Consider the following 47,558-nt stretch of genomic DNA (forward strand, 5'->3'; position numbering starts at 1 on the left):
GCGCATGTCGAACGGCATTTCGCCCAAGGATTGCATCCGCGGGTCCTCCATCACCTTGCCCATGCCGGCGTTGCGCGCATCCTTCGACGGCCACACAATCCAGGAGAAAGCGATCGTCTCGTCTTCCTCGGCGGCGACCGCGCGATAGAAGTCGGTGACTTTGCCATGCGGCACATCGTCGCTCAGGCTCTCGACGACCTGCAGCGCACCATGCTGCAGGAAGATGGGGGCGGCAGCAGTCGCGGTCGCCCTGTACGCATCGCGTTTGCCACCGAAAACAGGCGCGACGAAGCCGTCGATATAAGCCATTATTCCTCTCCTCTTTTATCGTGTTCAGGCGGCGAGCGGCGGCGTCTGGTCGAAGTCCGCAAGATGCGCCGCGAGCGCGCGCCGGAAGGCCGGGCGCGACCGGCAGCGTGCGACATAGGCGTCGAGATTGGGATAGTCGGCGAGGAGCCCGGTCCCGTCCAGGCCGTGAAGCACGCACGCCATCATCAGGTCACCCGCGGTGAACTCCCCTTCCAGATAGGGCTTGTCGCCCAGTCGCTTGGAAAGATCCTCAAGCCGGCCGCGCACGCGCTTTACGCTCAGCGGCCGGCGGGCCTCCGCCCAGGGCTGGTCGGCTTCGAAGACGTTGACCAGGCCCAGATCCATGATCGCCGGCTCGACCGAGGTCATCGCGGCGAACACCCATTGCTCCGCCGCGGCGGCCTTAGCCGGATCCGCAGGGAGCAGGCCGCTGCGGGTACGCGCGATGTGCAGCAGGATCGCCCCGGATTCGAACAGGGTGAAGCCGTCCTGCTCATAGGTCGGCACCTGGCCGAACGGCTGCAGGCAGCGATGCTCCGCCGCCTTGACGCTGACGCCATCCACCAGCCGGACCTGATAGGGTTGGCCGACCTCTTCAAGCGCCCAGCGTACGCGCACGTCGCGCACATGACCTTTTACGAAATCAGGGACCCAGCGAAACGCGGTGATTACAGGAAGCGGCTCCGACATAGTCTGTTCCTTCCGCAGCGAATCGGTTCGCTTGAGATTGATGCGCCACTGAGTTAGAAAAAACAACTATGGAGTTAGAAAAAGTAACTAGTAAAATTGTCGTGCCCGGCCGCTTGTATGACGACGCCTGCGGAATGGCGTTCGCACTCGAGCTGGTGGGGGAACGCTGGGTGCCCCTGATCCTGCGCGAGCTGATGTTCGGTCCCCGCCGCTTCAGTGAGTTGCGGCGCGGTTTACCAGCGATCAGCGCCAATGTGCTGACCCAGCGGCTGGAAAGTCTGGAGGCGAACGGCATCCTCCTGCGGCGGCGCCTGCCGCCCCCGGCCTCCGCCCAGGTTTATGAGCTCACGCCCTGGGGCTATGAGAGTGAGGATGCGCTGGCCGCCCTCGGTCGCTGGGCGGTCCGATCCCCCTTGCATGATCCACGGCTGCCGCTCAGCGGCGCATCGCTGATGATGTCGTTCCGAACGATGATCGACCCCGCCCGCGCCGCCGGCATGGAAGCCAGGGTCGGTTTCGAGATCGGGCCCGATCCCTTTTCGACACGGCTGCACGACGGTCGGTTGGAGGTTGCCCGCGCGGAACCCGACCGGCCGGATTTCACGATGCGAAGCCCGGAGGCGCGCAATATCGCCGCCGCGGTCTATGCAGGGGAGCCCCTGCAGCGCCTGGAACAGGCCGGCTTGGTGCAGGTTGAAGGTGACCGCTCGTTGGCGGAACGCTTCGTCACCTTGTTCCCATTGCCTCCAAAGGTAGGCTGATCGGCGTTGCGGGCAGGCCGGGGAGGCTTTACCGCCATCCCGACTCCTCCATCGCTGCAAGACCGAGATTTGCCATGGCCGACTTGTCCAATATCCAGCCAGACAGCCGTTCCGATACGGTGATGGATGCGCCCGATCAGATGAAGAAGGTGCGCGACCTGTTCGGGATCGACTCCGACATGGAAGTGCCGGCCTTCTCGGAAGCGGACGAGCGCGTGCCCGATCTGGACCCGGCCTATGTGTTCGATCCCGACACGACTCTCGCCATCTGTGCCGGCTTCTCCTTCAATCGCCGCGTGATGATCCAGGGCTATCACGGCACCGGCAAGTCGTCGCACATCGAACAGGTCGCTGCCCGGCTCAACTGGCCGATGATCCGCATCAACCTGGACGCGCATATCAGCCGCATCGATCTGGTCGGTCGCGACGCGATCGTGCTGCGCGATGGCCAGCAGGTCACCGAATTCCGCGAAGGCCTGCTGCCATGGGCGCTGCAGACCCCGTCGGCCCTGGTGTTCGACGAATATGATGCGGGCCGCCCCGACGTCATGTTCGTGATCCAGCGCGTGCTGGAGACCGAGGGCAAGCTGACCCTGCTCGATCAGAATCGCGTGATCCGGCCGAACCCCTATTTCCGCCTATTCGCCACCTCGAATACCGTCGGCCTCGGCGATACGACCGGCCTGTATCACGGCACCCAGCAGATCAATCAGGGGCAGATGGATCGCTGGAACATCGTCGTCACGCTCAACTATCTGCCGGCCGCGATCGAGGCGCAGATCGTGCTCGCCAAATCGGGCGAATATGACAAGCCGGACGGCAAGAAGACGGTCGAGAATATGGTCAAGGTCGCCGACCTCACCCGCCAGGGCTTCATGGCGGGCGATATCTCGACCGTGATGAGCCCGCGTACGGTGATATCCTGGGCACAGAATACGCTGATCCTGGGCGATATCGGCTTCGCGTTCCGCTTGTCCTTCCTCAACAAATGCGACGAGGCGGAACGGCCGCTGGTGGCTGAATATTATCAGCGCGTGTTCGGCAAGGATCTGCCCGAAAGCATCGTCGGAAAGGCCTGATGGCCGAACAATCGCCTCTGGACGGGCTGCGTGCGGTTTTGGCGGGCACGGCGCGCGCCATGTCGCATGAGCCCGAACTCGAACTCAGTTTCACGACCGAGGCACCTTCGGCGTCGCTCAAGCAGTTGCGTGTGCCGATGCCGGGGCGCAACCTGCCGCGCGAACAGGTGGCCGAAGCCCGCGGCTTCGCCGACAGTTTTGCCCTGCGCGAACGGCATCATGACGCCAAGCTGCATGCACGCGGCGCGCCGGTGGACGCAACGGCGCGGCTGGTGTTCGATGCCGTCGAGCAGGCGCGCGTCGAAGCGCTTGGCGCCCGCGCGATGGAGGGCGTTCGCGCAAATCTGGCTTATGCTCTGGAGATGCGTCTGCGGTCCGACCCGCTGACGCGCGCACGCAATCGCGCCGAAGTGCCGCTGGCCTCTGCGCTGGCGCTGTTGGTGCGCGAGCGGCTGACCGGGCAAAAACCGCCGGCGATCGCCGAAGGCGGGCTCGCCTTGGTGCGCGACTGGATCGAGGAACGCGCCGCGGCCGATCTCGACGCGCTCAGCCTGACCTTGGACGATCAGAGCGCCTTCGCGCGATTGGCGACGCGCTTGCTGGAAGATCTGGAACTGGTCGAAGCGCAGGCCGAGGCGACTGAGCCGGAGGAATCGAGCAACGAAGAGGGCGAGCAGCCCGAAGAAAGCGAGACGACCGAGGACGGGGAAGACGACCAGTCCGGTGGCCAAAGCGATGGCCAGATGGATGTGCGTTCGGAGACGTCGGAAGGCGACGATCAGAGTGAAACCCGCGAATCGGAAGAGGGCGAGTTCGAAGGCGACGGTCAGGAAGGCGACCAGGGCGACGAAGGCATGCAACCGGTGCGTCCCAACCGCCCCACCACGGACACGCCCGGCTTCCTGGAATATAAAGCGTATACCACCCGCTTCGATGAGGTCGTGACGGCGGGCGAGCTGTGCGATGAGGAGGAGCTGACCCGGCTCCGCGCCTATTTGGATCAGCAATTGGTGCACCTGCAGGGCGCGGTTACGAAGCTGGCCAACCGGCTGCAGCGGCGGCTGATGGCCCAGCAAAGCCGATCCTGGGAATTCGATCAGGAAGAAGGGTTGCTCGACGCCGCGCGGCTGGCGCGGGTCGTCGTCAGCCCAACCCATTCGCTCTCCTACAAGATCGAACGCGATACCGATTTCCGCGACACGGTCGTCACGCTGCTGATCGACAATTCCGGATCCATGCGCGGCCGACCGATTTCGATCGCGGCGATTTCGGCCGACATCATGGCACGGACGCTGGAGCGATGCGGCGTGAAGGTGGAGATTCTTGGCTTCACCACCCGCGCCTGGAAGGGCGGCCAAGCCCGGGAAGCCTGGCTGCAGGCGGGGCGCCCGCCCACGCCGGGGCGGCTGAACGACCTGCGCCATATCGTCTACAAGCGCGCCGACGAACCCTATCGCCGGTCGCGCAAAAGCCTTGGCCTGATGATGCGCGAAGGGCTGCTGAAGGAGAATATCGACGGCGAGGCGCTGCTGTGGGCGCACGGCCGCCTGATCGGCCGGTCGGAAGAACGGCGCATCCTTATGGTGATCTCGGACGGTGCGCCGGTCGACGATTCGACCTTATCGGTGAACAGCGGATCCTATCTTGAAAAACATCTGCGCCAGGTAATCGCCTGGATCGAAACCAAATCCCCGGTGGAACTGGTCGCGATCGGCATCGGTCATGACGTGACGCGCTATTATGCGCGCGCCGTCACGATCATGGATGCCGAGCAGTTGGGCGGGACGATGGTGGAGCAGCTTGCGGGCCTGTTCGACGCCGCCTGATCGAATCGGCCGATTCGTCGATTAACAGTCGCGATCGCCATCCTCACTGACTGGGGCGCGACCGCCCTCGCCAGCCCAGATACCGGCGCTGTTGTTGCCGCGATGGCCGACGGCGGCATTTCCCAACAGGCCGCCGGCGATCGCACCCAGCAGCGTACCACCCGAACTATGGGTGCAGCGCTGCCCATCGGACGCTTCGCGATAGAGGGGACGGCGCGTCGCCGCATCATTGTCGCGCCGGTTCGGCAAGCGCGGGTGGACGTCGGCAGGACCGCCCATAGGGCGCACGACATGCGCGGATTGGATGTAGGCCGCGCGGTGTTGCGAGTAGGTAACTGCAGGTATGACTGTAGCCGCCGCGACGATCGCGACGGCTATCCGTCTGATGGTCTCTGGAAACATCGCCACATCCTCGTACCCATGGCGATACATCCGCCGAGACGAGGTTATGGAGCAGTCGCGCTGAGGCGATACTGAATGCCGGTGTTAGCCGCGGTTAACCTTCCGCAGCCGCCGCCCCGGGTTCAGGCCGCGACCGAGGCCTTCTCGATCTCACGCTTCAAGCGACGTGCGCGCAGCGACAGCGTCTCGCCCTTGGCCTTGAGCAGCCAATTGTCGAGGCCGCCGACATGCTCGACCGAACGCAGACCATGGGTCGACACGCGCAGCTTCACGCCCTTGCCGAGCTTGTCTGAGATCAAGGTCACGTTCTGCAGGTTCGGCAGAAAGGTCCGCTTGGTCTTGTTGTTGGCGTGGCTCACATTGTGGCCCACCTGCCGGCCCTTGCCGGTCAGCTCGCAAATACGCGACATGCGCTGAAATCCCGAAATCTATGGTCTGGAAAGAGCGGCCGGATAACGACAACAGGCCAAGTCGTCAAGAAGGCTGGTGCCGATCGCATGCAACCGAGTGGGTTAATGCACGTTAGCCGCTCACAATGAACAGGAGGATCCGATGCGAGCGATCGTAACTATATTGGCTATCGTTGTCGTGATCGGCATCATTGCGGTGGCGACAGGCTTCGTCAACCTGCGCGGCACCCCGGGCACGCTGCCCAAGGTCAGCGTTCAAGGGGGACAAGCGCCGGCCGTGTCCGCGGATGTCGGCAGCATTGATGTGGGCACCAAGAATACGACGGTCGACGTCCCCAAGGTCGAGACGACCAAGAAGACGGTGGAAGTACCGACTGTGGACGTGAAAAAGGCCAACTAACATGCCTGCGAATGCCAGCCCGGCAGCGTTGATCGCAGCGATCCTGCTGCCGCCGCTCGGCATTTATCTGGCGCGTGGTAGCAGCCCGGCATTCTGGATCGGGACTGTTCTGACAGTCCTGTTCTGGGTGCCGGGCATCCTGTTTGCCCTTGCGGTGATCTTGCGCCCCGAGCTGCTGGCTCGTGCCTGAGTGAGGTGCGCGGTATAGGCGGGTCGATGCGCCTGCCCCTCCCACCCCCCATGCGCATCGCGCTGGACCTTGCCGCGGAAGCGGGCGCGGCCGGCGAAGTGCCCGTGGGCGCCGTCATCACCTTGGACGGTGCGGTGGTTGCGACGTCCGCCAACATGATGGTGATGGGTAACGACCCCACCGCACATGCGGAGATCGTGGCGATTCGCCGCGCAGCCGAACAGTTGGGACGGCCCCGGCTGGATCGGTGCGACCTGTGGGTGACGCTGGAACCCTGTGCAATGTGTGCGGGCGCGATCGCACATGCACGAATTGCCCGGCTTTATTATGGCGCCGATGACGCAAAGGGCGGCGCCGTCATGCACGGGCCACGGTTCTTCGCGCAGCCGACATGCCATCACCGTCCCGAGCTGTACCCCGGTATTGGCGGCGACGAAGCGGCGCAGCAGTTGCGGGCGTTCTTCGCGGCGCGCCGCTGATCAGTTGAGCATCATCTTGCTGTTGCCGCGCGCAATCAGCCGCCCGATCGCATCGAACAGCTTGTTCATGGCGACAGGCTTCAGGATCACCTCGTCGGCGCCCTGATCGATACAATCCCGGCAGATGTCGAGCGCGGTGTCCGCGGTCACGACGATCACCGGCACATTCGCCTTGCCGTCCGGGCGCGCCCTGATGTGACGAATGGCGGTCAAGCCATCCATTCCCGGCATGCGCAGATCCATCAGCACGATATCGTACTCGTTCGCGTCGATCATCGCGAGGCCGGTCTCTGCATCGGGTGCCTCGTCCATCGACGCCCCTGCGACCATCAACATGTCCCGAACCACGCGGCGGTTCATCGCGTCGTCCTCGACGAACAAGATGTTCATCTTACGCCTCCCAGTCGATCACGCCGCGATGTCCCGACTGCCGATGGGGTGGCCATAGACTCTATTCATTTCCGAGAGAAGATCAGGCGCGCTGATCGGTTTGGCGATGACGTGATCCACGCCATGCGCCTTCAAAGCATCCAGCATTCCCGCGTCTGGCTCGCGCACCAGCAGGGTGAAACGCGCGCCGACCTTAGCGCAGGCCGCCGCCAATTGCCCTGCTCCTTCCGGATCGAGCCCCAGCGCGGTGCCTTCGGCGATCACGCCATCATAGGCGCCGCCCGCGATCGCCTGCATCGCCTCGTCGACATCCGCCGCAAAATGCAGGCCGGCACATTCGCTGCCCAGCAAGGCGCGCATGATGCCCTGACCGAGCGGATTGGGCTCGATCATCAATATCTCCGCAGTGGCCAAGCTGACGGCGGCGGCACGATCCGCGCGCGCCACTTCGATTGCGCCGCGTTCGAGCGGCAGCGTCAGCGTGAAGGTCGATCCGGCCCCCAAGGTGCTCTGCACCGACACATCGCCGCCCATCGCGCGCGCCAGGCTCCTGCAGATGGCAAGGCCCAATCCGGTGCCGCCATGGCGACGGGTCACACCGCCATCGACCTGGCGAAACGATTCGAAGATATCCTCCATCCGTTCGGACGGAATACCGATACCGCTGTCGGCAACGCGGATGACCAGGCGTTCGCGGCCTTCATCGCCGTCATCGGGATCGGCATAGGCTGCCAGCCGCACCTGGCCCCGATCCGTAAATTTGATGGCGTTGGACATCAGGTTGAAGATGATCTGCCGCAAGCGGACTTCGTCGGCGATGATTTTGCCAGGGCATTGATCCAGATCGAATTCGATGCCGATCCGCTTGGTCTCGGCCTGCCCCGTCCAGACCTGCACCGCGTCCTGCAGCAGGCGCTTCAGATCCATCTCGCCCGGCTGGATCCGCAGTTCGCCCGTCTCCATCTTCGCGACATCGAGGATATCGTCGACCAGCGCCTTCATCGTCTCGCCGGCGCCGTGCAGCAGCTCGATCCGGCCGCGCAGGGTTGGATCGAGCGCGCGCCCGGCCAGGATGACCTGCGTCATGCCGAGGATGCCGTTCAGCGGGGTGCGTATCTCATGGCTGGTCGTGGCGAGGAATTCCGTCTTCGCCGCCAGCGCCTTTTCCAGCGCCTTGTTGGTGATCACCAGCGTCTCGTTCGCGGCACGCACCTGGTTGCGGCTGCGCCGGATCGAAAGGAAACCAATCAGCAGCAGCGTCGAGATCAGCGCCGCGGCGCCCAGCATCGCGCGCGTCAGGAAATTGCGAAAGCGCGTCGCGGATTCGGTTTTCTCCCGGTCGAGCCGGGCGATCTTCACTTCCTGATTGGCGAAGTTGAACCGCGCATTGAGCAGCGCGGCGCTGGACGACGCGGCAAGCGCCCGCTGCTCGTCGTCCAATCGGCGGAATGCTTCAAGATGGGTGAGCGCCGCCGCGTCATTCCCGCGCGCGCGATAAATTTGGTAAGCGGTGCGCTGCAGATCGCGTTGCGTCTCGAGATCCTTCTCATCACCCGCAGCCAAAGCCTGCTCAATCAGCGTCTCTGCTCGGTCGAGATTGCGCTCGCGCAACGCCACAACCGCGCCCACGCCGAGCAGCGCCGGGCTGTTGCGGGTGGCCGGAGACATCTGCGCGAGGCGTATGGCTTGCGAGAGGCTTACGCGTGCAGCTGCGATGTGACCGGCATCGGCCTGAGCTCGGGCGAGATTGCGCAAGACCAAAGAGCGGGTGGCAGGATCGCGAACGTAAACCAGCGCAGCCTGATAGGCAGCCACTGCCTGGTCGAAGTTTCCGAGCTGCGAAAAGGCGACTGCACGATTATTCTGGACCGACAACAGGAGGTCGGGATCCTGCGAATAGGCTTCAAGCGCTTGATCGAAATATCGCAGCGCGGTGCGGTAATCCCCCCCGTCGGAATATAGAAATCCAATGAAGTGGAGCGCTTTTGCCTGGCCTCGAGGATCCTTCGCCCGCGTGAAAAGAGCATAAGCAAGCTGACTATCACGCAGAGCATCCTGCACACGCCCTAACGCGGCTGAGGCTCCGCTTCTGGCTAGGATCAACTCCGCTCTGAGCGCCGGATCACTTTCACCATCGCCCAGCTCGGCAATGGCAGCAGCGATGACGGGGAGCGCCGCCGCAGGTCTGTTAAGCGCAATCAGGGCCTCAGCACGAAGCCAATCCGCTTTCGCGTTCTCGCGACGGCTCGCGCCTTTCTGCCGACGCGGCGAAGCCCTTAAGGCCTCTGCTTCCGCCAGGCTACGAGACGGATCTGCCGCAATCTTAGTGCGAATCGCATCTGCGCGCTCTTCGAAGCGAGACGCCGGCGCTGCATAAGCCCATCCCGGCAGCGCGAGGACGAGAAGGAGCGCGCTGCTCCGCAAATTCATCGCCATTGCACGCGCCAAGCCCTCGTTCCGACGCAACGACTTAACGCGCCGGATAGGGTAATGGCAACGTTACGCGAAGAAGCGACGCATTGACGAACCACCCTTCACCGCGTCAGGCCAGCGGACGGACCCGGCCCAGGACAATCAACTTGCACCATTCAGGCGGGATTAACGGGACGGATCTGCTCGTAGCCGGGGTTCACCGGGCGGATCTGCTCGTAGGCCGGCTTAACCGGGCGGATCTGCTCGTAACCCGGGTTCACCGGACGGATCTGCTCGTAGCTCGGGTTGACGGGACGGATCGTCTCGTAAGCAAAGGCTGGGGCAGCGAAGCCGACAGCAAGGGCCGCGACAGTGGTGAAGCCGAGAATCTTGGTCGCCTTGGACATAACGCCTCCTTGTCGCGAGGGCAAAGCGCCTCGCCTTCAGAAGATGAGTACCAAATGGCGCTCATCTTCTCAAGCAATATTAATGCGTTATCAAAGGTTTCCGCGACTCGAGTCGCTACATTTGAATTGTTAGTTCATCCTGTTTTGCCGCTTCGAGCTAACCAATTGAATCCCAAGGAAGGTTCCGGTGCACGATCCACTCGCGCATCAAGGAACGACCGCAACTCTCCTAATGTCATAGGCATCGCGATTAAGAAACCCTGAACGACGTCGCAGCCCATAACCTTCAACAATGCCAGTGCCGCGGGCGAATCGACTCCCTCTGCCGTTACCTCCATGTCCAGGGCATGCGCGAGGTCGATCGTCGATCGCACCAACAGCGGGTCGCGGTGGCTGCTTGAGAGGCCGCTGATAAACATCCGGTCGATCTTCAGCTCATGCGCCGGCAGCTGCTTCAGATAGGCCAGGCTCGAAAGGCCCGCCCCATAATCGTCGATGGCGATCTTGATGCCGGCATCCGCAAACAAATGTAGATTGCGCAACGCCCCTTCCGGATCGCCGATCATCGCCGTTTCAGTGATCTCGAACCCGATCGGCCCGGACGCGCCCGCCACGGTGGCAAGCGCCCATTCGGCGAAATCCCGATCCGGCAAGACACGCGCCGAGATATTCACATTGAACGTCATCGCATGGGCGCATGCGGCAAGGCTCGCCTGCTCCACGATGGTCTGTCGTATCACCCATTCGGTGATGCGGCGCATCTCGCCGGTCTGCTCAGCCAGGGCGATGAAGTCGTTCGGCCCGATCAGCCCGCGCGTGGGGTGGCGCCAGCGCACCAGCGTCTCCACCGCTACCATCTCGCCGGAGCGGGCGCGCATCTTGGGCTGGTGGACCAGGAAAAGCTCGTTGCGGGCTACGGCGTGGGTGAGATCCTCCGCGAGGCTCGTGGGCCCTTGCTCGGAGTCAACCGGACGGGACGGTGCGTCCCCGCGGGTACGCCACAATATGAAGGCGGCCGTGCTCGCCACAGCGGCGATCACGCCCAGTGCGATCGGCAACAGCAAGGTTAGGACCGATTGCACTCTACCGTCTTTCCCCCTGCCGTGCACCGGTACGGCCGCATGGCGATGCGTGCCGTGCACAGAGCGCAGCGACGAACGACCGCCATTAGCACAAATATTGGCAGGCCCGAAATTATTCTCGAAGGTCGGAACAAAATGCGCAGCCGACCATCTACGGCACGGCGCGTGCCGGCGGTGCGCGCAAAAGCACAGGAGATTGCCCGATGCGCACGATCCTCATGATGCTGGCCGCTTCGCTAGCCATCGCCGCGACGCCCGCAGCTGCCCGTCAATCCATGCGTGACCGGGGCGCTGCGGAGTTGGCGAAAGAGCTGAAGGGACTGGTTGCGGGCACGCCTGAGCGATGCGTCTCGCTGTCCAATATCGATGGGTCGCACATCATCGACGGGACGGCGATCGTGTACCGCGGCCTTGGCGGCAAGACCTACGTCAATCGCACGCTCAACCCCGATTTGCTGCGAGAAGACGGCATCCCGGTACAGTTCGTCTACGGCTCACAGCTGTGCCGCCTCGATCAGATCCGGCTGCTCGATCGCTACTCACGCATCCCCCGCGGAACGGTCGGCCTCGACACTTTCATCCCCTACACCAAGCCGAAAAAGGCGCGTTGAACGGCGGCCCCGTCTCAGCCGAGGAAATAGCGTATCTTCACCGCGATATGTTGGCGCGCCGTCCCGTGATCGAATGCGGCGACAGAGTAACGGGGGCGCATAAGGTGGCTCATCGCGTCGTTTGAGAAGCCGATCCCCTCACGCGGAATACCGATCCAATTCTGATCCAGCTTATTGTTGGAATCGGCATCATGATACGCCTGCACCGCGTAATTGCCCGGCGGCACGCCATTCACCACCACCGTCACCTGGCCGACCTTTGCCGACGTGGAGGCCGACCAGGGGCACGCCTTCAGGAACGTCTCTTTCGGGCATACCATGACGCGCACGAGCCCTTGGGCGGAACGGACGCCGGAAACGGTGACTTCGATGGGGGCTTCGGCGGGGGCGGCGGCGGTGAGCAACAGAAGCAATGGCCACGGCTTCATCCGGCCGCTCCCACGCCCACAGAGTTGTGACGCAGGGCGCTCAGCACTGCGACGACGATCCCATCGGCATCAAGGCCGGCTTCGGCATATTGTTTCTCAGGCTTGTCATGATCCTGGAAGCGATCCGGCAAGCGCAGCGTCCGGATCTTGAGGCCTGCATCGGTCAGACCCTGGTCCGCAGCAAGGGTCAGGACATGCGCCCCGAAGCCGCCGGCCGCCCCTTCTTCCACGGTCACCGCGACCTCGTGGGTCGTCAGCAACCGCCGGATCAGCGCTTCATCCAAGGGTTTCGCAAAACGCAGGTCCGCCACCGTCGCAGACAGGCCCTGCGCTTCCAGCCGATCGGCGGCCTTCATCGCCTCTTCCAGGCGGGTACCCAAGGATAGGATCGCGACCGACTTGCCTTCCCGCACCACGCGCCCCTTGCCGATCGGCAGTAGCTCGGGTGGGTTCGGGATCGCCACGCCCGTGCCGCCGCCGCGCGGATAGCGCACCGCGATCGGGCCCGTGTCATAGGCGGCCATGGTGTGCACCATGTTGGTCAACTCGGCTTCGTCCGCCGCGGCCATCACGACCATGTTCGGCAGGGTGCACAGATATGCCAGATCGAAGGAGCCGGCATGCGTTGCGCCGTCGGCACCGACCAGACCCGCGCGATCCATTGCGAAGCGGACCGGAAGATTCTGGATCGCGACATCATGGACCACCTGGTCATAGGCGCGCTGCAGAAAGGTGGAATAGATCGCGCAGAATGGCTTCATCCCTTGCGCCGCCAGTCCGGCGGCAAAGGTGACGGCATGCTGCTCGGCAATACCGACATCGAACGTGCGGTCTGGAAAAGCCTTGGCGAACCGGTCGATGCCGGTGCCGCTCGGCATCGCGGCGGTGATGGCGCAGATCCGCGGATCCTCTGCCGCTTCGGCGACCAGCGCGTCGGCGAAGACATTCTGATAGGCTGGCGGCCCGGCCGGCGCCTTGTCCTGCTTGCCGGAAATGACATCGAACTTCTGCACGCCATGATATTTGTCGGCGGAGGCTTCCGCCGGAGCGTAGCCTTTGCCCTTCTTCGTGACGACATGAACCAGGATAGGGCCTTCGCCCGCATCCCGGACATTCTCCAGCACAGGGATCAGATGATCCAGATTGTGCCCGTCGATCGGCCCCACATAATAGAAACCAAGCTGCTCGAAGAGCGTGCCGCCCATCGCCATGCCGCGCGCGAATTCATCGCTTTTGCGGGCCGCATCGTGGAGCGGACGGGGCAGGCGCCGCGCGATGCGCTTGGCAATGTCGCGCAAGCCGAGGAACGGCTTCGACGAAACGAGCCAGGCCAGATAGGCCGACAGGCCGCCGACCGGCGGTGCGATCGACATGTCATTGTCGTTGAGGATGACGACCAGGCGATTGCCGGCGGCCTCCGCATTGTTCATCGCTTCATAGGCCATGCCGGCAGACATCGCCCCGTCGCCGATCACCGCTATCGCCTTGCCCGCGCTGCCCGAAAGCTTGTTCGCGATGGCGAAACCGAGCGCCGCCGAAATGGAGGTCGAGCTATGCGCCGCCCCAAATGGATCATATTCGCTTTCCTGCCGGCGGGTGAAGCCGGACAAGCCGCCACCCTGGCGCAGCGTCCGGATGCGCGCCCGCCGCCCGGTGAGGATCTTGTGGGGATAGGCCTGATGGCCGACATCCCAGATGAGAATGTCATTCGGCGTATCGAACACATAGTGAATGGCGGTCGTCAGCTCGACGACACCCAGTCCCGCACCAAGATGACCGCCCGTCACCGAAACAGCGGAAATCATCTCCGAACGCAATTCTTCGGCAACCTGCGTCAATTGCTCCGGCTTCAATTTCCGCAGGTCGGCAGGCGCATCGATCGTGTCGAGCAGAGGCGTAGAAGGACGTTGGGACATACGAATGAACTAATCTCCGGCTGGACCCTGTCTAGGGCCAGATCGGTCCGGGTGGAAGCGCGGACCTCGGCGGGTCAGTTGGCCGCGCAGTTATGGCAGCGGCCGGTAACCTCGATAACGGGACGAATGGGCGTGAAGCCCGCACGGTCGGCGGCGCGGCGCACGCTGTCCGTCAGCACGTCGTCGTCGATATGCGTCGTCTCTCCGCAACCGTCGCAGACCAGGAAAATGCAATCGTGGCGGCACGCCGGATGCGCGTTGACCACATAGGCGTTAGCCGTTTCGACCCGCTGCGCGAGATTCTTCGCCACGAACAGGTCGAGAATGCGATAGACGCTATTGGCCGCGACGCGCCGATCTTCCGATCGGGATATCGACTCAGCGACATCATAAGCGGAGGCGGGCCGCCCGAACGCGGCCAAAGCGGCGAAAACGTTCGCGCGCATCGGCGTCCATTGCTCTCCCGCCTTTTCAAGCGCGTGCTGCGCCTGAAGTGCAAGCTCCGCGCCGTCGGCAATCCTGTGATCGTGCGTATGCGCCATGCTTCCCAGATAGGCCGGACCGGCTCCTGCCACAAGTTTGCCCCCCGATTGCGCCGCAGCGCCCGCCGCGCCATAGCGCTCCGGTGGCACGCCCTTCCCGCCTTCAGCCCCGCCCCCGCTTATTGGCTCTATGGCTCTTCATCGTCGCGGCGATGGTCTTCGCGATCGTGGTGGTGGGAGGCATTACCCGGCTGACCGAATCGGGACTGTCGATCACCGAATGGGATCCGCTGCTGGGCGTCTTCCCCCCGCTGAACGAGGCGCAATGGCAGGCCGCGTTCGATGGCTACAAGGCCATTCCGCAATATCATGCCTTCAATACGGGCATGTCGCTGGAGGCCTTCAAGCACATCTATTTCTGGGAATATATCCATCGGCTGCTGGCGCGGACGATCGGTACGGTGCTGCTGATCATCCTGGTGGTCTTCTGGTGGAAGCGCTGGATCCCCAAGGGGTTCGGCTGGCGCACGATCCTGATCTTCGCGCTCGGCGGGCTGCAGGGGCTGATCGGCTGGTGGATGGTAGCATCCGGGCTCGAGGTGCGCACCGAAGTCAGCCATATCCGGCTGGCCATCCATTTGCTGGCCGCCATGCTGATCTACGCCGTGTTGATCTGGACGGCTCTCGACCTTCTGGCGCTTTCGCGGGGTGTGCGCCATGTGAAGCTGCGCTTCTGGGCGTTCCTCGCGATTCTGGCGCTGGCATTGCAGCTCGTTCTCGGTGCGTTCACAGCGGGCTTGCGGGCAGGCTATGCGTTCGCATCCTGGCCTAAGATGGGGGACAGCCTGTTCCCGGCGGGCGGTTGGGCATCCGGCCAAAGTCTTGGCTTCAATCTGTCCTCCAATCCTGTCGTGGTGCAGTTCCAGCACCGATGGTGGGCGTGGGCGGTCGCGATCGCCGTCATGCTGTTGGCCTATGCCGCCTATCGCGCCGGCCGCCCGCTCCGCGCGCTGACGATCGTCGCGCTGGTCCTCATCCAGATCGCGTTGGGGATCGAAACCCTCCTGAGCGGCGTGGCCTTGCCCATCGCGGTCACCCATCAGGCAACCGCGGCGCTGCTGCTGGCGGCGATGATCTGGGCGGCACATGGTATTGGAACACCACGGCAGGCGCGCCGCATTTAGACAGGTATCATAATACCACACGAATTTGGCCCGGATTTGCTTGACTTTTCTGGGCTCACGACGCATTTGGCCGCCCGTCGGCGCCGTCAAGAGCCCGATCGTTTGAGGCGAAGCGTTCTGCGCTGCGCCGATGACGTGAATCGGGCTCTCATCAATGGTGACCTTGATTCACGCCCCAGGCAAAGCCTGGGACGATCACGGTCTTGGGGCGGCGCGATTGTTTTTAGGGCCGGCCCGCAGCGGACCGCCCCACATCATAAGGTCATGTCCATGAGGGCGCTCTCGAAGCAGACCAAGTCGGCGACGCCGTCGACGGTCGAAAAGAAATGGCATCTGATCGATGCGGAGGGGCTGGTTGTCGGCCGCGTCGCATCGATCATCGCCAACATCCTGCGCGGCAAGCATAAGCCGAGCTTCACGCCGCATATCGACTGCGGCGACAATGTTGTCGTGATCAACGCCGACAAGGTGCGGTTCACCGGCCGCAAGGTCGAGCAGAAGGTCTATTACAAGCACACCGGTTATGCCGGCGGCATCAAGGGCGTCACGGCGGCCAAGGTGCTGGACGGCAAGTTCCCGGAGCGCGTGCTGGAGAAGGCCGTCGAGCGGATGATCCCGCGCGGCCCGCTCGGCCGCGCCCAGATGCGCAACCTGCGCATCTTCAAGGGTGCCGAGCACGACCATGAAGCACAGTCGCCCGAGCCGATGGATATCGCGGGCATGAACCGCAAGAACAAGGTGGGCGCATAATGTCCGACACCCGTCAGTCTCTCGCCGATCTGGCGAACCTCACCGGCCAGGCTGCTGCTGCGGCTCCGGCCGCACCGGCCGCCAGCGCGGCTGCGTCTGCGGACGCTGGCACCGATGAGGTCGTTTCCAATTCCGGCCCCGCGCCCGAGCCGATGCCGCTGCGCGAGCAGATCATCGACAAGCAGGGCCGTGCCTATGCCACCGGCCGTCGTAAGGATGCGGTTGCCCGCGTCTGGATCAAGCCCGGTTCGGGCAAGATCACGATCAACGGTCGCGACCAGGAAATCTATTTCGCGCGTCCGACGCTGCGCCTCGTCATCAACCAGCCGTTCGGCGTTGCCGAGCGTGATGGCCAATATGACGTGATCGCAACCGTCACCGGCGGCGGCCTTTCCGGCCAGGCCGGCGCGGTCAAGCACGGCATCGCCCAGGCTCTGACCCGCTATGAGCCGGTGCTGCGTGCGCCGGTCAAGGCAGCAGGCTTCCTGACGCGCGACAGCCGCGCCGTCGAGCGTAAGAAGTACGGCAAGGCGAAGGCCCGCCGCAGCTTCCAGTTCTCGAAGCGCTAAGCGTCTCGCCTTCAACAGGCAGCGAAAGGCGGTCCCGCAAGGGGCCGCCTTTTTCGTTTCTGCCGGAGCGATCACGGGGGCGATCTGGCTTTGCCGCGCTGCGCCCTGCTGTGGCCGATCAGAAACGGAACTGGCCGAACAGACCGATCTCTCGGTAGCTGCCATGGCCGCCGGTCAGCAGCCCCGTCGGGTTGGGGCCGCCGATCACGCCGTTTTGCGTTCCGAAGATGCCGTTATCCACCGCCTCATGCTTGTAGACGAGCGCCAGGTCCACAAGCTTCACCGGCTCCCATTGGACACCGAAGTTGTAATATTGATCCTTCAGATTGTCGTTGGTCGTCTGAGTCGGCTTCACCCAGTCGTAGCGCCCGAATATGCTCCAGGTCGGCGCGAAGTTCACATTGCCGAACAGGCTATAGCCATCGGTCGTGTCGGTCGCGACGGTGGTGACGTTGTTCCAATTCCGGGAGTGGTAATATTCGACGCCGGCGTTGAGGAGCTTGTTCTTGTAACCCACCAACGCGTTTGCGCGCGTAGCCTTGTGCGGGGTCGGCGTGCCTTCGACATTATTCCCGCGGTCGCCAGCATAGCCGCCGGCACCGGCATAGAATCCGTGATAATTGACCGACACGCGCCCTTCGACGTCGACCGATCGCGTCACTTTGACATTACGATAGCCGCCCCCGTCGACGACCGAGATTTGGTAGCTGACCAGCCCCTGCCCGAAATCGCCGAGCACATGCACGCCCCAATCCGCCGAGATGCCGAAGTTGGTACGGTCGATCAGCGTATTTTCAATGTGGCGATAGCCATAAGCGCTCTCGGAGAAGGGAACCCACGGCAGATCGGCGGCACCCAGGCGTATGATCAACGCGGGGTTGAGCTTCGCCTGAAGATAGGCCTTCTTGATGTAGAAGCCCTTCCCGACCAGTGCAGGAAGGTTGGTGCCCTCGGGCGTGCCGGTCGAGGTGAAGTTGGCATTGTTCACCTGCCCGACCACATTGGATACGTCCATGGTCAGATTGCCCGCGAACACCGGGCTGAATGTATGATCTACACCAAGATAGAAGCGTTTGATGTTGAAGCCGGTCCCGTTGAGGGATCCCGCTCCGGTTGGCTTCGCGCCATTGACCTTGTCCTGGATGTTCGAAAAATTGAAGTACATCCGCCCGGAGATGGTGGTCGAATCCCACCATTTGTCTTTGATAAAGGTCGCCAGCTCCGTTTTCGCTGCTGCCGGTGCCGCTTTCGCCGCCGCCGTCGCGGCGTTGTTCGCTGCCGTCTGTGCCGCGCTCGCGGCCGACTGCGCTTGAACGGCCTGCGTTGCCGCGGCGCTCGCCGCCGATTGGGCGGTTGTGACGGTGGCGGTGGTCTGCCGCTGCGCCGCCTCGGTGGCATTCAGGCGGGCGGCGAGATCCGCCACCTGCTGCCGCAGCGCCTGAATCTGCTTAAGAAGCGCCGTATTCGAGCTGTCCGGGGTCGGCACGTGATGTACGGGTTTTGCAGAAGCGGGGGAAGCGGCAAGCCCCAGGGCACCCAGCCCCGCACCGACAAGCAGCGTTTGACGACGGCGCATTCGCTAACCCTCCAGGCCGCTTTCGCGAGCAGGCACGGCAGAACTAGAGAGCTTTTATGACACTTATGTGATGACGGGCGGGTGTTCACGACGTGATGGACAAACCTTCCCATATCAGCATTTCAATCAATATTATGACCGTAACATTACAATTTCATGGAAACTGTAACATTACCGGCGAGTCGCTGTTGCAGTTGCGCTCTTTGTAACATCTCTGTCGCATTCACCCGCTAGCTGCGGCCCCAACGGGATCAGAGATCCTACACCTAAGGGGCAATCGAACATGCGTACTTCTTCAGGCTTCCGCCTGCGACTCCTGCTGGGAGGCGCATTGGCGGCCGTCATCGCATCTGGCGCACATGCAGCGCCCGCCGCGCCTGCCGCCGATCCGGCTCCGGCAGCCGATGCGCCGGCAGTGGAAGGCATGCAGGGGCTCGACGAAATCGTCGTCACGGCCACCAAGCGCGAAACCAATCTTCAGAAGACACCGGTCTCGATCAGCGTCGTCGACACACAGCAGATCAAGGATCGCCACGTCCAGAGCCTGTACGACCTCGCCGACGGCGCCGTCCCCAGCTTGCGCGTCGCCACGTTTGAAGCGCGCCAGTCGGCATTGACGATCGGCATCCGCGGCATTGTTCCGCTCGACGCCAACCAGCCGGCGCGCGAACAGGGTGTCGGCGTCTATATCGACGGTGTCTACCTCGGCCGCCAGCACGGCTTGAACGCGGCATTGTTCGACGTCGAGCGTGTCGAAGTGCTGAAGGGCCCGCAGGGCACTTTGTTCGGCCGCAACACGGAAGGCGGCGCGCTCTCGATCGTCAGCAAGGCGCCGACGGGCGTGTTTGGCGGCCGCATCGACGGCGGCATCGGCAATCTCGGCTCCTATAACGGCGGCATTCACCTCGATTTGCCGTCGGTCGCCAACTTCTCGGTCAAGATTGACGGCGTCATTCAGCATCAGGATGCCGTGACGAAGAACCCGCTCGAGGGTCAGGCCGGCTTTGGCTATTTCAATCGTAAGGGCCTGCGCGGCACGGTCCGTTGGCAGCCGATCGACGGCATCACCAACGACTTTTCCGCGGACGTCGCGCGCGATGAAAACACGCCCTTCTACAGCCAGCTGCTCAACTACAATCCCGCCGGCTGCCTGAGCGGCGGCACCAATGCCGCACCGCTTGCCATCCCGGCGGGCAGCGCCTGCACCCTGCCCGGCACGGCCTTCACCGGCACATCCGGCACGATCAAGCCGCTGCTTCCCGGTGTTGTCGTGAACGGCGATTCCCTGATGCGTACCGCCGACATCGGCGTTCCGCAGAAGAAGAGCGTCGACAAGACGCACGGCTTCACCAACACCTTCAAGTGGAAGATCTCGCCCGAAATCGAATTGCGCTCGATCACCGCCTGGCGCGGTGTCGATGTGCAGCAGTGGGACAATTCCGGCGGAGCGCATCGCGTCCCCGTCGTGAATCTCACGGCCGCCTGCACCGCGGCCGCGCCCTGCGGGTTCAGCCGTTACAGCCTGGCCGATCTTCACCAGGATCAGTTCAGCCAGGAATTCCAGGCGGTCGGCACGGTTGGCAGCATCGACTACGTCGCCGGCCTCTATTATTTCAACGAGCGCGTCAGCGACGACGCCGCGACCCCCAACTCGATGGGCGCGATCGCCACCGTCAACAACGGCGTCGTCACCGGCGCGACCTATGTCCCGATCCCCTTCTGCACCGGGTCGACGCCTGATTTCGTCGGCGAAGCGGTCAATGGCTGCTCGATCGACCGCGCATCGGAAGTTCGCTCGCGTAGCTACGCCGCTTATGGCCAGCTGACCTGGAACGCGACCGACGCGCTGCACATCACCGCAGGCGGCCGCTACACCAAGGACAAGAAGGAAGGCATCCTCACCTACTCGCGCAACATCAATTATCAGACGAACACCGCCGCCGCGACGGCGAACGGCTACAAGCCGCTCGACAAGACCTGGAATCGCTTCAACCCGATGGTCACCGTCGCCTACGATTTCAGCGACACGATCCACGGCTACGCGAAATATGCGACCGGCTATCGCGCCGGTGGCGCCAGCTCACGGACGTCCAATTACCAGGCGTTCAACCCTGAAGACGTGAAGAGCTATGAAGTCGGTCTGAAGACGGACTTCTGGAACCACCGCGCGCGCTTCAACATCGCCGGCTACATCATGGATCGCAAGGACAGCCAGGTCGACCTGAGCACGATCCAGCCGACAGCGACCGGCAATTTCAACAACCTGGTCACGTTCAATGCGCCGGGCAACACCAAGATCCGCGGTATCGAAGCCGATCTGACGGTGGCGCCGGTCGAGGGCCTGACCCTGAACGCCTCCTACGCCTACACCTATACGAACGTCCCGGCCGTGCCCGTCACGTACCGCGAGTTCACCTCGGCGGGCGTACCGACCGGCAACGCGACCACGGTGAACCAGAAGTTCTACATCGTGTTCACGCCGCGTAACGCCGCGAGCGGATCGATCGATTACAAGCTGCCGCTGGGCAACAGCGACGCGTCGGTCCGGTTCCACCTCGACGCCAACTACGCACAAGCCACCCAGGCGTTCGATCAGTTCGCAACCAAGGCCGATGCCTCGTTCATCGTGAACGGCCGCATCTCCTTCGCGGACGTGCAGCTGGGCAGCGGCAACCAGAAGGTCACCTTCGGTATCTGGGGGCGCAACCTGTTCAACAAGCATTATGTGTATCGCCGCGACCCGTCGAACAGCCTGCCGGCCGTGCAGACGGCAGCCGCAGCGGGCGTGCCGAACATCGTCTTGGTCGGTAACAACAGCAACATTCTGGGCGACTACGGCAACTTCAACACGCCGCGTACTTTCGGCCTGGACGCAACCGTCCACTTCTGATCGCCGCAGACCAACAAAAAAGGCCGCCGGGTTCGCCCGGCGGCCTTTCTTTTGTCCGCGTCCGCGGGCTGCGCTCAGCCAGCCGGATCCCACAGCGGCTCGATCACGCCGGAGTCGGGATAGGCGACCAGCATATCCGCATCGTCAGACAGCGTGAGCGGAACGTCGCCCGTCACCAGCCATGCGCCGCCGGCTTCCAGCGGGCCATTGTCGATCTGACCGCCGCCGGACATGGGCACGAGCCACAAGGGCCGCCCATCGCTCTTCAACGTGCCGCTGCCGCCGCCGCTCCAGCGCTCCAGCACGAACTTCGGCCCGTCCGCGAGGATCGTACGCCCTTCGGCAATGGCGTGCGGCTTGTACGGCGCGACATAGGGCACCGGATTGCTGGAGGCGACGCCCGCATCCAGATGCAGCTCGCGCGAACTGCCATAATCGTAGAGGCGATAGGTCAGGTCGACATTCTGCTGCACTTCGATCAGCGTCAGCCCAGGCCCAATGGCATGGACCGTTCCAGCGGGCGTATAGAAGGAATCGTCCTTCTTGACTGCCTTCCAATCCAGCAGATGTTCGATCGAGCCGTCCTCGGCCGCCGCACGCAGTTCGTCCCGCGTCATCGGGTGCAGCGTGCCGATCGCGATCGAAGCGTGCGGATCGGCGGCCAGGATCACCCAGGCTTCATCCTTGCCACGCGGATAGCCCTGCTTCTGGGCGGTCGCGTCGTCGGGGTGGACCTGAACCGACAACCTGTCGCTCGTGAACAGATATTTGATCAGCAGCGCCGGTCCGTCGGTGCTGCCGTCCTGCTCGCCGGGCACTTCGAACCAGATCTCGCCGATCGGCGCGCCACCTTCCGGCACGGGATCGAAGGCGGGCCAGAGATCGCGTCGGCCCCACGGCTTTTCGACGCGCTTGATGGTCAGGCGGGTGGCAGGCATGTTTCAGTCTCCCGGGATAAAGTGAGCGCTACGGAACGCCTCATGCCGTCGAACGTCGGGGAAAGCGATGACGTTCCTGCGCACGATGCGGCGATTGCTGATGCTGGCGCTGATCGCATCGACCGGCGTGGCGCTGATCCTCGTCTATCTGCTTCCGAACCTCGCGCCGGAGGACCTGCCCTGGACCCCGCTCGACCTCGACGCGCCGGTAGGTCGGGCCACGGCCGGCAAGATCGCCCAGCTGGAGGGCGCCGCCTGCCGCACCCTGCTCAACGAGGCCGGGATCGCCCACCGCGCCTTGCCGGTTCGCCAGCAAAATATGTGCGGCTTCGACGACGGCATAGCGCTCGAAAAGCGGCGCGGCGCGGCGCTTTATGCGCCCGATGAACCCCCTTTGGCCTGTCCGGTGGCGGCCGCCCTGGTCCTATGGGAGCGGCGCGTCGTACAGCCTGCCGCCGAGCAGCACTTTCGCACACGGGTCACCCGGATTGATCATTTCGGCACCTATGCCTGCCGCCGGATGTATGGGCGCAATACCGGCAATTGGAGCGAACATAGCCGCGCCCGCGCGATCGACATTGCCGGTTTCGTGCTCAGCGATGGACGCCGTATTACAGTTGCAGCTGATTGGAACCGGGATGGCCCGTCCGGCCAGTTCCTCCATGATGTTCGGGACGGTGCCTGCCGCATCTTCGCGACCACCCTTTCGCCGGATTACAATGCCGCGCACCGCGACCATTTCCATTTGGATGAAGCCCGGCGCGGCGGCCTATGGACGGCCTGTCACTAAGCCAAACCGCCATCAGCCTCATCGACCTCGCGTCAGGACCGACAGACGCTTAATGCGGCAGCGGCTGCTCGATCTTGTCGACCCATTCCGGAAAGAAACAGGGCTGGCGGCTGGACCAGCCGGGCGCCGTCGCCGCCGCCTCGCTGATCGATTGGAGGAGGATGCGCCGCTTCTCCGGATGGAGGTGGGGCAGCGCAGCCGCCGCACAGAAGGCGCCCGGCAACCAGGGCCGTACCCCGCCGCCGATCAGCCGCTCGTAAAGAAACCGGTAGGAGGCGAAGCTCGTCAGGCGCCCCTGGCCCAGATCGAACGCGGTGATCGTGACCAGCGGCGAGAAGAAGGGCTCCATCTGATCGAGGCCGCTATCATCGGGAAGATGGTCGCGGATCTGATCGAGGCGGGCGTAGATGCGCGACTGGGCCTTAATGCTGGCGGCCTCCACGACGTCGCGCGACCACAAGGCCATCGCGTCCTGCCGGGCCAAGCCGATATCGAGCGAGCGGCGCACATAACGCTGTGTCGCTGCTGAGAAGCCGGCAAATTCCTTCATTTCCGCCAAGGACATTGCGCCATCGGCCGGTCTCATCTGAACGCCCATCTCGCCCTCCCATCAAAGAGAAGAACGCAGGGTGGTAACGTGCCGATGCTTACCGGGCCGTTAACCCTGTGTCGCTAGCTCTGACGGTAGAGAATCATGGATCGTGTTGCGGCGCAACATGTCATTATTGCAACAGATGACAAAATTGCGACGAGACGCGCCGCAGCTCGCCCTCAATGCTCTCCGGCAAGTCGGGCTTCTTCCTCCGGATCATAGCCGGACGAGGGAGCGGGATCCTTGCCCTTGCCGGGCTGCGTGCTCGATGGCGCGTCGGATCCGGGGAACGTCTCGTCGAGCTCGATCTCCAGCTTGGCATCCTCGTCGCTGGGATCGTTCTGCAATGCCTTGATGTCACCTGCATCCAGCGCACGCCGCACGGCGGGCTGCTGCAGATCGTCCGGATTGTCGTGGTCTTGCGAGCTGTCCTGGTTCATTCCCCGTCTCCTCGGTTGCACAACGACGGTTGCGGCCGGCCGTTCCTGCTTGCTCCGCATCAAACGCTCGAACATGGTAATTCTAGCTGATCCTTGAGGTTTTCGTCCCGCCATGCGCCACCTGCTGTTCGCTGCCCTGTTCCTCGCCCTGTCCGCACCCACGCTGTCCGCCCCCGCGCTTGCCGCGGATGAAAAGTCCGCCGACAAGATCGAACCTACGCCGCTGCCCGCCGACAAGACGGTGCGGCAAAGCGCCGTCATCGGCGGCAAGGCCTTGTCCTACGACGTCACTGTCGGAACGATCCCTGTGGAGAATGCGAAGGGGAAGAAGATCGGCGAGGTGGTCTATACCGCCTATACCGTTCCCAATCGCGGCGCCGGCCGCGCCGTCACCTTTGCCTTCAATGGCGGGCCGGGCGCGGCATCCGCCTTTTTGAACCTAGGGGCGATCGGGCCGAAGCGCGTGCAATTCGGCGCGCAGGGGGATGCACCCTCCGACAGCGCGGTTGCGCGGGACAATCCGAACAGCTGGCTGGATTTCACCGATCTGGTGTTCATCGATCCGATCGGGACCGGCTTTAGCCGTACGCTGGAGGAGGACGCCGATACCAAGCGCGACTTCTACACGGCCAAGACCGATATCGAATATCTCAGCCGGGTCATCTTCGACTGGCTGAACAAGAATGGCCGCATGACGTCGCGCCATTATCTCGTGGGCGAAAGCTATGGCGGCTACCGCGTGCCCCGCGTCGCTTATTATCTGCAGAGCCGGCTCGGGGTCGGCCTGAACGGCATTACGATGGTGTCCCCTTATTTGAACCCGCAAGCGGTCGACGGGGACGACAATGCGCTGTCGCCCCTCCCCTATATGGTCTCGCTGCCGTCAATGGCGGCCGCCAATCTGGAGCGGCAGGGCAAGCTTTCGAGCCCCGCCTCGCTGGCCGAAGTGGAAGCCTATGATCGCGGCGAGTTCGCGACCGATCTGTTCCGCGGCCGATCCGACCCGCAGGCGATCGAACGGCTGACCGCCAAGGTCTCCGCTTATACCGGCCTCGATCCCGCGCTCGTCCGGCGCAGCGAGGGGCGGATCGATATTCGCACCTATTTGCGGGAAATCCACCGCCGCGAGGGCAAGATCGGGTCGATCTACGATTCCAACGTCACCGCCTATGATCCCTTTCCCGGCGCGGCGGATCAGCGGTCGAACGATCCTATCCTGGATGCGATCATTGCGCCTACCACCAGCGCTGCAGTGGACCTGATGACCAATCAGGTCGGCTGGAAAGTGAATGCGCGCTACAATCTGCTGTCCTACGACGTGAACAGCGCCTGGGATCGCGACAATAGCGATTCACCGGTTGCCGATCTGCGCAAGGCGATTGCCAACGATCCGAAAATGCAGGTGGTGATCGCCCACGGCATGGACGACCTGTCCTGCCCCTATTTCGCCAGCCGGTTGATCATCGATCAGATGCCGAGCTTCGGCGTGGCACAGCGCGTCAACCTGAACCTCTATGCGGGCGGCCACATGTTCTACAGCCGTGGCGAAAGCGCGCAGGAGTTCCGCCGCGACGCCATGGCGATGTATTCGAAGTAAGGCCGCCGCAGGCAGACGAAGCGTTCCCGGCGGGCACGTTAACAACGGTGAAATAGGGGTGGTGGTGGGTTGACCCAGGCCACGTGAGCGACCATGTGCCTAATCGGAGTGAATCGATCCGATTAGAAGCTGATGCGTCTGTCCAACCTCGCCGATTATGCTGTCGTGATGCTCGCCGCTGCGGTGCGACGTAACAGCGCGCGCCTGAGCGCGACCTGCCTGGCGGAGGAAACGGGCGTCCCCCTGCCGACCGCGCAAAAGCTGGTCGGGCGGCTGGCTGCGGCAGGGCTGATCGTGTCGTCCCGCGGCAGTGGCGGCGGCTTTCGGTTGGCACAGGACGCATCGGATATCAGCCTCGCCGACATCGTCGAGGCGGTCGAGGGCAAGATCGCGATGACGACCTGTGTCGATCATGGCCGTCACGATTGCGCGGTCGAGAAGACCTGTCAGGTGAAGCCGCACTGGAACGCGGTCAATGATGCGATGCGCGGCGCGCTGGCGGGCGTGAGTTTGGCGAGCTTGGCGCAATTACCCGTTCGCCCTGAGCCTGTCGAAGGGCTGTCCTTCGCTTCGGACGATGTGAACAACAGGGCTTCGACAGGCTCAGCCAGAACGGTGCAGGTATAATCATGGCTACCAAGAATGCCGAGGCCTATGCGGCCGTCGAGAAGACCTACGAGTGGGGCTTCACCAGCGACATCGAGCAGGAATTCGCGCCCAAGGGGCTGAACGAGGACATCGTCCGCTTCATCTCGGCCAAGAAGGGCGAGCCGGAGTGGATGCTCGATTATCGGCTGAAGGCGTACCGCCATTGGCTGACGATGGAATCGCCCGACTGGGCCAAGCTCAACATCCCGCCGATCGATTATCAGGACGCTTATTATTACGCCGCGCCCAAGGAAAAGCCGAAGCTTGGCAGCCTGGACGAGGTCGATCCCGAAATCCTGCGTGTCTACGAGAAGCTCGGCATCCCGATCGAGGAGCAGAAGATGCTCGCCGGCGTCGAGGGCAGCCGCAAGGTCGCGGTTGACGCGGTATTCGACAGCGTCTCCGTCGCGACGACTTTCCGCGCAGAGCTCGAACGCGCGGGCGTCATTTTCCGCTCAATCAGCGAGGCGCTGAAGGAATTTCCCGATCTCGTCCGCAAATGGCTCGGCAAGGTCGTGCCGATCCACGACAATTATTTCGCGGCGTTGAACGCGGCGGTCTTCTCCGACGGCACCTTCGTCTACGTGCCCGAAGGCGTGCGCTGCCCGATGGAATTGAGTACCTATTTCCGCATCAACGCGGCCAATACCGGTCAGTTCGAGCGCACGTTGATCGTCGCCGACAAGGGCGCCTACGTGTCCTACCTCGAAGGCTGCACCGCGCCGATGCGCGACGAGAATCAGCTGCACGCCGCCGTGGTCGAACTGGTCGCGCTCGACGATGCGGAGATCAAATATTCCACCGTGCAGAATTGGTATCCCGGCGATGCCAACGGCATTGGCGGCATCTACAATTTCGTCACCAAGCGCGCGCTCTGCCAGGGCCGGAACAGCAAGGTATCTTGGACGCAGGTCGAAACCGGCAGCGCCGTCACCTGGAAATATCCGAGCTGCGTGCTCGCGGGCGAGAATAGCATCGGCGAATTCTATTCGGTGGCCGTCACCAACAATCATCAGCAGGCCGACACCGGCACCAAGATGATCCACCTCGGCAAGGGCAGCCGCTCGACGATCGTGTCGAAGGGCATTTCGGCGGGCAAATCGGATAACACCTATCGCGGCTTGGTACGGGTCGGTCCGACCGCCGAAAACGTCCGTAATTTCACCCAGTGCGACAGCCTGCTGCTCGGCTCCGACTGCGGCGCGCATACCGTGCCCTATATCGAGGTGCGCAACCCGACCGCGCAGATCGAACATGAGGCGACCACCAGCAAGATCAGCGACGACCAATTGTTCTACGCCATGTCGCGCGGCCTGGATCAGGAGGCCGCGGTCGCCCTGATCGTCAACGGCTTCGCCAAGGAAGTGCTGCAGCAGCTGCCGATGGAGTTCGCGGTCGAAGCGCAGAAGCTGCTGGGGATCAGCCTTGAAGGATCGGTTGGATGACCATCCCTGGCCCTGTCATGCCGGACTTGATCCGGCATCCCGCGTCTTCTGCGGCAGGGGAAGCGAGTGGGACCCCGGCTCAAGTCCGGGGTGACCACGCAAATATGATGAGCGCGGATTTCGGAAATTAAGATGCTGAAAATTGAAAACCTTCACGCCGAAGTCGATGGCAAGCCGATCCTCAAGGGCCTCTCGCTCTCGCTCAACGCTGGCGAGATCCATGCGATCATGGGACCTAATGGCGCCGGCAAGTCGACGCTCGGTTACGTCCTGTCCGGGCGGCCCGGGTACGACGTGACCGAGGGATCGGTGACCTTCCAGCCCAGCACTGTTCGCCCTGAGCCTGTCGAAGGGCTGTCTTTGGCTTCGGCAGATGTCGCACAACAGGGCGGCGCTTCGACAAGCTCAGCACGAACGGATGCGGGGCCAGTGGACCTGCTCGAGCTGGCGCCGCACGAGCGTGCCGCCGCGGGCCTGTTCCTGGGTTTCCAATATCCGGTCGAAATCCCCGGCGTGTCGAACCTGCAATTCTTGCGCGAGGCGCTGAACGCGCAGCGGCGGGCGCGCGGCGAAGAGCCCTTGTCCGGCGGCGACTTCCTGAAGCTGGCGCGCGCGCAGGCAAGCGCGCTCGGGCTGGATGCGGAGATGCTCAAGCGTCCGGTCAATGTCGGCTTTTCGGGCGGCGAGAAGAAGCGCGCCGAGATGGTGCAGATGGGGATCATCGATCCCAGGCTCGCCATCCTCGACGAAACCGATAGCGGGCTCGACATCGACGCGCTGCGGGCCGTCGGCGCGGGCATCAACACGATCATGCGCAAGCCCGACAAGGCGGTGCTGCTCATCACCCATTATCAGCGCCTGCTCGATTACGTCCGGCCGGACTTCGTCCACGTCCTCGCCGGCGGTCGCATCGTGCGGTCCGGTGGCCCCGAACTGGCCCATCAGCTGGAAGCGGAAGGCTATGCGGAGATCGCGGCGTGATCAGCGTAGCACGTAAACTCTTTCCCCCCTTATGGGGGAGAGATGGAGAGAGGGGCGCGTCGCGTCTGCGGCGCAATAGAACCGCTTTCCGCGTAAATTCAGGCTCGCGGGCATCGAGCCCGCTCGCCCGAACCCCTCTCCCTAACCCTCTCCCACAAGGGGAGAGGGGATGAACGCACATAATCTCCCCACGCGCCGCGACGAAGCCTGGCGCTATAGCGACTTCGCCGCGCTCCAGGCGGTGTGGCCGGTGCCGGTGCCGGACAAGATCATCGTCGCGGCGGGCGAGAGCCGGCAGGTGAGCCTGGTGCAGGACGCCGCCGCCGACGCAACCGCGGTTCGCGACTATACGATCGAGGTTGGCGTCGGCGCGTCGTTCGCGATGCAGCTGGTCAATAGCGGTGGCCGCCTCGGCCGGGTCGCACTCGATGTGACCCTGTACGAAGGCGCCTCGTTCGAACTCGATGCCGCGCTGATCGCGGGCGGCGAGCAGACGATCGAGCTGGTCACGACGGTGCGCCATTTCGAGGCGAACGCGACCAGCCGGCAGACGGTGCGCGGCATCGCCGGAGCAAGCTCGACCATTTCCTATCTCGGCAAGGTCGCGGTCTCGCGCGACGCGCAGAAGACCGATTCCGTCCAATCGGTGAAGGGCATGCTGCTCGATCGCAGCGCGACCGTGAACGCTAAGCCCGAACTCGAAATCTACGCCGACGACGTGAAGTGCGCGCACGGCGCGACCGTCGGCGAGCTGGACGCGCAGGCGCTCTTCTATCTCGCCAGCCGCGGCCTGCCGCCGGCCGACGCGAAGGCCTTGTTGCTGCGCGCCTTCGTGAGCGGCCTGTTCGACGGTGCCGAAGACGCGGCGCAATTTACCGCGGCGATTGATGCCGCGCTGGAGCGGGTGCTGTGAACGAGCATGCCACCTTCGACGGGCAGGCGCGCGCGCTGGACCTGGTGTCCGACTTTCCCGCCATCCCCGCCGGCTGGGCCTATCTCGACACCGCCGCCACCGCGCAGAAGCCGCAGCCGGTGCTCAATGCGATCGCGCGCGCTTATGGCGAAACCTACGCCACCGTGCATCGCGGCGTGTATCAACGCTCCGCCGACATGACGCTTGCCTATGAAGCGGCACGGCGGCGGGTGGCGCGCTTCATCGGCGCGGGATCGGACAGCGAGATCGTGTTCGTGCGCGGCGCGACCGAGGCGATCAACCTCGTCGCGCAAAGCTGGGGCGGCACGCACCTGAAAGCAGGCGATCGCATCCTGCTCAGCCAGCTCGAACATCATTCCAACATTGTGCCGTGGCAGCTGCTGCGCGATCGCGTCGGCATCGAAATCGAGGTGGCGCCGCTGACGCAGGACGGCCGGATCGATCTCGACGCGGTCGAGACGATGCTGACGCCGCGCCACAAGCTGGTGGCACTCGCGCATGTCTCCAACGTGCTCGGCTCGACCCTCGACGTGCGCCGCGCCGCCGATCTCGCGCATGGCGTCGGCGCCAAATTGCTGGTCGATGGGTGCCAGGCGGTACCGCGTCTCGCGGTCGACGTGGCCGCGCTGGCCTGCGACTTCTACGTTTTCTCCGGCCACAAATTGTACGGACCGACCGGCATCGGTTGCCTGTGGGCGCGGCCGGAACTGCTGGAGGCGATGCCGCCGTGGCAGGGCGGCGGATCGATGATCGACAAGGTCAGCTTCGAACGCACCACCTATGCGCCGCCGCCGACGCGGTTCGAGGCGGGAACGCCGCACATCGTCGGCGCGCTCGGGCTCCACGCCGCGATCGACTATGTCGAGGCGATCGGGCTCGATGCGATCCACGCGCATGAGACGGCGTTGGTCCGCCAGACCCGCGCGGCGCTACGCGACCTCAATAGCGTAACCTTGTTCGGGCCGGAGGATTCGGCCGGCATCGTCAGCTTCGCGGTCGAGGGGGTTCATCCCCACGATGTCGGCACCATATTGGACGAGGCACAGGTCGCGATCCGCGCCGGCCATCATTGCGCGCAGCCGCTGATGGAGGTGCTGGGGGTACCGGCCACGGCGCGGGCAAGCTTCGGCGTCTATAACGGCCCGGCCGATGTGGACGCACTGGTCAAGGGTATCGAGCGGGTAAGGCGTATCTTCGGATGAATGAGGAACGGAAGATCGAGATCGAGGAATTGAGCGCGGCGCCCCCCGCCCCGCCCAAGGCGCGCGCCGATGACGTTGCGGATGAGGCCGCGCGCCCCCGCGATTATCTGACGGGCTTTCTGCAGCCTGCGCCGGCGGTCACGCCCGGGGAAGTCGGCGGCGATCTCTACGAGCGCGTGATCGATGCGTTGAAGGAGATTTACGATCCGGAGATTCCGGTCAACATCTACGATCTCGGCCTGATCTATGGGGTCGATATCAGCGACGACGGTCATGTTGCCGTGACGATGACGCTCACGACGCCGCATTGCCCCGTCGCGGAATCGATGCCTGGCGAGGTCGAACTGCGCGTCGGATCGGTCCCGGGCGTCGGGCTCGCCGACGTCAACCTCGTCTGGGATCCGCCATGGGATCCGCAGAAGATGTCCGACGAAGCCAAGCTAGAATTGGGGATGCTGTGATGCTTACCCCGAACACCGTTCGTCCTGAGCCCTTCGACGCCGCCTGCGGCGTCGCTCAGGATGAACTACGTCGAAGGACGTATCCCGCCGTTTGCCCCACGTGCTTCGCCTTCGCCCAGCACCAACGGAGGTTTGTATGAGCACGGTCCTTCGTCAACGTCCCGCCGCGCTCACGCTGACGCCCTCCGCCGAGGGGCGCATCGCGCATCTGATGGCGCAGGCGCCCGAGGGTGCGATCGGCGTCAAGCTATCGACCCCGCGCCGGGGCTGCTCGGGCCTTGCTTATTCGGTCGATTACGTGAGCAGCGCCAGCCCGCTCGACGAGAAGGTGCCGACGCCCGGCGGCGACCTGTATGTCGACGGCGCCAGCCTGCTCTACCTGATCGGCAGCAAGATGGATTGGGTCGAGGACGATTTCTCGGCGGGGTTCGTCTTCGCCAATCCCAATGCCAAGGGCAGCTGCGGCTGCGGCGAAAGCTTCACCGTCTAGCAACCGCGGCGGCGCCCGGCGCGCAGATACTAGCAATTTGCCGCCACCTGACGCATGGGGCGAAACGACGTGCCGGCCTAGCTCAGATGGTAGAGCAACCGCCTTGTAAGCGGTAGGTCGTCGGTTCGATTCCGACGGCCGGCACCATTTTTCCCCGCGATCGATATCCTGCGCACGCTGTGCCCCATATCTATTCCCTAGTCGCCTGATAGGAATTATTTCTTTGCCCCGCCCGACGGCTGGCTAAGAAACGCCCAGTGACAAGGGCACCCGACATGGCTGATCTCTCCGCGCTGCCCCCCGGCAGCTATTGGAATATCGACGACATCACGGCCGGCCTGCGCGAGGCGCGGCAGCGCTGGCGCGACGCCCATCGCCGCAACACCGAACATGGCGCCGTCGGCTTCCCGTCGCGGCACGATCTCGACAAGATCATGGCGGCCTTGTGCGGCGCCTTGTTCCCGCTGCGTCTCGGTCCCAGCTTCGTGCGGCTGGAGAATGAGGACGCCTTCGTCGCGCAGACCCTGCAGACGGCCTTGGCGCGTATCTATGGCCAGATCCGGCTGGAACTGGCCTATGCGCGATCCGAGACCACGTCCGAGCGGATCGATGCGGATGCGGCCCATATCATCGGCCAGTTCGCTGCCGCGCTCCCTGCCTTGCGGGAGTTGCTGGACAGCGACGTCGAAGCCGCCTTCGCCGGCGATCCCGCCGCGCTGAGCGTGGACGAGGTGCTGATCTGCTACCCTTGCGTCCTCGCGATCATTCACCACCGGCTGGCCCATCTTCTCCATGGCCTCGGCGCGCCGTTGGTGGCGCGGATCATCGCCGAGATCGCCAATTCCAAGACCGGGATCGATATCCATCCCGGCGCGCAGATCGGGCGGAGCTTCTTCATCGATCACGGCACCGGCGTCGTCATCGGCGAAACCGCCGTGATCGGCGAACGCGTCCGCCTCTATCAGGCGGTCACGCTCGGGGCGCGCGGCTTCCCGGTGGACGATGACGGCGTGATCCAGCGTGGCCTTCCCCGACATCCGATCATCGAAGACGGCGTCGTTATCTATGCCGGCGCGACCTTGCTCGGGCGCATCACGGTCGGCCGCAATTCCGTGATCGGAGGCAATGTCTGGCTGACGGAGAGCGTGCCGCCGGACAGCTATGTCGATCAGGCGCGCGCCCGTTGCTTCGCCGCGGGACGCGATCTGGCCGACGATGAGGACGGCAAGGTTCACTCGATCAGGGGGCATTGAGTGCGGACGATGATCGCCACGGCGCTGGCCGTCCTTGCGGCGGTCTCCCCGGCCGCCGCGCTGACCTTGCTCAACGTCAGCTACGATCCCACCCGCGAACTCTATCAGCAGATCGACCCGTTATTCGTCCGGGCGTGGAAGGCGAAGACCGGGCAGGATCTGGTGATCAAGCAATCCCATGGCGGATCGGGTGCGCAGGCGCGATCCGTGATCGACGGTAGCCCGGCCGATGTCGTGACGCTGGCGCTGGCCAACGATATCGATCAGATCGCCGACAGGGGCCTGATCGCGCCCGATTGGCAAAAGCGTCTGCCGCTCAACGCGACGCCTTATTATTCGACGATCGTGTTCCTCGTCCGCGCGGGCAACCCCAAGCATATTCGCGACTGGAACGATCTGGTGAAGCCGGGCGTGGGCGTCATCACGCCCAACCCCAAGACCGGCGGCGCACCGCGTTGGACCTATCTTGCCGCCTGGGGCTATGCCAGCAAGACCTATGGCCAGGACAAGGCACGCGAGTTCGTGCGGCGCCTGTACAAGAATGTGCTGATCCTCGATTCCGGAGCGCGCGGCTCCGCCACCACGTTCATTCAGCGCGGCCAGGGCGACGTGCTCCTGACCTGGGAGAATGAGGCGCTGCTCGCGATCAAGCAGGCGCCGAAGGGTGCCTATCAGATCGTCTATCCGTCGCTGTCGATCCTGGCCGAACCGCCGGTGGCGGTGGTCGACCGCAATGTCGCGGCCCACAAAACCAGCGCCGCCGCCGAAGCCTATCTGCGCTTTCTCTACACCCCGGCCGCGCAGGAGATTGTCGCGCGCAATTTCTACCGCCCCCGCAACCCGGCGGTCGCCCGAAAATATGCCGCCCGGTTCCCCAGCCTGAAATTGTTCACGGTCGACAAGAATTTCGGCGGCTGGCGTCGCGTCCAGAAGGCTCATTTTGCCGATGGCGGCGTTTACGATCAGATCGTCGCACAAAATAACCGGTAGGCGAACTGCCGGAAAATAAAGGGAATATCATGGTAATTCGTTACGCATTGTACGGCCTTGCCGTCTCCACGCTCGCTATCGCGCAGGCTGACACCGCGGCGGCCCAGACCGGTAACGCCGCGCCGGCCAGCACTACGCCGCAGGACGCGACCGACGCAGGCGAAGAGATCGTCGTTACAGGCACGCGCACGGCGGGCCGTTCCCGCCTGGACACCGCCTCCCCGGTCGATGTGCTGAGCAATGCTGCCTTGAGCCGGCAGGGAACGACCGAACTTGGCGCATCCCTGGCCACGATCGCGCCGTCGATCGACTTCCCCCGTCCGTCGGCCGTGGACGGCACGGACGCCATTCGCCCCGCCACCCTGCGCGGGCTTTCTCCCGATCAGACGCTCGTGCTGATCAACGGCGTCCGCGCGCACACGTCCGCTTTGCTCAACATCAACGGCTCCGTGGGGCGCGGCGCCGCCGCCGTCGATCTCAACACCGTGCCGACGGTCGCGCTCGACACGATCGAAGTGCTGCGCGACGGTGCCTCGGCCCAATATGGCTCCGATGCCATCGCCGGCGTGATCAATCTGCGGTTGCGGCAGGCGCGCTCGGGTGGGGCTGCCAGTGTCACTTACGGCTTCTACGACACGAACGTGGATACGGCGCGGGGCGACCGCCACGTTTCGGGGGAACATACGCTGACGGCTTCGGCATGGCAGGGCTTCGGCTTCGGCAGCGACGGCTACGTCACGATCTCGGGCGAATATCTCGATCGCCGCCCGACCAACCGTGCGGATTACGATCCGCGCGTCACGCCGACGCAGATCACCGGGCGCTTCGGCGATCCGAAGACGCGGCAATATACTGGCTGGATCAACGCCGGTTCGTCGATCACCGACGATCTGCAGCTCTACGGCTGGCTCGGCTATCAGGAGCGCAACAGCGAGAGCGCGGCCTTCCCGCGCCTGGCGAGCGCGGCCGGCGCCGTCAGCGGCATCTACCCCAACGGCTTCCTCCCACTGATCCATACAACCTCGCGCGATCTCAACAGCGCGATCGGGATCAGGGGCAACCTTGGCGATTGGAATGTCGATGCGAACATCAGCTATGGCCGCAACCGCATCGCGTTCGAGACGCGCAACTCGGCGAACTACGCATATGGCAACAATTCGCCGACCGAGTTCAAGGACGGCGCGATGGTCTATGACCAGCTTGTCGCCGGCGTCGACGTGTCGCGCAAGTTCGATCTATTCCAGTCGCTGAACGTGGCTTTCGGCATCGAAGGACGGCGGGAGGGCTTCAAGATCACGCCCGGCGAACTTGCCTCCTACGGCTATCCGGAAGGCGCCGATCCCAGCAAGGTCGGCGCCCCCGGCGCGCAAGGCTTCGGCGGCTTCTCCCCTCTCAACGCGATCGAGAAGCATCGCGAAAATGGCAGCGCCTATGTCGATCTGGAGGCGCAGGTCACGAACAAGTTGCTCGTCGGCCTGGCCGGGCGCGTGGAAGATTATTCGGATTTCGGCTGGACCGGCAACGGCAAGCTATCGGTCCGCTATGATTTCACGCCCTGGTTCGCGCTTCGTGGCACCGCCTCCACCGGCTTCCGGGCGCCGGCGCTGCAGCAGCAATATTTCACCTCGGTCGCGTCGGTCGTGGTCAACGGGACACCGATCCTCACCGGCACCTACCCGTCCACCGCGCCGGTTGCGACCGCGCTGGGCGGCAGGGCGCTCGACCCGGAAAAATCGACCAACCTGTCCTTCGGCACCGTCATCCGCGCCGGCGGCTTCGATCTGACCGTGGACGCCTACCGCATCCACATCCGCAACCAGCTCGGCCTGTCGGAGAATATCCAGGCATCCTTCAGCCCGCAGGTCGCCGCCTTGCTCGCGCCCTATAATGTCTCGGCCGCGCGCTTCTTCATCAATGGCATTGCGTCCACAACCAAGGGCATCGACGTGGTCGCCCATTACCGCCTGCGCGCCGCCGCGGCCGGTACCTTCGACTTCACGGTCGCCGGCAACGTCAACGATACCGACGTGACGAAGGTGCCGACGTCGATCTCGGCCCTCAATCCCCAGCCGACATTGTTCGCGCGCAGCCGTATCATCACGCTGGAAGACGGCACCCCCGGCACCAAGGTGACCGGCACGATCGACTGGTCGCTCGACAATTTCGGCGCGACCGGGCGCGTGACCTATTATGGGAACGTCAACCAACCGGGCACGACCGCTGCCGCGGACGTCTTCACCGGACGGCGCGCGATCGCCGATCTGGAGCTGCGTTACCAGCCGAAGAAGGGTGTCCAGCTCGCCATCGGTGGCAGCAATCTGTTCGACACCTATCCGCGCAAATATCCGGCCGCGCTGAATTCAACGGGTGTGTTGGGCTTCCCCTTCTACTCCCCGTTCGGCTTCAATGGCCGCTATCTCTACGCCCGCGCGGGCATCAGCTGGTAGATTTAATATCCACAGCAGCCGGCATTTGGGTGGCGGCTGCTGTGATCAGCTGAGCGCGGAAATATCGTAGCGATCCACCAGCTCCGCCAGCCGCGACCGGATGTCGTCCGGCAGAGCCATAGGCGCACGATGATAATCGAACGTGCCGGCTACGCGCTGCTCGATCAGCACGTCATGCAGACTCCCCATCAACCCGTTGATCGCCGCTAGCGCGCGCGACATCTTATAGGCTTCCTCCCCGTCCGTGATCGTCAGCACGGTGACGTAGAAGGCGGACTGGCGGCTGATGATCTTGCGGGTGGCATGGAATTGCGCCCCGGTGATCGTGTTCCGCGCCAGCACAGAACGCAGCTGCTCCACCTGCGCCCGCACATAAGCGCGGAACTGGTTGGGCGTCGCCGGGGTGAACCCGTCCACCTCACGCTGGATCACACCGTAGACGGGGTCGGACAGCAGCAGACGGCAGAGCAGGGCATCGCGATAGACCTTGCCCCTTTGCTTGTTCTTGAAGCCGTCCTGCAAATGCCCCAGCGCCACGGTCAGCCAATCCAGCACGCGCGGATAGCGATGATCGTCGCGGAACAAGGCGCAGGCGAAGCGCAGATGCTTGAACTTGGCCCTGGCATATTTGAAGCCGAGCCGCTCCGCCTCCGGCAGATCGCGGTCGCGCTTCAGCGTATCGATCAGCGCCACCATCGCCCCGCGATGCACCCCGTCCTTCCACCATTGGCGGCACAGACGATAGCAGTCGACCAGCAGCGCCTGATCAAAATCGAGCGTGATGCGATCGGGCAGTTCGGTGTGGACATCGACAATGTCGTCGATCAGAACGGCTTCGAACAGCGCGTCGCATTGGGCGGCGGTGAACCGGGGCTCGTCGAGCGCGAGGGTGCGGTTCCGGGTCATAGGTCGACCGGGTCGGCATGCGGATGCTGTCGATAGCGCGCGCGGTTGCGATAGCTCGACAGCGTCGGGATCAGCATGAAGACGCCGGTCAGGATCGTTCCGATCAGGAACGCGATGCCCGCGCCGATCAGGCCCAGCATATGTGTCAGCACATAAAGCAGGCCGAGATAGATGACCGCCGAGGCTGTCTGGGCCGCCAGCGCGGTGCGCTGCCGATCGACCATATAGAGGAGCGATTCCAGCGGAAACGCCGCGGTCGAAACCACCAGCGACCAGGTCATGATCTGAAGCAGATCAAAGGCCTGCAGATATTTTTTGCCGAAGATGAAGCCGATCACCGGCTGCCCTCCGACGATCACCAGCAGCACCAGCCCGATGCCGATACAGGCCGAAAGCGCGCTGACGCGCAGGCCCAGCCGCCAGGGCTGCTTGCTGGCCGGATCCAGCCGCATGATTTCCGGATAGAAGCCACGGCTGAGCAGATCGGCGGGCTTGCTCGTCGAATCCATCAAGGTGCTGGCAATCTTGTACAGGCCGGCGGCGACCGGCCCGAGCACGGTCGCCACAACCAGATTGCTGAGCGGCCCCCAGGCCGAATAGATCGAATGGGCGATATTGGTCGTCCAGACGAAACTCCACGCCTTGGGCAAGCGGCGCGCCGTCGCGAACAGGCCGGGCCGGAACGCGTCGAACATATCGCGCCGCTTGAGTTCCCGCGCCGCGAGGAACCACAGGCACAGGTCCCCTGCCAGATCAGCCACATACCAGGTGATGACGAAGCCCGGGAAGCCCAGGTGCGCGAAATAGGCGATGACCGCGCCGATCGCGCGCATGATCGGCGTCACCACCTGCTGGCCGCCGATCAGGTCAAACCGGTCCAGCAGTCGCAAGACACCGACCGCCGTCGCCGCCGACATGGTGGGGACGAGCGTACAATAAGCGAAGGCGAGAACCAGGTTCTCGCCCTGAATGCCCATCCGCTCCGCCAGGAACGGCAGGGCGACCATCGCCAGCACCATGCCCACCAGCCCGCTGGCGATATCCAGGCCGAAGGCGAAGCGGATCGTATCGCGCGTGAAGCCCGTATCGCCCCGCAGCAAAGCGGGCGCGCCATAGCGTACGATGAACTGCCAGGTCTGGAATTTCACCAGCGCGCCGGCGCCCGTCGCATAGGTGTGAACGATCATCAGGATGCCGAACACAGCCGGGGTCAGCGCGTGACCGGCGCAGGCGAGCGAGATCAGCCCCAGCAGCGCCCCCGCGAGCTTGCCCGACCCCAGATAGCCGGCATTGCGGATGACGGACCGGAAAACGCCGTCGGCGAACCAGCGCTTCATGGGCGACGATCAGGGGTGGCGCGCAGCGGCATGGCGGCGGCCTGTAGCATCAGGATTGCGATTACGTCAGGCCCGTTCGGCCGCCAGTGTTTCACGAATAGCGCGTTTGGCCTGATCCAGCACCACATCCAGCGGCTGCGCCGAATCGATATCGACAATGGGCGCGCCGCCGAAGGTCAATTGCCGCACGTCCGAAATCTTCGTTTTCAGCGACGATGGGCGATGGTCGGGCTTGCGCGCGATCGCGGTGTCGAAATCGACGTTCAGCCGGATCACCAGATCCGGCTTGTGGCCCACCATCCAGTCATATTGGCGGCGCTCCCACCGGCTCAACGTGCGGATCAGCCAATTGCCCCGACCCGGGGCCGCAAGGCCCAGCCCGTCCATCGGGCCGGGGATCTCCACCTGCGGAAAGCGATCCGTCAACACGGCGATGCCGCGCCGGCGGATCTTCAGCATGTGCCGGAACCGACGCACGCGCCGCATCGAGAAAAGATAGATGACGAAGGCGGTCAGCGTGCCCGGTCCCTTGGGCGCCTGGGCTTTGTCTGCCTTCGTCCGCAGCGTCTTGGCGAAGCGCGGCCCGATCACCGGCCAGCGCGCGATCGCCCGCCCGATATTTCCGGTCTGCTTGCCAAGATGGCACAGTTCGGTCGGTCGCGCCTCGCGCATCCAGGCCAGCAGATTGGCGCCGACGGTCGACTTGCCCGAGCCGTCGGAGCCGACCAGTGCGATCAGCGGCGCGGGGCCCTGCCCGTCCGATCGAGCCGTCGGCATCATGATCTCATCGGCCATCGTCTGCATGCCCTGTTCAGGCGGCAACGCGAAGCGGATCGGCGTGCGTCAGGATCGGCTCGACCCGGGCGAAGGCTTCCCGGCGCACGCTGTCATAGCCGACGCGTGCGTCCAGATCGACGATGCGCGCGCCGTGGAAGCGCAAGAGCGGCGTTACCCGTACCTTTTCGCGCAGCAGGTCCGGCTTGTGATCGGGCTTGCGCATCAGCGCCGTTTCCGCATCCACGTTCAGGCGCAGCACCACGTCGGGCAGGAAGCTCGCCATCCACTCGTAGATATGCCGCTCCTGTTCCGCCAGCCACGCCACCACGGGGCTTCCGGCGCGGGCCGCCGCAAGACCCGGGCCATCGTAGAAGCCCGCAATTTCCGTTTGCGGATAGCGATCGGTGATCACCGTCACGCCCTTGCGGCGTAATGCCAGGACACGCTGGAAGCGGTGCAGCCGCAGCAGCGAGAAAGCGAACACGACCAGCGCGGTTGGCAAGCCGGGAATCGTCTTCTCCTTGCTGCGCGTCTGTTTGGCCTTGCGGGCCAGCGCATGCTCGACCCGGGGGCCGATCAACGGCCATTGCCGAATCCGATTGCCGAGCTCGCCCGATCCAAGCCCCAGATAACAGACTTCGGTCGGGATTTCGGCCGCGAGCGTCGCGCGCATATCGGCGGACAGCGTCGACTTGCCCGATCCATCGCACCCCACGATCGCGATCAGGGGCGCAAGCTTGGGTGGATGATCCCGCTCGGCCTCCAGCCGGTCGATCGTCGTCAGCCCCACGACGAGAAGCAACGCCGGTACCGCCATGTCCATCTCGACCAAGGCGCGACCAGCGTGAAAGGCCACCATCAGGATGGCCAGAACAAGCGCGACAAGGGAGACAGCGTGGAGGAGCCTCAAACGTGTGCGCAACGGGATCAGATGCTGCTGCATTGAGGCTAAATAAGTTAATGATGCGAAATTGTAACACCTCCGAAAGTATAGTTGAATCGGTTCGTCGCATCCGCGTGCGATGACGCTTGGCGCCCGCATCATGCCCGCCGCGGAGGCGTGGGCCGGAGAACCGCTATCCGTCGGAAATATCACAAAAATAAGGGCCCGACCTCGGCAGAGATCGAGCCCGCATGCGATCAAAGTGATCGATCTTTTTATTCGTAATCCGCGCCGAGATTCTGGGTCCGCGGGGGCGCCGCAGCCGTAAGGCGCAGCGCTTCGGCCGATGCCGACAGCGAGCCGATCGCGTCCGGCGCATCTTCCTCGTCGACCTGCACGCGCTGCAGGTTCTGCACGACCGCCTCTGTCAGGTCGGTGGGGACCACGGTTTCTTCGGCAATCTCGCGCAGGGCGACGACCGGGTTCTTATCGCGATCGCGATCGATCGTCAGTTCGGCTCCGCCGGAGATCTGCCGGGCGCGCTGGGCTGCGAGCAGCACCAGATCGAACCGGTTGGAAATTTTGTCGACGCAATCTTCGACGGTAACGCGCGCCATTTTGAACGCTCCGCTTGACCAAGCATTTTGGTGGTGTCTGGAAGGTCGGCGAAATAGGACGAGTGGGTGCAAGAGTCAACGAATCCATCCGTCGAGCCGCAGAAGGCCTCCCCCGACCCATCGGAGGCAGCAAGACATTTCACGGTTGATGGCAATCGGCTGACGCTGCTCGTGTCGGGGCGGAAGCGGCTCGAGGCCCTAATCGGGCTGATCGACGGCGCCGAACGCACGCTGCGATTGCTCTACTACATCTACACCGATGACGAGACCGGCCGCGAAGTGCGCGCCGCAATGGAGCGCGCGCTGGAGCGCGGCGTTCGCGTCTCGCTGATCGTGGACGGCTTTGGCAGTTCGGCACGACCGGAATTCTTCAAGCCGCTCAAGGCACTGGGTGCCGATGTCTGTCACTTCCTGCCGCGCTACGGCCGCCGCTACCTGCTCCGCAATCATCAGAAGCTCGCGCTGGCCGATGAGCGCCACGCCATTGTGGGAGGGTTCAACGTCGAAGACGATTATTTCGACGAGGTGAAAGGCTGGCGCGACCTTGGCATCTGTGTCGAGGGGCCGACGGCCGAGCGGCTGGCGGGCTATTTCGACGCGCTCGCAAGGTGGACGCATCAGCCCAAGGCCAAGCTACGCGATCTGCGCCAGGCGCTCGGCCGCTGGAGCAATCCCAAAGGCGGCAAGACCAGCTGGCTGCTCGGCGGCCCGACCCGGCGGCTCAGCCCGTGGGTCCGCACCTTGCGCGCCGATGTCGGCAAAACCCGGCGCCTGGACCTGATTGCCGCGTATTTCGCGCCGACGCCGCGCATGATGCGCGCGATCGAACGCGTCGCCCGACGCGGCGGCCAGGCCCGCGTCATCACGCCGTCGAAGACGGATCATAATGTCGCGATCGCGGCGGCGCGCCACACCTATCACCGCCTGCTGTCGCGCGGCGTGAAGGTGTTCGAATATCAGCCGCTGAAGCTGCATACGAAATTGTTCGTGATCGATGATATCGTCCACATCGGGTCGGCCAACTTCGATGTCCGAAGCCTGTTCCTGAACCTGGAGATCATGCTGCGGATCCAGGACAAGGAATTTGCCGATCACATGCGCAGCTATTTCGAGGGAGAATTGGCCAATTCGCGCGAGATCAAGGCCGAGGAGCATGAAAGATCAGGCTTCCTCGCGCGCGTGCGCTGGGCGGCCGCTTATTATTTGATGGCCGTCGTCGACGCCAGCGTCACCCGCAAGCTCAACTTCGGCATCAATCAGTAAACCAGCGCATCATGGCGGCGGGCACGCCCTGCCGCCCGAGCGACCTTAGTCCTTCCAGGCCCAGTAGAGCTGCGCCGGCGGGATGTTGATCGGCTCGAACGCATGATCGATCCGCTCGAAGCCCATCTTCAGGAAGTCGCGCACCTTCGGCGAGAATTGATAAACGAGAAACGCTCCGCCGACGCGCAGCGCGGCCGAGGTCTCGGTCGCGATCTTGGCGCCGACGCCCGGCGGCAGGGTCGAGAAGGGCAGGCCCGACAGGATATAATCCGCCTGTTCGTGACCATGATCGCGAATGATCTGACGAACGTCGGCAGCAGATCCCAGTACCGGGAAGAAGCGCGGATCGTTGATCGTGCGGGCCAGATAGCCGATGAAGTCGGCATTGGTATCGATCGCGATATAGGTCGCATCGGGCGCCATCCGGTCCAGGACCGCCTGGCAAAACGTCCCGACGCCCGGGCCATATTCTACGAACAATTTGGTGTTCGCCCAGTCCGTCCGCGACAGCATCGTCCGGATCAGCTTGCGCGATGACGGGATGATCGAGCCGACCATGACCGGATGGCGCAGAAATTCCTTGAAGAACATCGCCAGCGGACCGGGGCCCGAAACCGGGCGACCGCGCGCGTTGCGCTTAAGCGCCTGCTCGGCGACGGGTGAATTCATTGTGGCACGATCCCTATGACTCGCAATGGTCGCCGACCCGTCGCAAAACTGACACGTATTGGCAAGAGACGCGCATGTGTCTCAAACGATGCCCATCGCAAAAGCATCGCCGACGAAACGTGCCCCTGGTGCGACCGGCGATGGCAATGGGCCAAACCACCACTTCGCAGCGGGTTAGCCCAAAGAAAAAAGGGTCGGCCCCGTTGGGAGCCGACCCTGAAAGTTTAGGAGAGGATGCCTGAAAGGCATGCTCTGTATGATGATTGCGCTAACATTGTGCAAGTGCGAAGAGGTATTTGGCGGTTGCGAATTGCGCAATTCGCATTCACAATCCTGCGCAACCACGTTGTTGCAGGCGCATCCGGTCCGGCCGGCTGCCGCCGTCCCTAGGGAGACATGATGTGCGCCGACTGCCACCGTTAACCGCCGTCGAGGCGTTCGTGCAGGTCGCTCGCCTTGGTTCGGTCAAGGCGGCCGCGGAAGAACTCGCTTTGTCCTCTCCCGCTCTAAGCCGCCGTATCCAAGCGCTGGAGCGGTTCGTCGGTCGGCCGCTGTTCGAGCGGCGCCATCAAGCGATGATGCTGAACAATGACGGCGAGCAATTGCTCGCGCGCGTTGCCCCTGCATTGGACGCGCTCGCTGTTGCAATCGACGCAACCACGGGCGACAGCGAGTTGCTGCGCCTGCGCCTCAATGTGCCGCCGCTTTTTGCATCGCAGCGATTGATCGGAAAGCTGCCCGAACTGAAGGCGCGGCATCAGTCGCTGCATATCGACCTCGATACGCAGCCCCATGCGCTCGCCCGGCTCGGCGAAGGTCTGGATGCCGCGATCGTTATCTCGCGGGACATCGATCCTGCTCTATATTCGCGCAAGATCGCACAAAGCCGTGTCGCGGCAATCGGCTCGCCCAAGCTGCTGCAGGGCAATGATGCCATCCGCCAGCCGGACGATCTCGCCCGCGCCACCATATTGGTGCACCGGGACATGCCGGAATTGTTCAACATCTGGCGCGAGTCGATCGGCCGGCCCGATCTGGAGCCCGGCGCCACCGATCATTTCGATTCGGGGCAGCTGATCCTCGATGCCGCAGCCCAGGCGCTGGGCGTGGCCTTCATGCTCGACGAACATGTCGAGGGATCGCATGATCCGCGCCTCGTGCGGATCTTCAACGAAGTGGCGGATTCCAGTTACAGCTACTGGTTCGCCTCCCGCCGCACCGGCCTCTCCAACCGGGCGGTGAAAATCTTCCACGACTGGCTGTTCGAGACGATCGCCTGAACCGCCAGCCGTGGAGACTATTCCTTAAGAGATGGTTGCCTTGACGATCTTGCCGGGCGCCCGCGGCGGCTCGCCCTTGGGCAGGGCGTCGACATGCTCCATGCCCGACGTCACCTCGCCCCACACCGTATACTGACGGTCAAGGAAAGTCGCATCATCGAACACGATGAAGAACTGGCTGTTCGCGCTGTTCGGATTGGACGAACGCGCCATCGAGCAGATGCCGCGCACGTGCGGCTCGGACGAGAATTCCGCCTTGATGTCGGGCTTCTTCGATCCGCCCATGCCGGTGCCGGTCGGATCGCCGCCCTGCGCCATGAAGCCCGGGATCACGCGATGAAACACGACGCCGTCGTAAAAGCCTTCCTTGGCGAGATCGGTGATCTGCTGGACATGATTGGGGGCAAGGTCGGGACGCAGCTTGATCACGACGTCGCCGCCGGTGTCGTTGCCGGTGTCCAGTGTAAGCGTCAACGTTTCTTCAGCCATTTGAATCTCCAGGTCTACGGGCAAAATCACCCTGAATTTCACCCGCTCATCCTGAGTAGGGATCGAGGAGCTGCCGTCGGCAGCGTCTCGAGAGCCCGTATCGAAGGACCGTGCTTCGATACGAGCCCTCGATACGGCCCTACGGCCCTACTCGGTCTCTACTCAGCATGAGCGGGAGGGGATTGGGTCAACACTAGGCAGCCGCCACCACCGGCGCCAGTCCATATTCGGCCGCCACCAGTTCGTACGAGCGTCGGCGTGCCTGGTGATCCGGCAGGATGTTGACCAGCATCAGCTCATCCGCGCCATAATCGGCGGCGACCTGATCCAGGCCGGCGCGCACCTGCCGCGGGGTGCCGAGCACCGTTCGCCGCCGCTGCCGGTTCGCCTGCGGATTGTCCGCCAGCCAGGCCAGCGCATCGTCCACCGACGGCACGGGGATGGTGGTTCCTGCGAACAAGTGCGCGAACATCATGCGCGCGGGCGCGGCCAGCCGTTCCGCGTCTTCAGACGTGGGCGCAGCGATCGTCCAGGTCGCCGCCATCACATAAGGTTCGGCCAGCTGCGCCGAGGGACGGAAATTGGCCTTATAGGCGCGCGCCAGATCGCCGCCTTCCGAGTTGATGAAGTCGGCGAAGCAATAAGGCAGGCCGCGTTCCGCTGCCCAATAGGCCGATTCGGGCGAAGACCCGAGCATCCATAGCTCGGGGCTGCCGCCGCCCGTCGGCAGCAGATCCTGCAGCGGCGCAAAGGCATGGCCGTCCGGCATCGTTCCCTGGAGATAGGCCGTCAGCTCGTCCAGCATGTCGGGAAAGTCGTTCGGCATGCGGCGACTGCGATCCCGTTGCAGCGCGAAGGCCGTGCGCTGATCGCTGCCCGGCGCCCGGCCCAGGCCCAGGTCGATCCGGCCCGGCGCCAGCGCCGACAGCATCGAAAAGGTCTCGGCCACTTTGAACGGCGAATAATGGGGCAGCATGATCCCGCCCGATCCGACCCGGATCCGCTCCGTCGCCAACGCTACCGGACCGATCAGCGCCTCGGGCGCCACGCCGGTCAGGGATCGCGACGCATGATGCTCCGCCAGCCAGTAGCGATGATAGCCGAGCGCGTCGGCGGTCCTCGCCAGATCCAGCGTATTGCGCAGCGCATCGACCGCGGTCGAACCTGCGGCGATGGGGGACTGATCGAGGACGGAAAGATGATAGGTCACATCCACTATATGGGGCGTGCATCCCGCTGATGAAGGGCTGACAAGGCGGATTGTGCAGCCTAAGCGGGCAGCGGCGTTGCGGGGAGGTGGTATGAGCGAGCGCGAACCCGACATCGCAGATCCGGACGAGCTCGCCCTCGCAGAGCCCGTCGCCGCCGAACCCTCGCATGACGAGGATGACCGGTTGACGCCGGACTTCGTCGATGCCGTCATCGAACATGTCGAGGCGGATGAGGTCGCGCAGGCGCGTGCGCTGGTCGAACCGCTCCACCCCGCCGACATCGCCGATCTGTTCGAACTGGCTCCGGCCGATCAGCGTCAGCCGCTCGCCAAGATCCTGGCCGAAATGCTGGACGGCGACGCGCTGGCGGAGATGAACGACTGGGTGCGTGACGAGGTGCTGGAAGCCCTCAGCAACCAGCAGGTCGCCGATCTCGCCTCCGAACTGGATACGGACGACGCCGTCGCGATCATCGAGGACATGGATCTCGAGGATCAGCGCGAGGTCCTGCGCGCGATGGAGCCGGACGATCGCGCCGCGATCGAGGAAGCGCTGTCCTACCCGGAGGAATCCGCCGGCCGCCTGATGCAGCGCGATCTGATCGCGGTGCCGGAACATTGGACCGTCGGCGACGTGCTCGATTATCTGCGCGGCAATGAGGATCTGACCGAGGATTTCTGGGAAGTCTTCGTCGTCGACCACGGCCATCACCCGATCGGCACGTGCAAATTGTCCTGGATCCTGCGGGCGCAGCGCAAGGTGCCGATCGCCGAGGTGATGGAGCGCGAGCAGACGCTGATCCCGGTCGACATGGATCAGGAAGAGGTCGCCCTGCGCTTCCAGAAATATGCGCTGATCTCGGCCGCCGTGGTGGATCATAATGATCGCCTGGTCGGCATGATCACGGTCGACGACATCGTCCATATCATTCAGGAAGAAGCCGGGGAGGACGCGCTGCGCCTGTCGGGCGCCGGCGATGGCGACATTAACGAGCCGCTGCGGCTGACCATTCGCACCCGCATGATGTGGCTGCTGGTCAACTTGCCGACCGCGATGCTGGCGGCCGCGGTCGTCGGCCTCTTCGACGGAGAGATTGCCCGGTACGCCCTGCTCGCCGCGCTGATGGGGATCGTCACCGGCATGGGCGGCAATGCCGGCACGCAGACGTTGGCCGTGGTGGTGCGCGCGCTCGCCACCAATCAGCTGACCGAATCCAATACCTGGCGCATGATCGCGCGCGAATTCCGCATCGCCGCCGCCAACGGCCTGTTGCTCGGCCTGTTCATCGGCGCCGGATCCTATCTGCTCTATCACCGTGTCGATCTGGCGATCGTGTTCGGGCTGGCGATCCTGATCAACAACCTTGTCGCCGGCTTGTCCGGTGTGCTGGTGCCGCTGACGCTCGAGAAGTTCCGGATCGATCCGGCCATATCCTCGGCCGTGTTCGTGACGATGTTCACCGATTGTATGGGCTTTCTGTCCTTCCTAGGGCTCGCGGCGATCGTCGGCCTGCACGGCTAACTTGAACGGGCGCGAACAGGCGCCAGATGGGGAATGTGCCCCTGCTTCACCTTACCAAAGTCGCCGTCGGCTGTTCGGACGCCGATCTGTTGCGCGAACGGCTAACCGGTCGGGCCGCGGCGGGCGAGACGTTCGTCACCACCCGCTACCGGCC

At 63.8% G+C, this 47,558-nt stretch carries 49 protein-coding genes and 1 tRNA gene; 27 read left to right on the plus strand and 23 right to left on the minus strand.

Annotation, left to right across the window (positions count from 1 at the left end; genetic code table 11):
- A partial coding sequence (locus ACOJSI_RS12555; protein WP_420138636.1) for a DUF1428 domain-containing protein occupies positions 1-309 on the minus strand: 309 nt, incomplete at its 3' end.
- 24 nt (positions 310-333) lie between these two features.
- Positions 334-999: a glutathione S-transferase family protein gene (locus tag ACOJSI_RS12560; RefSeq protein WP_420138637.1), complete on the minus strand. Its 666-nt coding sequence runs from the start codon at positions 997-999 to the stop codon at positions 334-336.
- A gap of 134 nt (positions 1,000-1,133) precedes the next feature.
- Here ACOJSI_RS12560 and ACOJSI_RS12565 point away from each other — a divergent pair, with 134 nt between their 5' ends.
- From ACOJSI_RS12565 to cobT, 3 genes are all read left to right on the plus strand, one after another.
- The gene (locus tag ACOJSI_RS12565; RefSeq protein WP_420138638.1) at positions 1,134-1,760 is read left to right on the plus strand and encodes a winged helix-turn-helix transcriptional regulator; all 627 of its coding nucleotides are present in this window, start codon (positions 1,134-1,136) and stop codon (positions 1,758-1,760) included.
- A gap of 74 nt (positions 1,761-1,834) precedes the next feature.
- Positions 1,835-2,839: a cobaltochelatase subunit CobS gene (gene cobS / locus ACOJSI_RS12570; RefSeq protein ID WP_420138639.1), complete on the plus strand. Its 1,005-nt coding sequence runs from the start codon at positions 1,835-1,837 to the stop codon at positions 2,837-2,839.
- Complete coding sequence (gene cobT, locus ACOJSI_RS12575) at positions 2,839-4,665, plus strand: cobaltochelatase subunit CobT (RefSeq protein WP_420138640.1); 1,827 nt, start codon at positions 2,839-2,841, stop codon at positions 4,663-4,665. The genes cobS and cobT overlap by 1 nt, the downstream gene beginning before the upstream one ends.
- Positions 4,666-4,686: 21 nt before the next feature.
- Here the strand turns inward: cobT and ACOJSI_RS12580 are convergent, their stop codons facing one another.
- Positions 4,687-5,067 carry a hypothetical protein gene (locus ACOJSI_RS12580; protein ID WP_420138641.1) on the minus strand — a complete coding sequence of 127 codons (381 nt, stop codon included), beginning with the start codon at positions 5,065-5,067 and terminating at the stop codon, positions 4,687-4,689.
- 122 nt (positions 5,068-5,189) lie between these two features.
- A complete protein-coding gene (gene rpmB, locus ACOJSI_RS12585) occupies positions 5,190-5,477 on the minus strand; it encodes a 50S ribosomal protein L28 (protein WP_116091154.1) in 288 nt (95 codons plus the stop codon).
- Positions 5,478-5,619: 142 nt separating this feature from the next.
- Between rpmB and ACOJSI_RS12590 the strand changes: the two genes are divergently transcribed.
- From ACOJSI_RS12590 to ACOJSI_RS12600, 3 genes are read left to right on the plus strand one after another with little or no spacing between them, the layout of a single operon-like run.
- A complete protein-coding gene (locus tag ACOJSI_RS12590; protein WP_420138642.1) occupies positions 5,620-5,877 on the plus strand; it encodes a hypothetical protein in 258 nt (85 codons plus the stop codon).
- Between the two features lies 1 nt (position 5,878).
- Positions 5,879-6,067, plus strand: coding sequence for a YqaE/Pmp3 family membrane protein (locus tag ACOJSI_RS12595; RefSeq protein ID WP_420138643.1), 189 nt, complete (start codon positions 5,879-5,881; stop codon positions 6,065-6,067).
- Positions 6,068-6,093: 26 nt separating this feature from the next.
- Positions 6,094-6,546 (plus strand): nucleoside deaminase, encoded by a 453-nt coding sequence (locus tag ACOJSI_RS12600; protein WP_420138644.1) that lies wholly within the window; start codon positions 6,094-6,096, stop codon positions 6,544-6,546.
- On the opposite strand, the gene ACOJSI_RS12605 is transcribed toward ACOJSI_RS12600, so the two are convergent.
- The 4 genes from ACOJSI_RS12605 to ACOJSI_RS12620 all read right to left on the minus strand — a co-directional run bounded on the left by ACOJSI_RS12605 (position 6,547) and on the right by ACOJSI_RS12620 (position 10,897).
- Positions 6,547-6,936, minus strand: a complete 390-nt coding sequence (locus tag ACOJSI_RS12605; RefSeq protein ID WP_420138645.1) for a response regulator — start codon at positions 6,934-6,936, stop codon at positions 6,547-6,549.
- 18 nt (positions 6,937-6,954) lie between these two features.
- Positions 6,955-9,372, minus strand: coding sequence for an ATP-binding protein (locus tag ACOJSI_RS12610; RefSeq protein ID WP_420138646.1), 2,418 nt, complete (start codon positions 9,370-9,372; stop codon positions 6,955-6,957).
- Positions 9,373-9,524: 152 nt separating this feature from the next.
- Complete coding sequence (locus ACOJSI_RS12615) at positions 9,525-9,755, minus strand: hypothetical protein (RefSeq protein ID WP_420138647.1); 231 nt, start codon at positions 9,753-9,755, stop codon at positions 9,525-9,527.
- A 134-nt stretch (positions 9,756-9,889) separates the two neighbouring features.
- Positions 9,890-10,897 carry an EAL domain-containing protein gene (locus ACOJSI_RS12620; protein ID WP_420138648.1) on the minus strand — a complete coding sequence of 336 codons (1,008 nt, stop codon included), beginning with the start codon at positions 10,895-10,897 and terminating at the stop codon, positions 9,890-9,892.
- A 143-nt stretch (positions 10,898-11,040) separates the two neighbouring features.
- Between ACOJSI_RS12620 and ACOJSI_RS12625 the strand changes: the two genes are divergently transcribed.
- Positions 11,041-11,448: a hypothetical protein gene (locus ACOJSI_RS12625; protein WP_420138649.1), complete on the plus strand. Its 408-nt coding sequence runs from the start codon at positions 11,041-11,043 to the stop codon at positions 11,446-11,448.
- A 14-nt stretch (positions 11,449-11,462) separates the two neighbouring features.
- Here ACOJSI_RS12625 and ACOJSI_RS12630 read toward each other — a convergent pair whose 3' ends face one another.
- From ACOJSI_RS12630 to ACOJSI_RS12640, 3 genes are all read right to left on the minus strand, one after another.
- Complete coding sequence (locus ACOJSI_RS12630; protein WP_420138650.1) at positions 11,463-11,876, minus strand: DUF2141 domain-containing protein; 414 nt, start codon at positions 11,874-11,876, stop codon at positions 11,463-11,465.
- A complete protein-coding gene (dxs, locus tag ACOJSI_RS12635; RefSeq protein WP_420138651.1) occupies positions 11,873-13,792 on the minus strand; it encodes a 1-deoxy-D-xylulose-5-phosphate synthase in 1,920 nt (639 codons plus the stop codon). Before dxs ends, ACOJSI_RS12630 begins: the two co-directional genes overlap by 4 nt.
- A gap of 74 nt (positions 13,793-13,866) precedes the next feature.
- Positions 13,867-14,334 carry a Fur family transcriptional regulator gene (locus ACOJSI_RS12640; protein WP_420138682.1) on the minus strand — a complete coding sequence of 156 codons (468 nt, stop codon included), beginning with the start codon at positions 14,332-14,334 and terminating at the stop codon, positions 13,867-13,869.
- Between the two features lie 83 nt (positions 14,335-14,417).
- On the opposite strand from ACOJSI_RS12640, the gene ACOJSI_RS12645 reads away from it, so the two are divergent.
- The 3 genes from ACOJSI_RS12645 to rpsI all read left to right on the plus strand — a co-directional run bounded on the left by ACOJSI_RS12645 (position 14,418) and on the right by rpsI (position 16,777).
- A complete protein-coding gene (locus tag ACOJSI_RS12645) occupies positions 14,418-15,458 on the plus strand; it encodes a COX15/CtaA family protein (protein ID WP_420138652.1) in 1,041 nt (346 codons plus the stop codon).
- A 270-nt stretch (positions 15,459-15,728) separates the two neighbouring features.
- Complete coding sequence (gene rplM, locus ACOJSI_RS12650) at positions 15,729-16,208, plus strand: 50S ribosomal protein L13 (RefSeq protein WP_420138653.1); 480 nt, start codon at positions 15,729-15,731, stop codon at positions 16,206-16,208.
- Positions 16,208-16,777, plus strand: a complete 570-nt coding sequence (gene rpsI, locus ACOJSI_RS12655; protein ID WP_420138654.1) for a 30S ribosomal protein S9 — start codon at positions 16,208-16,210, stop codon at positions 16,775-16,777. The genes rplM and rpsI overlap by 1 nt, the downstream gene beginning before the upstream one ends.
- Positions 16,778-16,895: 118 nt before the next feature.
- On the opposite strand, the gene ACOJSI_RS12660 is transcribed toward rpsI, so the two are convergent.
- Positions 16,896-18,353 carry a hypothetical protein gene (locus ACOJSI_RS12660; RefSeq protein ID WP_420138655.1) on the minus strand — a complete coding sequence of 486 codons (1,458 nt, stop codon included), beginning with the start codon at positions 18,351-18,353 and terminating at the stop codon, positions 16,896-16,898.
- Positions 18,354-18,636: 283 nt separating this feature from the next.
- Here ACOJSI_RS12660 and ACOJSI_RS12665 point away from each other — a divergent pair, with 283 nt between their 5' ends.
- Positions 18,637-21,243: a TonB-dependent receptor gene (locus tag ACOJSI_RS12665; RefSeq protein WP_420138656.1), complete on the plus strand. Its 2,607-nt coding sequence runs from the start codon at positions 18,637-18,639 to the stop codon at positions 21,241-21,243.
- 74 nt (positions 21,244-21,317) lie between these two features.
- Here the strand turns inward: ACOJSI_RS12665 and ACOJSI_RS12670 are convergent, their stop codons facing one another.
- Positions 21,318-22,181 (minus strand): class I mannose-6-phosphate isomerase, encoded by an 864-nt coding sequence (locus tag ACOJSI_RS12670; protein WP_420138657.1) that lies wholly within the window; start codon positions 22,179-22,181, stop codon positions 21,318-21,320.
- A 67-nt stretch (positions 22,182-22,248) separates the two neighbouring features.
- On the opposite strand from ACOJSI_RS12670, the gene ACOJSI_RS12675 reads away from it, so the two are divergent.
- Entirely contained in the window at positions 22,249-22,971 is a 723-nt protein-coding gene (locus ACOJSI_RS12675; RefSeq protein WP_420138658.1) for an extensin family protein, read from the plus strand.
- Between the two features lie 49 nt (positions 22,972-23,020).
- On the opposite strand, the gene ACOJSI_RS12680 is transcribed toward ACOJSI_RS12675, so the two are convergent.
- On the minus strand, positions 23,021-23,569 hold the full coding sequence (locus tag ACOJSI_RS12680) for a hypothetical protein (RefSeq protein ID WP_420138659.1): 549 nt from the start codon (positions 23,567-23,569) through the stop codon (positions 23,021-23,023).
- Between the two features lie 173 nt (positions 23,570-23,742).
- Entirely contained in the window at positions 23,743-24,003 is a 261-nt protein-coding gene (locus ACOJSI_RS12685) for a hypothetical protein (protein ID WP_420138660.1), read from the minus strand.
- A gap of 112 nt (positions 24,004-24,115) precedes the next feature.
- On the opposite strand from ACOJSI_RS12685, the gene ACOJSI_RS12690 reads away from it, so the two are divergent.
- From ACOJSI_RS12690 to ACOJSI_RS12745, 12 genes are all read left to right on the plus strand, one after another.
- A complete protein-coding gene (locus ACOJSI_RS12690) occupies positions 24,116-25,600 on the plus strand; it encodes a S10 family peptidase (protein ID WP_420138661.1) in 1,485 nt (494 codons plus the stop codon).
- A 132-nt stretch (positions 25,601-25,732) separates the two neighbouring features.
- On the plus strand, positions 25,733-26,227 hold the full coding sequence (locus ACOJSI_RS12695; RefSeq protein ID WP_420138662.1) for an SUF system Fe-S cluster assembly regulator: 495 nt from the start codon (positions 25,733-25,735) through the stop codon (positions 26,225-26,227).
- A gap of 2 nt (positions 26,228-26,229) precedes the next feature.
- A complete protein-coding gene (gene sufB, locus ACOJSI_RS12700) occupies positions 26,230-27,693 on the plus strand; it encodes a Fe-S cluster assembly protein SufB (RefSeq protein WP_420138663.1) in 1,464 nt (487 codons plus the stop codon).
- Positions 27,694-27,825: 132 nt separating this feature from the next.
- Positions 27,826-28,674, plus strand: a complete 849-nt coding sequence (gene sufC / locus ACOJSI_RS12705) for a Fe-S cluster assembly ATPase SufC (protein ID WP_420138664.1) — start codon at positions 27,826-27,828, stop codon at positions 28,672-28,674.
- Between the two features lie 169 nt (positions 28,675-28,843).
- Complete coding sequence (locus ACOJSI_RS12710) at positions 28,844-29,587, plus strand: SufB/SufD family protein (protein WP_420138665.1); 744 nt, start codon at positions 28,844-28,846, stop codon at positions 29,585-29,587.
- A complete protein-coding gene (locus tag ACOJSI_RS12715) occupies positions 29,584-30,810 on the plus strand; it encodes a cysteine desulfurase (protein ID WP_420138666.1) in 1,227 nt (408 codons plus the stop codon). The genes ACOJSI_RS12710 and ACOJSI_RS12715 overlap by 4 nt, the downstream gene beginning before the upstream one ends.
- Positions 30,807-31,271, plus strand: coding sequence for an SUF system Fe-S cluster assembly protein (locus ACOJSI_RS12720; protein WP_420138667.1), 465 nt, complete (start codon positions 30,807-30,809; stop codon positions 31,269-31,271). Before ACOJSI_RS12715 ends, ACOJSI_RS12720 begins: the two co-directional genes overlap by 4 nt.
- 136 nt (positions 31,272-31,407) lie before the next feature.
- Positions 31,408-31,761: a HesB/IscA family protein gene (locus ACOJSI_RS12725; RefSeq protein ID WP_420138668.1), complete on the plus strand. Its 354-nt coding sequence runs from the start codon at positions 31,408-31,410 to the stop codon at positions 31,759-31,761.
- A gap of 71 nt (positions 31,762-31,832) precedes the next feature.
- A tRNA-Thr gene (locus tag ACOJSI_RS12730) sits at positions 31,833-31,908 on the plus strand.
- 128 nt (positions 31,909-32,036) lie between these two features.
- Complete coding sequence (gene epsC / locus ACOJSI_RS12735; protein WP_420138669.1) at positions 32,037-33,014, plus strand: serine O-acetyltransferase EpsC; 978 nt, start codon at positions 32,037-32,039, stop codon at positions 33,012-33,014.
- Between the two features lie 9 nt (positions 33,015-33,023).
- Positions 33,024-34,004, plus strand: a complete 981-nt coding sequence (locus ACOJSI_RS12740) for a sulfate ABC transporter substrate-binding protein (protein WP_420138683.1) — start codon at positions 33,024-33,026, stop codon at positions 34,002-34,004.
- A 29-nt stretch (positions 34,005-34,033) separates the two neighbouring features.
- Positions 34,034-36,451 (plus strand): TonB-dependent receptor plug domain-containing protein, encoded by a 2,418-nt coding sequence (locus ACOJSI_RS12745; protein ID WP_420138670.1) that lies wholly within the window; start codon positions 34,034-34,036, stop codon positions 36,449-36,451.
- A 45-nt stretch (positions 36,452-36,496) separates the two neighbouring features.
- Here the strand turns inward: ACOJSI_RS12745 and ACOJSI_RS12750 are convergent, their stop codons facing one another.
- From ACOJSI_RS12750 to rpoZ, 5 genes are all read right to left on the minus strand, one after another.
- Entirely contained in the window at positions 36,497-37,357 is an 861-nt protein-coding gene (locus ACOJSI_RS12750; RefSeq protein ID WP_420138671.1) for a hypothetical protein, read from the minus strand.
- A complete protein-coding gene (locus ACOJSI_RS12755; protein ID WP_420138672.1) occupies positions 37,354-38,694 on the minus strand; it encodes a lipopolysaccharide biosynthesis protein in 1,341 nt (446 codons plus the stop codon). Before ACOJSI_RS12755 ends, ACOJSI_RS12750 begins: the two co-directional genes overlap by 4 nt.
- A gap of 66 nt (positions 38,695-38,760) precedes the next feature.
- Positions 38,761-39,489, minus strand: coding sequence for a nucleoside triphosphate hydrolase (locus tag ACOJSI_RS12760; RefSeq protein ID WP_420138673.1), 729 nt, complete (start codon positions 39,487-39,489; stop codon positions 38,761-38,763).
- A 16-nt stretch (positions 39,490-39,505) separates the two neighbouring features.
- Positions 39,506-40,414 carry a dTMP kinase gene (locus ACOJSI_RS12765; protein WP_420138674.1) on the minus strand — a complete coding sequence of 303 codons (909 nt, stop codon included), beginning with the start codon at positions 40,412-40,414 and terminating at the stop codon, positions 39,506-39,508.
- Between the two features lie 215 nt (positions 40,415-40,629).
- Positions 40,630-40,971 carry a DNA-directed RNA polymerase subunit omega gene (gene rpoZ / locus ACOJSI_RS12770; RefSeq protein ID WP_420138675.1) on the minus strand — a complete coding sequence of 114 codons (342 nt, stop codon included), beginning with the start codon at positions 40,969-40,971 and terminating at the stop codon, positions 40,630-40,632.
- Between the two features lie 66 nt (positions 40,972-41,037).
- Here rpoZ and ACOJSI_RS12775 point away from each other — a divergent pair, with 66 nt between their 5' ends.
- Positions 41,038-42,234, plus strand: a complete 1,197-nt coding sequence (locus ACOJSI_RS12775) for a phospholipase D-like domain-containing protein (protein ID WP_420138676.1) — start codon at positions 41,038-41,040, stop codon at positions 42,232-42,234.
- 45 nt (positions 42,235-42,279) lie between these two features.
- On the opposite strand, the gene ACOJSI_RS12780 is transcribed toward ACOJSI_RS12775, so the two are convergent.
- Positions 42,280-42,903 (minus strand): class I SAM-dependent methyltransferase, encoded by a 624-nt coding sequence (locus ACOJSI_RS12780; protein WP_420138677.1) that lies wholly within the window; start codon positions 42,901-42,903, stop codon positions 42,280-42,282.
- 401 nt (positions 42,904-43,304) lie between these two features.
- Between ACOJSI_RS12780 and ACOJSI_RS12785 the strand changes: the two genes are divergently transcribed.
- The gene (locus ACOJSI_RS12785) at positions 43,305-44,183 is read left to right on the plus strand and encodes a LysR substrate-binding domain-containing protein (protein ID WP_420138678.1); all 879 of its coding nucleotides are present in this window, start codon (positions 43,305-43,307) and stop codon (positions 44,181-44,183) included.
- A 24-nt stretch (positions 44,184-44,207) separates the two neighbouring features.
- Here ACOJSI_RS12785 and ACOJSI_RS12790 read toward each other — a convergent pair whose 3' ends face one another.
- Together ACOJSI_RS12790 and ACOJSI_RS12795 are read right to left on the minus strand one after the other, a co-directional pair.
- The gene (locus ACOJSI_RS12790) at positions 44,208-44,672 is read right to left on the minus strand and encodes a peptidylprolyl isomerase (RefSeq protein ID WP_420138679.1); all 465 of its coding nucleotides are present in this window, start codon (positions 44,670-44,672) and stop codon (positions 44,208-44,210) included.
- Between the two features lie 193 nt (positions 44,673-44,865).
- Entirely contained in the window at positions 44,866-45,882 is a 1,017-nt protein-coding gene (locus tag ACOJSI_RS12795) for an LLM class flavin-dependent oxidoreductase (protein WP_420138680.1), read from the minus strand.
- Between the two features lie 91 nt (positions 45,883-45,973).
- On the opposite strand from ACOJSI_RS12795, the gene mgtE reads away from it, so the two are divergent.
- Positions 45,974-47,404, plus strand: coding sequence for a magnesium transporter (mgtE, locus tag ACOJSI_RS12800; protein WP_420138681.1), 1,431 nt, complete (start codon positions 45,974-45,976; stop codon positions 47,402-47,404).
- Positions 47,405-47,558: the final 154 nt, after the last annotated feature.

This window comes from Sphingomonas sp. (assembly GCF_048595155.1).
Classification (GTDB): Bacteria; Pseudomonadota; Alphaproteobacteria; order Sphingomonadales; family Sphingomonadaceae; genus Sphingomonas_I.

What these genes read in the sequence shown, in the direction of transcription:
- ACOJSI_RS12560 (WP_420138637.1), bottom strand. Translation starts at nt 999, where the DNA reads ATGTCGGAGCCGCTTCCTGTAATCACCGCGTTTCGCTGGGTCCCTGAT.
- ACOJSI_RS12565 (WP_420138638.1), top strand. Translation starts at nt 1,134, where the DNA reads ATGGCGTTCGCACTCGAGCTGGTGGGGGAACGCTGGGTGCCCCTGATC.
- cobS (WP_420138639.1), top strand. Translation starts at nt 1,835, where the DNA reads ATGGCCGACTTGTCCAATATCCAGCCAGACAGCCGTTCCGATACGGTG.
- cobT (WP_420138640.1), top strand. Translation starts at nt 2,839, where the DNA reads ATGGCCGAACAATCGCCTCTGGACGGGCTGCGTGCGGTTTTGGCGGGC.
- ACOJSI_RS12580 (WP_420138641.1), bottom strand. Translation starts at nt 5,067, where the DNA reads ATGTTTCCAGAGACCATCAGACGGATAGCCGTCGCGATCGTCGCGGCG.
- rpmB (WP_116091154.1), bottom strand. Translation starts at nt 5,477, where the DNA reads ATGTCGCGTATTTGCGAGCTGACCGGCAAGGGCCGGCAGGTGGGCCAC.
- ACOJSI_RS12590 (WP_420138642.1), top strand. Translation starts at nt 5,620, where the DNA reads ATGCGAGCGATCGTAACTATATTGGCTATCGTTGTCGTGATCGGCATC.
- ACOJSI_RS12595 (WP_420138643.1), top strand. Translation starts at nt 5,879, where the DNA reads ATGCCTGCGAATGCCAGCCCGGCAGCGTTGATCGCAGCGATCCTGCTG.
- ACOJSI_RS12600 (WP_420138644.1), top strand. Translation starts at nt 6,094, where the DNA reads ATGCGCCTGCCCCTCCCACCCCCCATGCGCATCGCGCTGGACCTTGCC.
- ACOJSI_RS12605 (WP_420138645.1), bottom strand. Translation starts at nt 6,936, where the DNA reads ATGAACATCTTGTTCGTCGAGGACGACGCGATGAACCGCCGCGTGGTT.
- ACOJSI_RS12610 (WP_420138646.1), bottom strand. Translation starts at nt 9,372, where the DNA reads ATGGCGATGAATTTGCGGAGCAGCGCGCTCCTTCTCGTCCTCGCGCTG.
- ACOJSI_RS12615 (WP_420138647.1), bottom strand. Translation starts at nt 9,755, where the DNA reads ATGTCCAAGGCGACCAAGATTCTCGGCTTCACCACTGTCGCGGCCCTT.
- ACOJSI_RS12625 (WP_420138649.1), top strand. Translation starts at nt 11,041, where the DNA reads ATGCGCACGATCCTCATGATGCTGGCCGCTTCGCTAGCCATCGCCGCG.
- ACOJSI_RS12630 (WP_420138650.1), bottom strand. Translation starts at nt 11,876, where the DNA reads ATGAAGCCGTGGCCATTGCTTCTGTTGCTCACCGCCGCCGCCCCCGCC.
- dxs (WP_420138651.1), bottom strand. Translation starts at nt 13,792, where the DNA reads ATGTCCCAACGTCCTTCTACGCCTCTGCTCGACACGATCGATGCGCCT.
- ACOJSI_RS12640 (WP_420138682.1), bottom strand. Translation starts at nt 14,334, where the DNA reads ATGGCGCATACGCACGATCACAGGATTGCCGACGGCGCGGAGCTTGCA.
- rplM (WP_420138653.1), top strand. Translation starts at nt 15,729, where the DNA reads ATGAGGGCGCTCTCGAAGCAGACCAAGTCGGCGACGCCGTCGACGGTC.
- rpsI (WP_420138654.1), top strand. Translation starts at nt 16,208, where the DNA reads ATGTCCGACACCCGTCAGTCTCTCGCCGATCTGGCGAACCTCACCGGC.
- ACOJSI_RS12660 (WP_420138655.1), bottom strand. Translation starts at nt 18,353, where the DNA reads ATGCGCCGTCGTCAAACGCTGCTTGTCGGTGCGGGGCTGGGTGCCCTG.
- ACOJSI_RS12665 (WP_420138656.1), top strand. Translation starts at nt 18,637, where the DNA reads ATGCGTACTTCTTCAGGCTTCCGCCTGCGACTCCTGCTGGGAGGCGCA.
- ACOJSI_RS12670 (WP_420138657.1), bottom strand. Translation starts at nt 22,181, where the DNA reads ATGCCTGCCACCCGCCTGACCATCAAGCGCGTCGAAAAGCCGTGGGGC.
- ACOJSI_RS12675 (WP_420138658.1), top strand. Translation starts at nt 22,249, where the DNA reads ATGACGTTCCTGCGCACGATGCGGCGATTGCTGATGCTGGCGCTGATC.
- ACOJSI_RS12680 (WP_420138659.1), bottom strand. Translation starts at nt 23,569, where the DNA reads ATGGGCGTTCAGATGAGACCGGCCGATGGCGCAATGTCCTTGGCGGAA.
- ACOJSI_RS12685 (WP_420138660.1), bottom strand. Translation starts at nt 24,003, where the DNA reads ATGAACCAGGACAGCTCGCAAGACCACGACAATCCGGACGATCTGCAG.
- ACOJSI_RS12690 (WP_420138661.1), top strand. Translation starts at nt 24,116, where the DNA reads ATGCGCCACCTGCTGTTCGCTGCCCTGTTCCTCGCCCTGTCCGCACCC.
- ACOJSI_RS12695 (WP_420138662.1), top strand. Translation starts at nt 25,733, where the DNA reads ATGCGTCTGTCCAACCTCGCCGATTATGCTGTCGTGATGCTCGCCGCT.
- sufB (WP_420138663.1), top strand. Translation starts at nt 26,230, where the DNA reads ATGGCTACCAAGAATGCCGAGGCCTATGCGGCCGTCGAGAAGACCTAC.
- sufC (WP_420138664.1), top strand. Translation starts at nt 27,826, where the DNA reads ATGCTGAAAATTGAAAACCTTCACGCCGAAGTCGATGGCAAGCCGATC.
- ACOJSI_RS12710 (WP_420138665.1), top strand. Translation starts at nt 28,844, where the DNA reads ATGAACGCACATAATCTCCCCACGCGCCGCGACGAAGCCTGGCGCTAT.
- ACOJSI_RS12720 (WP_420138667.1), top strand. Translation starts at nt 30,807, where the DNA reads ATGAATGAGGAACGGAAGATCGAGATCGAGGAATTGAGCGCGGCGCCC.
- ACOJSI_RS12725 (WP_420138668.1), top strand. Translation starts at nt 31,408, where the DNA reads ATGAGCACGGTCCTTCGTCAACGTCCCGCCGCGCTCACGCTGACGCCC.
- epsC (WP_420138669.1), top strand. Translation starts at nt 32,037, where the DNA reads ATGGCTGATCTCTCCGCGCTGCCCCCCGGCAGCTATTGGAATATCGAC.
- ACOJSI_RS12740 (WP_420138683.1), top strand. Translation starts at nt 33,024, where the DNA reads ATGATCGCCACGGCGCTGGCCGTCCTTGCGGCGGTCTCCCCGGCCGCC.
- ACOJSI_RS12745 (WP_420138670.1), top strand. Translation starts at nt 34,034, where the DNA reads ATGGTAATTCGTTACGCATTGTACGGCCTTGCCGTCTCCACGCTCGCT.
- ACOJSI_RS12750 (WP_420138671.1), bottom strand. Translation starts at nt 37,357, where the DNA reads ATGACCCGGAACCGCACCCTCGCGCTCGACGAGCCCCGGTTCACCGCC.
- ACOJSI_RS12755 (WP_420138672.1), bottom strand. Translation starts at nt 38,694, where the DNA reads ATGAAGCGCTGGTTCGCCGACGGCGTTTTCCGGTCCGTCATCCGCAAT.
- ACOJSI_RS12760 (WP_420138673.1), bottom strand. Translation starts at nt 39,489, where the DNA reads ATGGCCGATGAGATCATGATGCCGACGGCTCGATCGGACGGGCAGGGC.
- ACOJSI_RS12765 (WP_420138674.1), bottom strand. Translation starts at nt 40,414, where the DNA reads ATGCAGCAGCATCTGATCCCGTTGCGCACACGTTTGAGGCTCCTCCAC.
- rpoZ (WP_420138675.1), bottom strand. Translation starts at nt 40,971, where the DNA reads ATGGCGCGCGTTACCGTCGAAGATTGCGTCGACAAAATTTCCAACCGG.
- ACOJSI_RS12780 (WP_420138677.1), bottom strand. Translation starts at nt 42,903, where the DNA reads ATGAATTCACCCGTCGCCGAGCAGGCGCTTAAGCGCAACGCGCGCGGT.
- ACOJSI_RS12790 (WP_420138679.1), bottom strand. Translation starts at nt 44,672, where the DNA reads ATGGCTGAAGAAACGTTGACGCTTACACTGGACACCGGCAACGACACC.
- mgtE (WP_420138681.1), top strand. Translation starts at nt 45,974, where the DNA reads ATGAGCGAGCGCGAACCCGACATCGCAGATCCGGACGAGCTCGCCCTC.